The organism is Pseudomonas sp. FW305-28 (genome assembly GCF_017351395.1).
GTDB classification, from domain to species: Bacteria; Pseudomonadota; Gammaproteobacteria; order Pseudomonadales; family Pseudomonadaceae; genus Aquipseudomonas; species Aquipseudomonas fluorescens_AA.
On sequence record NZ_JACNDD010000050.1, the window covers coordinates 1 to 42,595 of the forward strand.

39 protein-coding genes are annotated in these 42,595 nt (G+C 62.2%); 21 read left to right on the forward strand and 18 right to left on the reverse strand.

Annotated elements, in window-relative coordinates:
• The 8 genes from J4E53_RS13630 to J4E53_RS13665 form a co-directional block, all read right to left on the reverse strand.
• The coding region (locus tag J4E53_RS13630) for a DUF4124 domain-containing protein (protein WP_207268150.1) at nucleotides 1-675 on the reverse strand (675 nt) is incomplete at its 3' end.
• A gap of 219 nt (nucleotides 676-894) precedes the next feature.
• Nucleotides 895-1,848: a response regulator gene (locus tag J4E53_RS13635; RefSeq protein ID WP_060739808.1), complete on the reverse strand. Its 954-nt coding sequence runs from the start codon at nucleotides 1,846-1,848 to the stop codon at nucleotides 895-897.
• Nucleotides 1,849-2,017: 169 nt separating this feature from the next.
• Nucleotides 2,018-2,779: a phosphate signaling complex protein PhoU gene (phoU, locus tag J4E53_RS13640; RefSeq protein WP_060739809.1), complete on the reverse strand. Its 762-nt coding sequence runs from the start codon at nucleotides 2,777-2,779 to the stop codon at nucleotides 2,018-2,020.
• Between the two features lie 97 nt (nucleotides 2,780-2,876).
• Nucleotides 2,877-3,710 (reverse strand): phosphate ABC transporter ATP-binding protein PstB, encoded by an 834-nt coding sequence (gene pstB, locus J4E53_RS13645; RefSeq protein ID WP_058544183.1) that lies wholly within the window; start codon nucleotides 3,708-3,710, stop codon nucleotides 2,877-2,879.
• A gap of 156 nt (nucleotides 3,711-3,866) precedes the next feature.
• Nucleotides 3,867-5,537 carry a phosphate ABC transporter permease PstA gene (pstA, locus tag J4E53_RS13650; protein WP_060739810.1) on the reverse strand — a complete coding sequence of 557 codons (1,671 nt, stop codon included), beginning with the start codon at nucleotides 5,535-5,537 and terminating at the stop codon, nucleotides 3,867-3,869.
• Between the two features lie 15 nt (nucleotides 5,538-5,552).
• Nucleotides 5,553-7,586: an ABC transporter permease subunit gene (locus J4E53_RS13655; protein WP_177431712.1), complete on the reverse strand. Its 2,034-nt coding sequence runs from the start codon at nucleotides 7,584-7,586 to the stop codon at nucleotides 5,553-5,555.
• Between the two features lie 473 nt (nucleotides 7,587-8,059).
• Complete coding sequence (locus J4E53_RS13660) at nucleotides 8,060-9,058, reverse strand: phosphate ABC transporter substrate-binding protein PstS (protein ID WP_053127032.1); 999 nt, start codon at nucleotides 9,056-9,058, stop codon at nucleotides 8,060-8,062.
• 237 nt (nucleotides 9,059-9,295) lie between these two features.
• Nucleotides 9,296-10,594, reverse strand: coding sequence for an MFS transporter (locus J4E53_RS13665; RefSeq protein ID WP_103308926.1), 1,299 nt, complete (start codon nucleotides 10,592-10,594; stop codon nucleotides 9,296-9,298).
• Nucleotides 10,595-10,969: 375 nt separating this feature from the next.
• Here J4E53_RS13665 and J4E53_RS13670 point away from each other — a divergent pair, with 375 nt between their 5' ends.
• A complete protein-coding gene (locus tag J4E53_RS13670; protein WP_003177184.1) occupies nucleotides 10,970-11,374 on the forward strand; it encodes an acyl-CoA thioesterase in 405 nt (134 codons plus the stop codon).
• A 57-nt stretch (nucleotides 11,375-11,431) separates the two neighbouring features.
• Nucleotides 11,432-12,331, forward strand: a complete 900-nt coding sequence (locus J4E53_RS13675) for a D-hexose-6-phosphate mutarotase (RefSeq protein ID WP_060743099.1) — start codon at nucleotides 11,432-11,434, stop codon at nucleotides 12,329-12,331.
• A gap of 121 nt (nucleotides 12,332-12,452) precedes the next feature.
• Here the strand turns inward: J4E53_RS13675 and J4E53_RS13680 are convergent, their stop codons facing one another.
• The 5 genes from J4E53_RS13680 to J4E53_RS13700 all read right to left on the reverse strand — a co-directional run bounded on the left by J4E53_RS13680 (nucleotide 12,453) and on the right by J4E53_RS13700 (nucleotide 16,268).
• On the reverse strand, nucleotides 12,453-12,989 hold the full coding sequence (locus J4E53_RS13680) for a DUF3299 domain-containing protein (protein ID WP_013691991.1): 537 nt from the start codon (nucleotides 12,987-12,989) through the stop codon (nucleotides 12,453-12,455).
• An 89-nt stretch (nucleotides 12,990-13,078) separates the two neighbouring features.
• The gene (locus J4E53_RS13685) at nucleotides 13,079-13,324 is read right to left on the reverse strand and encodes a GlsB/YeaQ/YmgE family stress response membrane protein (RefSeq protein WP_003187057.1); all 246 of its coding nucleotides are present in this window, start codon (nucleotides 13,322-13,324) and stop codon (nucleotides 13,079-13,081) included.
• A 103-nt stretch (nucleotides 13,325-13,427) separates the two neighbouring features.
• Nucleotides 13,428-14,513, reverse strand: coding sequence for a 5-(carboxyamino)imidazole ribonucleotide synthase (locus J4E53_RS13690; RefSeq protein WP_060739813.1), 1,086 nt, complete (start codon nucleotides 14,511-14,513; stop codon nucleotides 13,428-13,430).
• Nucleotides 14,514-14,525: 12 nt separating this feature from the next.
• On the reverse strand, nucleotides 14,526-15,017 hold the full coding sequence (gene purE / locus J4E53_RS13695; protein WP_003196369.1) for a 5-(carboxyamino)imidazole ribonucleotide mutase: 492 nt from the start codon (nucleotides 15,015-15,017) through the stop codon (nucleotides 14,526-14,528).
• A 333-nt stretch (nucleotides 15,018-15,350) separates the two neighbouring features.
• On the reverse strand, nucleotides 15,351-16,268 hold the full coding sequence (locus tag J4E53_RS13700; protein ID WP_060739814.1) for a LysR substrate-binding domain-containing protein: 918 nt from the start codon (nucleotides 16,266-16,268) through the stop codon (nucleotides 15,351-15,353).
• A gap of 180 nt (nucleotides 16,269-16,448) precedes the next feature.
• Here J4E53_RS13700 and aspA point away from each other — a divergent pair, with 180 nt between their 5' ends.
• The 4 genes from aspA to J4E53_RS13720 all read left to right on the forward strand — a co-directional run bounded on the left by aspA (nucleotide 16,449) and on the right by J4E53_RS13720 (nucleotide 22,158).
• Nucleotides 16,449-17,873, forward strand: a complete 1,425-nt coding sequence (aspA, locus tag J4E53_RS13705) for an aspartate ammonia-lyase (RefSeq protein WP_003196363.1) — start codon at nucleotides 16,449-16,451, stop codon at nucleotides 17,871-17,873.
• A 488-nt stretch (nucleotides 17,874-18,361) separates the two neighbouring features.
• On the forward strand, nucleotides 18,362-19,813 hold the full coding sequence (locus tag J4E53_RS13710) for a sodium:alanine symporter family protein (protein ID WP_060739815.1): 1,452 nt from the start codon (nucleotides 18,362-18,364) through the stop codon (nucleotides 19,811-19,813).
• A 135-nt stretch (nucleotides 19,814-19,948) separates the two neighbouring features.
• A complete protein-coding gene (locus J4E53_RS13715; RefSeq protein WP_103308927.1) occupies nucleotides 19,949-20,953 on the forward strand; it encodes an asparaginase in 1,005 nt (334 codons plus the stop codon).
• Between the two features lie 212 nt (nucleotides 20,954-21,165).
• Nucleotides 21,166-22,158 carry an AraC family transcriptional regulator gene (locus tag J4E53_RS13720; protein ID WP_103308928.1) on the forward strand — a complete coding sequence of 331 codons (993 nt, stop codon included), beginning with the start codon at nucleotides 21,166-21,168 and terminating at the stop codon, nucleotides 22,156-22,158.
• 184 nt (nucleotides 22,159-22,342) lie between these two features.
• Here the strand turns inward: J4E53_RS13720 and J4E53_RS13725 are convergent, their stop codons facing one another.
• Both J4E53_RS13725 and J4E53_RS13730 read right to left on the reverse strand, forming a co-directional pair.
• Nucleotides 22,343-22,993 carry an HAD family hydrolase gene (locus J4E53_RS13725; RefSeq protein WP_060739818.1) on the reverse strand — a complete coding sequence of 217 codons (651 nt, stop codon included), beginning with the start codon at nucleotides 22,991-22,993 and terminating at the stop codon, nucleotides 22,343-22,345.
• A gap of 80 nt (nucleotides 22,994-23,073) precedes the next feature.
• Entirely contained in the window at nucleotides 23,074-23,619 is a 546-nt protein-coding gene (locus J4E53_RS13730) for a gamma carbonic anhydrase family protein (protein ID WP_060739819.1), read from the reverse strand.
• Between the two features lie 72 nt (nucleotides 23,620-23,691).
• Here J4E53_RS13730 and prlC point away from each other — a divergent pair, with 72 nt between their 5' ends.
• The 3 genes from prlC to J4E53_RS13745 all read left to right on the forward strand — a co-directional run bounded on the left by prlC (nucleotide 23,692) and on the right by J4E53_RS13745 (nucleotide 28,213).
• A complete protein-coding gene (gene prlC / locus J4E53_RS13735) occupies nucleotides 23,692-25,770 on the forward strand; it encodes an oligopeptidase A (protein ID WP_177431711.1) in 2,079 nt (692 codons plus the stop codon).
• Nucleotides 25,767-26,045 carry a YheV family putative zinc ribbon protein gene (locus tag J4E53_RS13740; protein WP_060739820.1) on the forward strand — a complete coding sequence of 93 codons (279 nt, stop codon included), beginning with the start codon at nucleotides 25,767-25,769 and terminating at the stop codon, nucleotides 26,043-26,045. The genes prlC and J4E53_RS13740 overlap by 4 nt, the downstream gene beginning before the upstream one ends.
• Before the next feature lie 116 nt (nucleotides 26,046-26,161).
• A complete protein-coding gene (locus J4E53_RS13745) occupies nucleotides 26,162-28,213 on the forward strand; it encodes a M3 family metallopeptidase (RefSeq protein WP_103308929.1) in 2,052 nt (683 codons plus the stop codon).
• Here the strand turns inward: J4E53_RS13745 and J4E53_RS13750 are convergent.
• Nucleotides 28,155-28,835, reverse strand: a complete 681-nt coding sequence (locus J4E53_RS13750) for a tyrosine-protein phosphatase (RefSeq protein WP_103308935.1) — start codon at nucleotides 28,833-28,835, stop codon at nucleotides 28,155-28,157. The two genes, J4E53_RS13745 and J4E53_RS13750, sit on opposite strands and share 59 nt — an antisense overlap.
• A gap of 182 nt (nucleotides 28,836-29,017) precedes the next feature.
• Here J4E53_RS13750 and J4E53_RS13755 point away from each other — a divergent pair, with 182 nt between their 5' ends.
• The 3 genes from J4E53_RS13755 (at nucleotide 29,018) to J4E53_RS13765 (ending at nucleotide 32,635) form a co-directional block, all read left to right on the forward strand.
• The gene (locus J4E53_RS13755) at nucleotides 29,018-30,076 is read left to right on the forward strand and encodes a PA0069 family radical SAM protein (RefSeq protein WP_103308930.1); all 1,059 of its coding nucleotides are present in this window, start codon (nucleotides 29,018-29,020) and stop codon (nucleotides 30,074-30,076) included.
• A gap of 205 nt (nucleotides 30,077-30,281) precedes the next feature.
• Complete coding sequence (locus J4E53_RS13760) at nucleotides 30,282-31,013, forward strand: carbonic anhydrase (protein WP_060739823.1); 732 nt, start codon at nucleotides 30,282-30,284, stop codon at nucleotides 31,011-31,013.
• A gap of 92 nt (nucleotides 31,014-31,105) precedes the next feature.
• Complete coding sequence (locus J4E53_RS13765) at nucleotides 31,106-32,635, forward strand: SulP family inorganic anion transporter (RefSeq protein ID WP_060739824.1); 1,530 nt, start codon at nucleotides 31,106-31,108, stop codon at nucleotides 32,633-32,635.
• 127 nt (nucleotides 32,636-32,762) lie between these two features.
• Here J4E53_RS13765 and J4E53_RS13770 read toward each other — a convergent pair whose 3' ends face one another.
• The gene (locus J4E53_RS13770) at nucleotides 32,763-33,413 is read right to left on the reverse strand and encodes a hypothetical protein (protein WP_060739825.1); all 651 of its coding nucleotides are present in this window, start codon (nucleotides 33,411-33,413) and stop codon (nucleotides 32,763-32,765) included.
• A gap of 373 nt (nucleotides 33,414-33,786) precedes the next feature.
• Here J4E53_RS13770 and coxB point away from each other — a divergent pair, with 373 nt between their 5' ends.
• From coxB to J4E53_RS13790, 4 genes are all read left to right on the forward strand, one after another.
• The gene (coxB, locus tag J4E53_RS13775) at nucleotides 33,787-34,914 is read left to right on the forward strand and encodes a cytochrome c oxidase subunit II (protein ID WP_060739826.1); all 1,128 of its coding nucleotides are present in this window, start codon (nucleotides 33,787-33,789) and stop codon (nucleotides 34,912-34,914) included.
• Between the two features lie 82 nt (nucleotides 34,915-34,996).
• Nucleotides 34,997-36,589: a cytochrome c oxidase subunit I gene (gene ctaD / locus J4E53_RS13780; RefSeq protein ID WP_063323567.1), complete on the forward strand. Its 1,593-nt coding sequence runs from the start codon at nucleotides 34,997-34,999 to the stop codon at nucleotides 36,587-36,589.
• A gap of 121 nt (nucleotides 36,590-36,710) precedes the next feature.
• A complete protein-coding gene (locus J4E53_RS13785; protein ID WP_092167719.1) occupies nucleotides 36,711-37,262 on the forward strand; it encodes a cytochrome c oxidase assembly protein in 552 nt (183 codons plus the stop codon).
• 24 nt (nucleotides 37,263-37,286) lie between these two features.
• Complete coding sequence (locus J4E53_RS13790) at nucleotides 37,287-38,174, forward strand: cytochrome c oxidase subunit 3 (RefSeq protein WP_103308931.1); 888 nt, start codon at nucleotides 37,287-37,289, stop codon at nucleotides 38,172-38,174.
• Between the two features lie 8 nt (nucleotides 38,175-38,182).
• On the opposite strand, the gene J4E53_RS13795 is transcribed toward J4E53_RS13790, so the two are convergent.
• The gene (locus J4E53_RS13795; protein WP_060739830.1) at nucleotides 38,183-38,386 is read right to left on the reverse strand and encodes a twin transmembrane helix small protein; all 204 of its coding nucleotides are present in this window, start codon (nucleotides 38,384-38,386) and stop codon (nucleotides 38,183-38,185) included.
• 70 nt (nucleotides 38,387-38,456) lie between these two features.
• Between J4E53_RS13795 and J4E53_RS13800 the strand changes: the two genes are divergently transcribed.
• Genes J4E53_RS13800 through J4E53_RS13820 form a run of 5 tightly spaced genes read left to right on the forward strand, consistent with a single transcriptional unit; the run spans nucleotide 38,457 to nucleotide 42,362 of the window.
• Nucleotides 38,457-39,194: an SURF1 family protein gene (locus J4E53_RS13800; RefSeq protein WP_103308932.1), complete on the forward strand. Its 738-nt coding sequence runs from the start codon at nucleotides 38,457-38,459 to the stop codon at nucleotides 39,192-39,194.
• Nucleotides 39,160-39,753, forward strand: coding sequence for a hypothetical protein (locus J4E53_RS13805; protein ID WP_103308936.1), 594 nt, complete (start codon nucleotides 39,160-39,162; stop codon nucleotides 39,751-39,753). The genes J4E53_RS13800 and J4E53_RS13805 overlap by 35 nt, the downstream gene beginning before the upstream one ends.
• Nucleotides 39,754-39,763: 10 nt before the next feature.
• The gene (locus tag J4E53_RS13810) at nucleotides 39,764-40,843 is read left to right on the forward strand and encodes a heme A synthase (protein ID WP_092258342.1); all 1,080 of its coding nucleotides are present in this window, start codon (nucleotides 39,764-39,766) and stop codon (nucleotides 40,841-40,843) included.
• On the forward strand, nucleotides 40,831-41,730 hold the full coding sequence (cyoE, locus tag J4E53_RS13815) for a heme o synthase (protein WP_060739833.1): 900 nt from the start codon (nucleotides 40,831-40,833) through the stop codon (nucleotides 41,728-41,730). The genes J4E53_RS13810 and cyoE overlap by 13 nt, the downstream gene beginning before the upstream one ends.
• Entirely contained in the window at nucleotides 41,727-42,362 is a 636-nt protein-coding gene (locus tag J4E53_RS13820; protein ID WP_092167730.1) for an SCO family protein, read from the forward strand. The genes cyoE and J4E53_RS13820 overlap by 4 nt, the downstream gene beginning before the upstream one ends.
• Nucleotides 42,363-42,595: the final 233 nt, after the last annotated feature.

Here is a 42,595-nt window from a genome sequence, read left to right on the forward strand (position 1 = left end):
CATGGTGCCGTCATCGTGCAGCACTCGCACGAAATTGCCCGCGGGATCATCCCCGCGGCCGGTCTGCTCGTTTTCGGTCTTGATGACCACGCCACCCCGCGCGGCGATGATAGGCGTGCCGACGGGCATGGCGATGTCCATGGCGTAGCGGTTCTTCGGGCCGTAATGGCTGTATTGGCCGTTGGCCCCCTGGCTCAGCCGGAACGGTCCACCGCGCCAAGGCAGCGGGTACCGATAGGCCTCGGCGGCGCCTGCAGGGTCGCCCAGGGAATATTCGAACCTTGGGGTATACACCAGCGGCCTGCCGGGCCGGGTGGCCGTGAGCAGCGCCAGGCGCAGGTTGCTGCGCGCCGGCAGCACCCGACGAATCGGCCGGCTCGGCGCCCCGCTGACATTGCGCAGCCCGGCGAAACTCAACTCGATCTCCACCGGCGCGTACAGATCGTTGCGCACGAACACCGCGTCCGCGCCGTTCTGCTTCTTGATATCCAGAAACACCTGCCGCTCCAGGCGTTCGACCATGCGGTCGCGGAACACGAACACCTGGGCGCCCTTGCTGGGGCGGTCGCTATAGGACACCACACCATTGGCATCGGTGGATTTGTAGATCGTCATGGCCACGGCCGAGGTGGAGGCCAGGACAAGACCACAGGCAAACAGCAGGGGCACGAGCATGGGCAAAGGTTCTGTCGAAAATGAAGGCCTGCACAGCAGCCTAGCAGCTGGGATGGACCAGCGTAGTCGACGGATGTTTCAAAATTGGATCAGCGATCGGTGTTGGATCTTATGGCCCCATCGCGAGCAAGCTCGCTCCCACACGGGATCTTCAGTATTCACTGGATCGAGTGTGGGAGCGAGCTTGCTCGCGATAGCGGACTCAAAGTCGCCGCCGGATCAGGCACCCGGCACGAAATGTTTCTGCGCCGTGCCGCGAGCGATCAGGCGGGAGATGTAGTCGAGTTTCTGCGGGTCTTTGTCGACGAAGCGGAACGTCAGTTGCAGCCATTCGCTGTCGGGGGTCTGCTCATGGGCGACGATGGCATGCAGGTAGCCGTTGAGACGGGCCGTTTCGGCGTTGTCGCCCTGTTCCATGTCCAGCACTGCGCTTTCGAGCACTTGTGGCAGGGTGTCGGTGCGCTTGACCACCAGCAGCGCTTCCTTGAGGCTCAAGGCCTTGATCACGCATTGCTGGGTGCCGCTGGACAGGCGCAACTGGCCTTGGCCACGGTTGGTCGTCGAAGCGGCGGCTACCGGCGCCTTGACCGGTGGGCTGTTGAGCAGTCCACGGGCCGGGGCAGCAGCGGCTGCGGGAGCGGGAGCGGCCGCCGGCTTGGCAAACGGATTCGCCGCTGGCGCCGAAGCAACAGCCGCAACCGGCGCCTTATTGCCCGTCAGGGCGCTGAGGGAATCATTACCGAACGCCGAGTTCATCTTGGTCGGGGCACTGTTCATCAGCGTGTCGAGCTTGCCGACCTTGTGCAGGGCCTGCTTGACCTTGGTCAGCAACTGTTCGTTGGTGAACGGTTTGCTGACGTAGCCGGAAACGCCGGCCTGGATCGCCTGGACCACGTTTTCCTTGTCGCCGCGGCTGGTGACCATCACGAAGGGCATGCCCTTGAGGGTGTCCTGCTGGCGGCACCAGGTCAGCAGTTCGAGGCCGGACATTTCCGGCATTTCCCAATCGCACAGCACCAGATCGAATGCCTCGCGAGCCAGCAGGGCCTGGGCTTTCTTGCCGTTCACCGCGTCTTCGATACGCACGCCCGGGAAGTAGTTGCGCAGGCACTTCTTCACCAGGTCACGAATGAACGAAGCATCGTCCACGACCAACACACTGACCTTACTCATCCAGATACACCTCTAAAAAATCCCGGCAAGCATACCGCTTTTACTGATGGCATATTGCCAAAAAAACCGTCAGTCACGCCGGGACTTTTCGTTCGCGGGGTGCTGCTTTCGATTAAAAAAAACCCAAAAAAAAGCCCGACCAAAAGGCCGGGCGCTTTTCTTGGCAATCTTACTTATCGTCAGTTTCGCCCGGAACATTAGCGGTTTCGGACGGGGTGCCCTGAACTTCTTCCTTCATCCGCTTGAGCCCCAAATGGCGCACATCGGTACCGCGCACCAGGTAGATGACAAGTTCCGAGATGTTGCGCGCATGATCGCCGATACGCTCCAGAGAACGCAGCACCCAGATAATGCTCAACACCCGGGAAATGGAGCGCGGGTCTTCCATCATGTAGGTCGCCAGCTCGCGCAGGGCGGTCTTGTATTCGCGGTCGATGATCTTGTCGTACTGGGCCACCGACAACGCCAGGTCGGCGTCGAAGCGGGCGAAGGCGTCCAGTGCGTCGCGGACCATGTTGCGCACCTGGTCGCCGATGTGGCGAACCTCGACGTAGCCGCGCGGCGCCTCGCCTTCTTCGCATAACTGAATGGCACGACGGGCGATCTTGGTGGCTTCGTCGCCGATCCGCTCAAGATCGATCACCGACTTGGAGATGCTGATGATCAGACGCAGGTCGGACGCAGCCGGCTGACGACGGGCCAGGATCCGCAGGCACTCCTCGTCGATGTTGCGCTCCATCTGGTTGATCTGGTCATCGATTTCGCGCACCTGCTGGGCCAGGCCGGAGTCGGCCTCGATCAGTGCGGTCACCGCGTCGTTGACCTGCTTTTCCACCAGCCCGCCCATGGCCAGCAAGTGACTGCGCACTTCCTCCAGCTCAGCGTTGAACTGTGCGGAAATATGGTGAGTAAGGCCTTCCTTCGAAATCATCTTGTTCGCTCCGCGAAAGTTGCAAGCTTCAAGCTGCAAGCTTCAAGCAGTTAAATGTTGATCCTGATAGCGCAGTGCGGCTATGCAGTTGCCTCGACTAGCCGTAGCGACCGGTGATGTAGTCTTCGGTCTGTTTCTTCGCCGGATTGGTGAACAGCGTATCGGTATCGCCGAATTCCACCAGTTTGCCCATGTACATGAACGCGGTGTAGTCGGAAACCCGCGCCGCCTGTTGCATGTTGTGGGTCACGATGACGATGGTGAACTTGGACTTGAGCTCGTAGATCAGCTCTTCGACTTTCAGCGTCGAGATCGGGTCGAGGGCCGAGCAGGGTTCGTCGAGCAGCAGCACTTCCGGTTCCACGGCGATGGTGCGGGCGATCACCAGACGTTGCTGCTGGCCGCCGGACAGACCGAGGGCCGACTCATGCAGACGGTCCTTGACCTCGTCCCACAGCGCGGCGCCCTTGAGGGCCCATTCCACGGCTTCGTCGAGGATGCGCTTCTTGTTGATGCCCTGGATGCGCAAGCCGTAGACCACGTTCTCGTAGATGGTTTTCGGGAACGGGTTCGGCTTCTGGAACACCATGCCGACGCGACGGCGCAGCTCGGCCACGTCTTCGCCCTTGCGGTAGATGTTGTTGCCGTAGAGGTTGATTTCACCTTCGACGCGGCAGCCGTCCACCAGGTCGTTCATGCGATTGAAGGTGCGCAGCAAGGTTGACTTGCCGCAACCCGATGGACCGATGAACGCGGTGACGCGCTGTTTCGGGATATTCAGGCTGACGTCATACAGCGCCTGCTTCTCGCCGTAGAACAGGCTCAGGCCGGGTACTTCGATGGCGACGGTTTCCTGCGCCAGATCCAGGCTCTGCTTGTCGCGGCCCAGGGCCGACATGTTGATGCCGTGTGTATGTGCTTCGTGTTGCATGGGAGGCTCCCTGTGCTAACAAATTCGGTTCGGAACGCCTGTGTGGCGGCCCCATGAAATTCCAGTGAACGCCGATCAGTGTGGGAGCGAGCTTGCTCGCGAAGGGGCCCTCGAGGCCGCCAGAAGCTTCGCGAGCAAGCTCGCTCCCACAGACCATCAACTATCCAGTGCCTTGTACTTCTCGCGCAGGTGGTTACGGATCCACACGGCCGACAGGTTGAGCGTGGCGATCACCAGCACCAGCAGCAGCGCCGTGGCATAGACCAGCGGTCGCGCCGCTTCAACGTTCGGGCTCTGGAAACCGACGTCATAGATATGGAAGCCCAGGTGCATGATCTTCTGGTCCAGGTGCAGGTACGGGTAGTTGCCGTCCAGCGGCAGCGACGGGGCCAGTTTCACCACACCTACCAGCATCAACGGCGCCACTTCACCGGCGGCGCGGGCCACGGCGAGGATCATGCCGGTCATCATTGCCGGGCTGGCCATGGGCAGGACGATTTTCCACAGGGTCTCGGCCTTGGTCGCACCGAGGGCCAGGGAACCTTCGCGCACGGTACGCGGGATCCGCGCCAGGCCTTCTTCGGTGGCCACGATCACCACCGGCACCGCTAGCAGCGCCAGGGTCAAGGACGCCCAGAGCAGGCCCGGGGTGCCGAAGGTCGGTGCCGGCAAGGCTTCGGGGAAGAACAAGCGATCGACCGAACCACCCAGCACGTAGACGAAGAAGCCCAGGCCGAACACGCCGTAAACAATGGCCGGAACGCCCGCGAGGTTGTTCACCGCGATGCGGATCAGGCGGGTCATCGGGCCCTGGCGGGCGTACTCACGCAGGTAGACCGCCGCCAGCACGCCGAACGGCGTCACGATCATCGCCATGATCAGGGTCATCATCACGGTGCCGAAAATCGCCGGGAAGATGCCGCCTTCGGTGTTGGCTTCACGGGGGTCATCGCTGAGGAATTCCCAGACCTTGCTGAAGTAGAAACCCAGCTTGGTGAACGTGCCCATGCCGTTTGGCTGGTAGGCGTGCACCACTTTGCCGATTTCGATCTCCACTTCCTTGCCGTTGGCATCGCGGGCCGTCAGGCTGTCGCGGTTGAACTGCGCGTGCAGGTCGGCCAGGCGCGCTTCGATGTCCTTGTAGCGGGCGTTGAGTTCGGCGCGCTCGCTTTCCAGGTCGGCCTGGGCCGAAGCATCGAGCTTGCCGTCCAGCTCCAGCTTGCGACCGTGCAGGCGGATACGCTCCAGACCGGCGTTGATGGCGCCGATGTCGACTTTTTCCAGGGTCTTGAGTTCGGCGGCCAACTGATTGACCCGCTGTACGCGAGCCTGCAGTTGCGGCCAGGCCGCTTCGCCCTCGGCGATGACCTTGCCGCCTTCCTTGACGTTGACCAGGTAACCGTAGAAGTTGCCCCACTCACGACGCTCGATGGCCATCAGTTCCGGCGGCGTGGTCTGGTTGGTCAGCCAATCGCCGACGATCCAGGTGAAGTCAGTGCCGTTCAGGTCTCGGTTGCCGACCTTGATCAGTTCGCGGGTCATGAACTCGGGGCCTTCGTCCGGCACCGGCAGGCCGGCGCTTTTCAGGCGCTCACGAGGTACTTCTTCTTTCTGCACCACTTCGCCGACCACCAGGTGCGCAGGCATGCCCGGCACGTTGTAGTTGGCGTGGATCAGGTCTGCCGGCCAGAAGTGGCCCAGGCCGCGCACAGCGATCACCGCCAGCAGGCCAATGGTCATGATGACCGCGATGGACACCGCGCCACCGCTGATCCAGACGCCGGGGGCGCCGCTCTTGAACCATCCTTTCAGGGAGTTCTGTTTCACAGACTTCTACCTTTCTTAAAGCGACGAATATTTCTTGCGCAGACGCTGACGGATCAGCTCGGCGAGGGTGTTCATGACGAAGGTGAACAACAGCAACACCAGGGCCGACAGGAACAGCACGCGGTAGTGGCTGCCGCCGACTTCCGACTCGGGCATCTCCACCGCCACGTTGGCCGCCAGGGTGCGCAGGCCTTCGAACAGGTTCATTTCCATGACCGGCGTGTTACCGGTGGCCATCAGCACGATCATGGTCTCGCCCACCGCACGGCCCATGCCGATCATCAGCGCCGAGAAGATGCCCGGGCTGGCGGTGAGGATCACCACGCGGGTCATGGTCTGCCACGGCGTGGCACCGAGGGCCAGGGAGCCCAGGGTCAGGCCGCGCGGCACACTGAACACGGCGTCTTCGGCAATGGAATAGATGTTCGGGATCACCGCGAAGCCCATCGCCAGGCCCACCACCAGGGCGTTGCGCTGGTCGTAGGTGATGCCCAGGTCATGGGAGATCCACATGCGCATGTCGCCGCCGAAGAACCAGGCCTCCATGTACGGGCTCATGTACAGCGAGAGCCAGCCCACGAACAGGATGACCGGGATCAACAGGGCGCTTTCCCAGCCCTCGGGCACTCTCAAGCGAATGGATTCCGGCAGGCGGCTGAAGGCGAAACCGGTGACCAGGATGCCGATCGGCAGCAACATCAACAGGCTGAAGATACCCGGCAGGTGCCCTTCGACATACGGCGCCAGGAACAGGCCGGCGAAGAAACCGAGGATCACCGTCGGCATCGCCTCCATCAGCTCGATCACCGGCTTGACCTTGCGGCGCATGCCCGGGGCCATGAAGTAGGCGGTGTAGATCGCTGCGGCAACCGCCAGCGGCGCGGCCAGCAGCATCGCGTAGAACGCCGCCTTCAGGGTACCGAAGGTCAGCGGCGAGAGGCTCAGCTTGGGTTCGAAGTCGGTGTTGGCGGCGGTCGATTGCCAGACATATTTAGGTTCGTCGTAGTTTTCGTACCAGACCTTGCTCCACAACGCGCTCCACGACACTTCCGGGTGCGGGTTGTCCAGCGTCAACGGTTGCAGCTTGCCGCCCTGTTCAACGATCAGGCGGTTGGCCCGTGGCGACATGCCGAACAGACCCTGGCCGTCGACCACCTGGTCCACCAGCAGGGTGCGGTGGGCGGTGCTGTGGAACACGCCGAGCTTGCCGGCGGCGTCGAGCGCCACGAAACCCTTGCGACGTTCTTCGGCGCTGATCTCGACGATGGGCGCGCTACCCATCTGGAAGGTTCGAATCTGCTTGAAGCGCAGCTCACCGTCCGGATCCCGGGCCATGAACCATTGGGCCAGGCCGCCCTTGGAGTCGCCGATGATCAGCGAGATCCCGCCCACCAACTGGGTGGCGGCGGTGACTTGGGCGTCGGCGTTTTCCAGCAGCTTGTAACGGCCGTTGAGGCTCTTGTCCCGCAGGCTGAACACATCGGCCTGGGCACGTCCGTTGACCACATACAGCCATTGCTGGCGCGGGTCGACGAAGATGTTCTTCACCGGCTCGGTCATCTGCGGCAGGTCGATACGCGTCTGCTCGCTGGTGACTTCACCGGTCATCATGTTTTCTTCGCTGGTGAGCGACAGCACTTGCAACTGGGCGCCGCTGGAGCCGGCCAACAGCAGGGTCGAATCCGTGGCGTTGAGGCTGACATGCTCCAGGGCCGCGCCCTGTTCGTTCAAGGCCATCGGCGTCTCGCCGTAAGGGTATTCGACGGCGGGCGAGATGGTTTTCTTGCCGTCCGGGTAGGTGACCTTATAAGTGTGACGGAACACCAAGGCCTGGCCGTTGGACAGACCGATCGCCACCAATGGGCTGCCGGGCTGGTCCTCGCCAATGGCGGTGACGCTGGCGCCGGCCGGGATCGGCAGGTCGACACGGCGCAGTTCGGCGCCACTGCTGACGTCGAAAAACAGCGCCTGGCCCTTGTCGGAAACCCGCATGGCGACCTGGTTCTGTTCTTCGATAGAGATCATCAGCGGTTTGCCGGCGTCTTGCATCCAGGCCGGGGTGATCGAGTCCTTGGCGGTCAGGTCCGCGCCCTGGAACAGGGGCAGCACCACGTAGGCCAGGAAGAAGAAAATCAGCGTAATGGCCGCCAGGACGGCGAGGCCGCCGACCAGCACGTACCAGCGGGTCAGGCGATCCTTGAGCGCGCGGATGCGACGCTTGCGTTGCAACTCAGGCGTATTGAAATCAATGCGCTTGGGAGGGGAAGTCGTAGTCATTGTGGAGTTGGCCAGATCATTCATGCGCACACCCTAGCGATCCTGTATGACAGAAAGATGACAGTGAAGTGACGCAACAAATCCGCCGCCAGCTAGAAGCGGCAGCGGACGGAAAATTCGTGTCTGTGGGAGCGGGCTTACTCACGAAGGGGCCAGCGCATTCGACATGGATGCCGACTGATCCACCGCATTCGCGAGCAAGCCCGCTCCCACAGAGAGCCCGGGCGTTGGCCCGGGCTCAGGTATTACTGCTTGGCGACGTTGCCGCCTTCCTGCAGACCCAGGTCAGCCAGTGCCTTGGCGGCGACTTTGGCAGGTACCGGGATGTAGCCGTCCTTGACCACGACTTCCTGACCTTGCTTGGACAGGATCAGCTTCACGAACTCGGCTTCCAGCGGGGCCAGAGGCTTGTTCGGCGCCTTGTTGACGTAGACGTAGAGGAAACGCGACAGCGGGTACTTGCCGTTCAGGGCGTTTTCTTCGGTGTCTTCAATGAACTCGCCGCCTTCTTTCTTGGCCAGGGCAACGGTTTTCACGCTGGCGGTCTTGTAGCCGATACCCGAGTAGCCGATGCCGTTAAGCGAGCTGCTGATCGACTGCACAACCGAAGCCGAACCCGGCTGTTCGTTGACGTTTGGCTTGTAGTCGCCTTTGCACAAGGCTTCTTCCTTGAAGTAGCCGTAGGTGCCGGACACCGAGTTACGACCGAACAGTTGGACCGGCTTGTTGGCCAGGTCGCCGGTCACGCCCAGGTCGCCCCAGGTCTTGACGTCAGCCTTGGCGCCGCAGAGGCGAGTCGAGGAAAAAATGGCGTCGACCTGAGCCATGGTCAGGTGCTTGATCGGGTTGTCCTTGTGCACGAATACGGCCAGGGCGTCCACGGCAACCGGAATAGCGGTTGGCTTGTAGCCGTACTTCTGTTCGAAGGCCTGCAGTTCGTTGTCCTTCATCTTGCGGCTCATCGGGCCCAGGTTGGCGGTGCCTTCGGTGAGCGCGGGCGGCGCGGTGGAGGAACCGGCGGCCTGAATCTGGATGTTTACGTTCGGGTATTCTTTCTTGTAGTTCTCGGCCCACAAGGTCATCAGGTTGGCCAGGGTATCGGAGCCGACGCTGGAGAGGTTGCCCGACACACCGGTGGTCTTGGTGTAGCTCGGGATCGCAGGGTCAACAGCGGCAACCGCGTTGGCAGTCGCAACGCCAGCAGCGACAAAAGTCATTGCCGCCATCAAACGCTTCAGTTTCATGCCTTACTCCTAGCAGAGAGGTGTGTTAAGTCGGCCAAGTATTGGTAAGCCGTGTGAACACTCTATGGCTGAAATATGACAATTGGATGAAAGGCCAGCATTGAGTTTTACAGGATGATTCATGCCGGCCCAATCGCGAGCAAGCTCGCTCCCACAGTGGATTTGCGGTGAACGCAGCCCTCTGTGGGAGCGAGCTTGCTCGCGATGAAGCCCGTGCAGTCAGCGAAAGATTCGGGCCTAGCGCCCCTTCTTCCAGAGATAACCGCCCACGGCAATCCCGATACCGCAGATCACCGCCACGTAATAGGCCGGTCCCAGCGGGCTTTCCTTGAGCAGCAGGGTAACGATCATCGGGGTCAGGCCGCCGAAGATGGCGTACGCCAGGTTGTAGGAGAACGACAGGCCGCTGAAGCGCACCACGGCCGGGAACGCCTTGACCATGACGTAAGGCACCGCGCCGATGGTGCCCACCAGCAGGCCGCTCAGCGCATAGAGCGGGAATAGCCAGTCGGGGTGGTCGAACAGGCGGTGATAAAAGGTCCAGGAGGTGATCAGCAGCAACGCGCTACCGAAGACAAATACCCGCCCGGCGCCGAAGCGGTCGGCCAGCACGCCGGAGCCGATGCAACCAAAGCTCAGGAACACGATCGCCAGGCTGTTGGCCTGCAACGCGGTGGTCGGGCTGAAGTGGTAAACGGTCTGCAACACCGTCGGGGTCATCAGGATGATCACGATGATGCCGGCCGACAGCAGCCAGGTCAGCAGCATCGAAATCGCGATGGCGCCGCGATGATCGCGCAGCACGGCCCGCAGCGGTATTTCCTCGGCCAGGGCCTTGCGCAGTTGCAGCTCGGCGAACACCGGGGTTTCGTGGAGCCAGCGGCGCAGGTACACCGAAAACAGACCGAACACACCGCCCAGCAGGAACGGGATCCGCCAGGCGTAATCCGCCACTTCCACCGGCGTATAAAGGCTGTTGATGGCTGTGGCGACCAGCGAACCCAACAGAATCCCCGCCGTCAGGCCGCAGGTCAGGGTGCCGCAGGCGTAGCCGATGTGGCGCGCCGGAACATGTTCAGAAACGAAGACCCAGGCCCCCGGCACTTCCCCGCCGATGGCCGCACCCTGGATCACCCGCATCAGCAACAGCAGGATGGGCGCCCACATGCCGATCTGCGCATAGGTGGGCAACAGCCCCATGATCAGGGTCGGCACAGCCATCATGAAAATGCTCAGGGTGAACATTTTCTTGCGCCCCAGCAGGTCGCCGAAGTGGGCCATGATGATCCCGCCCAGCGGCCGGGCCAGGTAACCGGCGGCAAAAATGCCGAAGGTCTGCATCAGGCGCAGCCACTCAGGCATTTCGGCAGGAAAGAACAATTTGCCGACCACGGTGGCAAAGAACACGAAGATGATGAAATCGTAGAACTCCAGCGCACCGCCCAAAGCTGAAAGCGACAGGGTCTTGTAATCGTTGCGGGTCAGTGGACGTGCTGGTTGTGCGGGCGTCGCCGTGCTCGAAGGCGCAGTGGTCATGGCAAGGGCTTCTCTTATAGTCAATTCTGCAACCCTGGCAATACGGGTTGGGGCCTGGGCAGGTCCGGCACGATAGCAAATTGTTCGAAAAAGCACATAGAGGCGCGTATTTGATAGTCGAAATCAGAACCGAGTGGTCGTCTCGACGTCTATCGCCCGATATACTCGCAACCTTGCAGTACTCTGTAAGGGGTTGCTGTGCGAAAACGTCGTTGGTGGCGTATTACCAGAACCAGCCGGTTTCGCAGAGTTTCCCTTTGGCACGCCTTTACGAAAAACGTGACGAACGCAGTATGTTCGGGCTGAATCGTTTTTTTCAAAGACGGCTATTCACCTGAAGTACCAGACAGCGTTACGGGTCAGAGGCCCCCCGGCATGATAGAGCTCGAACAAGAAGATCCAATCCCGCAAGGCGACCTGGCCCTGCAAATCACCGCGCTCCCTCGCGAGACCAACGGCTTCGGCGATATTTTCGGTGGCTGGCTGGTGTCCCAGATGGACCTGGCCGGCACCGCCATGGCCAGCAAGGTGGCCGGCGGACGAGTGGCCACCGTGGCGATCGATCGCATGGCGTTCCTGGTGCCGGTGGCGGTGGGTGCGCAGCTTTCCTTTTATACCCAGGCGCTGGAAATCGGCCGCAGCTCGATCCAGATGATGGTCGAGGTCTGGAGCGACGACCCGCTGTCCAGTGAATGGCGCAAGGTGACCGAGGCGGTCTTTGTCTTTGTCGCCATCGACGGCAGCGGTCGTACCCGCTCGGTTCCGCCGCGCGCCCGTTAAACACGGCGGCCGTTTTGCGGTCCATTGCAGTCCCTGTTCCCGAGCGAGATTTGCAACATGCCTACGCCCAACGTCGAAGCGGTCAAACTGGATGAACTGAACGCCTGGCGCATCCGTCACGGTCAGGCCGAGTTGCTGGTAGCCCAGCAAGGCGCGCACATCCTCAGTTATCAAGTGGACGGCCAGCCGCCACTGATCTGGCTCAACGACCAGGCCACGTTCAAGACCGGCAAGAGCATCCGCGCGGGCGTGCCGGTGTGCTGGCCGTGGTTCGGCAACCTGACGCGCAACCCCGACAGCGTACAGGCCATGCGTGTGAGCGACGCCCCCGCCACGGCCCACGGCCTGGTGCGGGCGATGGATTGGGAATTGAAGGGCATCGAAGCCGAAGGCGAAAGCCTCAAGGTGGAGTTCGTGCTGCCCTACCCCGAGAATGGCCTTGCGGGCTGGCCTCACCAGGTGGACCTGACGCTGACCATCGTGATGGACGAGCAGCTGCACATCCGCCTCACCAGCCATAACCGTGGCAGCGAAACCGTCAGCCTCAGCCAGGCGCTGCACAGCTACTTCGCCGTGAGCGACGTACGCAACGTGCGGGTCGAAGGGGTGGATGGCTTGAGCTACATCGAGACCCTGGACGACTGGAATACCCACACCCAGGCCGGCGACCTGACATTTGCCAGCGAGACCGACCGCATCTACCTCGACACCCCGCCGACGCTGAGCATCATTGACCCGCACTGGGAACGACGGATCGAACTGAGCAGCAGCGGTTCGCGCTCGGCGGTGATCTGGAACCCCTGGACCGAACGCGCCAAGGCCTTCAGCGACATGGCCGACGATGGCTGGCAGCGCATGTTGTGCATCGAGACGGCGAATGTGATGGACGACGTGGTGACGTTGTTGCCACAGGCCAGCCATACCCTTGGCGTGAGCATCTGCAGCAAGCCCCTCTAAACCCCACCACAAAAACCACTGTGGGAGCGAGCTTGCTCGCGATAGCGGACGGACAGTCAACCTCAGCGTCGACTGACACACCGCCATCGCGAGCAAGCTCGCTCCCACATTGGGTTTCGCCCTACAAATCCGCCTCCTGCACCACCCTCACCTTCTCCGCCTCCAGCGCATACGCCGCGCTCGCCAGGTCGTTGTCGACCTTTTCGATCTTCAGCGTGCCCGTCACCCAGAGCGGCGTGTAGATGTCGTCCAGCTTCAGGCCCTTGGGATAGCGCACCAGCACCAATTGGTTAGGCGGCGGTGGCGGGACGTGGATGCAGGCGCCAGGGTAGGGCACCAGGAAAAACAGCGTGCTGCGGCCCTTGGCGTCGGTTTCCAGCGGCACCGGGTACCCGCCGATGCGGATGTGCTTGTCGTTCATGGCCGCCACGGTCTTGGTCGAATACATCACCGCCGGCAAGCCCTTGCTTTGTTTCAGGCCGCCTTTTTCAGTGAAGGTGCCGTTGGCTTCCGGGGAGTTGTGGTCGATCTCGGGCATGGCCTCGAGGGCTTTCTGGTCCGACTTGGGCATCAGTTCGAGCCAGTCGGTTTCCGGCAGCTCGGCGGCATGGGCCAGGCCACTGCCCAGCAGAAGAAGGGTCAATACTAGACGGCGCATGAAAGGGCTCGGCAATGAATGAAAAGTGAAACGCCGAGCATTCTAGCCCCCTCGGCTCGCCACGCGGAGAGGGCCTTGCTGCATTTGGATCAGTTTCTTTTGATCAGGCCGTAGATCACCAGCAACACGATCGCGCCCACCAGGGCACCGATGAAACCTGCGCCTTGGCCGGCCTGGTAGATGCCCAGGGCCTGGCCGCCGTAAGTGGCCGCCAACGAACCGCCGATACCGAGCAGGATGGTCATGATCCAGCCCATGCTGTCATCGCCCGGTTTCAGGAAGCGCGCCAGCAGGCCAACGATCAAGCCGATAAAGATAGTTCCGATGATACCCATGGCATTTCCCCTCTCATTGAGTCGCTAAGCCAAAGCCCGGTCAGGCTTTGGCACTTAGCCATGAGAAAGATTAGCCGACGAATGGTTCCACCGCCGTTCCAGATTATTGTTCGGCGATCAGCGTCTCGACCTTGATGATCTGCTGGGCCAGCGTGGCCCGGTCAGCGCAGCGCAGGTTGGCGTGACCGACCTTGCGCCCGACCTTGAACGCCTTGCCATAGTGATGCAAATGGCAGTCGGCAATCGCCAGGACCTTGTCGCTGTCCGGGACCTTGCCGATGAAATTGAGCATCGCGCTTTCACCGACCTTGGCGGTCGACCCCAGTGGCAGCCCGGCCACCGCCCGCAGGTGGTTTTCGAACTGGCTGCACTCGGCGCCTTCGGTGGTCCAGTGCCCGGAGTTGTGTACCCGCGGTGCGATTTCGTTGGCCTTGAGGCCACCGTCCACTTCGAAGAACTCGAACGCCATCACGCCGACATAGTCCAGTTGCTTGAGCACCCGGCTGGAGTAGTCCTCGGCCAGGGCCTGCAACGGATGATCGGTGCTGGCGACGGACAGCTTGAGGATGCCGTCCTTGTGGGTGTTGTGCACCAGCGGATAGAAGCGGATCTCACCGTCGCGGGCACGCACGGCGATCAGCGAGACTTCCCCGGTGAACGGCACGAAACCTTCCAGCAGGCAGGCCACGCTGCCAAGCTCGGCAAATGTACCGACCACGTCTTCAGGCTTGCGCAGGACTTTCTGGCCCTTGCCGTCGTAACCCAGGGTACGGGTCTTGAGCACGGCGGGCAGGCCGATGGCGGCGACAGCGGCGTCCAGGTCGGCCTGGGACTGAATGTCGGCGAAAGCCGGCGTGGGGATGCCCAGGTCCTTGAACATGTTCTTTTCGAACCAGCGGTCACGGGCGATCCGCAAGGCTTCGGCGCTCGGGTAGACCGGGACGAACTGGGACAGGAAGGCCACGGTTTCGGCCGGGACGCTTTCGAATTCGAAGGTCACCAGATCGACTTCATCGGCCAATTGGCGCAGGTGATCCTGGTCGCCGTAGTCGGCCCGCAGGTGTTCACCCAGCGCCGCGGCACAGGCATCAGGCGCCGGGTCCAGGAAAGCGAAGTTCATCCCCAGCGGCGTACCTGCCAGGGCCAACATGCGACCCAACTGGCCGCCACCGATTACACCGATCTTCATTCGTCAACAACCTCAGGCAATGCGTGGGTCTGGATTGTCCAGGACGCTGTCTGTCTGCTCAGCGCGGAATTTTTTCAGCACGGTATGAAACTGTGGGTGCTTGGCGCCCAGGATGCTCGCCGACAGCAGGGCCGCGTTGATCGCGCCGGCCTTGCCGATGGCCAGGGTCGCGACCGGGATACCGGCCGGCATCTGCACGATCGACAGCAACGAGTCGACCCCCGAGAGCATCGACGACTGGACCGGTACGCCCAGCACCGGCAGGTGGGTCTTGGCCGCGCACATGCCCGGCAAGTGGGCCGCGCCACCGGCACCGGCGATGATCACCTCGATGCCACGTGCCTCGGCCTCTTCGGCGTACTGGAACAGCAGGTCCGGGGTACGGTGGGCGGAGACCACTTTCACCTCGTAAGGGATGCCGAGCTTTTCCAGCATATCGGCGGTGTGGCTAAGGGTGGACCAATCGGACTTGGAGCCCATGATCACGCCAACCAGTGCACTCATCGTCGTGCCTCTTCTCTCTGGGCGCCCGCAGGCGCGTCAAAAAACAACAAGCCACGCAGGAAACCGGCGTGGCTTGTTGTACGAATTATGGCCGGGCGAACCGACCGAAGGCCGGGCAGTATACCGAAAATGGTGCGTTAAACGCACTTTCGCCGACCATCTGTCATTTGGGGTGAAGTGGCGGTTTTATTGACTCGCAGGTCAGCGAACCAACAACGCAAATCCCTGTGGGAGCGAGCTTGCTCGCGATAGCGGTAGGTCAGTCTATGCAACTGTGAATGTCAGGTCGTCATCGCGAGCAAGCTCGCTCCCACAAGGGGGTCCGCGTTGTTTTCAGGATCCGATGGCGCCCTGCGCCGCGCCGCCTTCGAGCTTGCGCCACAGCAACCGCACATTGGCCTTGCGCACCAGGGCGCAGCGGTACAGGCGGATCTCCAAGGGCACGTGCCATTGCGTGCCACCGCAGATCACCAGTTCGCCCCGGGCCAGTTCGGCGCGTACGCTCAGGTGCGGTACCCAGGCGATGCCCAGGCCTTCCAGGGCCATGCTTTTCAGGCTGTCGGCCATGGCCGTCTCGTAGATCGTGGTGAACCGCAGCGCCCGCTGGCGCAACAACTGGTTGACCGAACGCCCGAGGAACGCCCCGGCGCTGTAGGCCAGCAGCGGCACGCTGGCCTCGCCTTCAAGGTCGAACAGCGGGTTGCCGTTGGCATCGGCGGCGCACACCGGGAGCATTTCGGTCTGGCCCAGGTGCAGCGACGGGAAGATCTCCGGGTCCATCTGCATGGCCGAATCCGGATCGTAGAAGGCCAGCATCAAATCGCAGCCACCTTCACGCAGGGCGTGGACAGCGTCACCGACGTTGGTCGCCACCAGCCGCGTGGCGATGTTCATCCCTTCGTTGCGCAGTTGCGCGATCCAGCGTGGGAAGAAGCCCAGCGCCAGGGAGTGGGCGGCGGCCACTTGGATGACTTCACCCTGCCCGCCTTCCAGGTGATGCAAATGGCGCAGCACTTCACCCAATTGCTCCACCACGGTACGTGCCGTCACCAGGAACAACTGCCCCGCCGCCGTCAGCTCGACGGGCGTACGGGAACGGTTGACCAGGGTCAGCCCCAGCGCAGCCTCAAGGCTGCGAATTCGCCGGCTGAATGCCGGTTGCGTCACGAAACGCCGCTCGGCCGCCTGGGAGAAACTGCGGGTCGCGGCCAGGGCACTGAAGTCCTCGAGCCATTTGCTTTCAAGATTCATCACGTCCTCCCCTACATGCACCAAAACAGGTCACACGTTCGCCGCACCGTCGGCGTCACACCGGCATTATGCCGAATATGCATAGGCCAGTGTTTAACAGCATTGGCCCTATTTTTTCCCAGAGCCTAGGATCCACAGCGTTCCGGCTCAGACCGGGTCCTTATCGAGATGATTTCCGTCATGTCCTCCGCTGCATCATTCCGCACAGAAAAAGACCTGCTTGGCGTACTCGAAGTACCAGCGCAAGCGTATTACGGCATCCAGACCCTACGAGCGGTAAACAACTTCCGTCTCTCCGGCGTCCCGATCTCGCATTACCCCAAGCTGGTGGTCGGTCTGGCAATGGTCAAACAGGCCGCCGCTGACGCCAACCGCGAACTGGGGCAGCTCAGCGAAGCCAAGCACGCCGCCATCAGCGAAGCCTGTGCACGATTGATCCGCGGCGACTTCCACGAAGAATTCGTGGTGGACATGATCCAGGGCGGCGCCGGCACGTCGACCAACATGAATGCCAACGAAGTCATCGCCAACATCGCGCTGGAGGCCATGGGCCACCAGAAAGGCGAGTACCAGTACCTGCACCCCAACAACGACGTGAACATGGCGCAGTCCACCAACGACGCCTACCCGACCGCGATCCGCCTGGGCCTGCTGCTGGGTCACGACGCGTTGCTGGCCAGCCTCGACAGCCTGATCCAGGCGTTCGCCGCCAAGGGCGAAGAATTCAGCCACGTCCTGAAAATGGGCCGCACCCAGCTGCAGGATGCCGTGCCGATGACCCTCGGCCAGGAATTCCGCGCCTTCGCCACCACCCTGAGCGAAGACCTGGCACGCCTGAAAACCCTGGCGCCTGAACTGCTCACCGAAGTGAACCTGGGTGGCACCGCCATCGGCACCGGCATCAACGCCGATCCGCGCTACCAGGCCCTGGCCGTGCAGCGCCTGGCGACCATCAGCGGCCAGCCGCTGGTTCCGGCCGCCGACCTGATCGAAGCCACCTCCGACATGGGCGCCTTCGTGCTGTTCTCCGGCATGCTCAAGCGCACCGCGGTCAAGCTGTCGAAGATCTGCAACGACCTGCGCCTGCTGTCCAGCGGCCCACGCACCGGCATCAACGAAATCAACCTGCCGGCCCGCCAACCAGGCAGCTCGATCATGCCCGGCAAGGTCAACCCGGTGATCCCGGAAGCGGTCAACCAGGTGGCATTCCAAATCATCGGCAACGACCTGGCCCTGACCATCGCGGCCGAAGGCGGCCAACTGCAACTGAACGTGATGGAGCCGCTGATCGCCTTCAAGATCTTCGACTCGATCCGCCTGCTGCAACGGGCCATGGACATGCTGCGCGAACACTGCATCGTCGGCATCACCGCCAACGAAGCGCGCTGCCGTGAACTGGTCGAGCACTCGATCGGCCTGGTCACCGCCCTGAACCCGTACATCGGCTATGAAAACGCCACCCGCATCGCCCGTGTTGCCCTGGAAAGTGGCCGCGGCGTGCTGGAACTGGTGCGCGAAGAAGGCTTGCTCGACGACGCCATGCTCGACGACATCCTGCGCCCGGAAAACATGATTGCTCCGCGTCTGGTCCCGCTCAAAGCGTGATCGACACGGCCACCGCTCACCAGGTCGAGGGACTAGACACCTCTCACCTTTTGAGGGCTTGGGGATCTTCCCCAAGCCCTTTTTTTAATGGATAGCAGCCAGGGATGACCGAACCTGTGGGAAGGAACCTGCTCGCGATAAACGACGACGCGCTGCCCGTTGTAAACCGTGTCGCCAGCCAACGCGAGCAGGCTCGCCCCCACAAGAACCTGACCGTAAGGCCAGGTGTTTCAAAGGGTCCGCTTCGTCGGACGCACCACAACTGTGCAGACGGGCACCGCACTGATAGGTATAGTGCCGCCCCTCTTCGCATGAGCGGTCGTCCGCAACGAGACCCTTAAACATGCGAAAACCGAACTAATAACAAACCCGCGAAAATGGACCGGGACGAAACTTCGCCTCACCTGTCGGGCCGCGCGCCGACCGATGTAACGCGATATTTCCAAATGGCCAGCATTTGCTTAAACAAAAAACAGCGAGGAATACTCATGCTCGAAGTCATCAACGACTTCCTATCAGGGAAAGTGCTGATCGTGCTCATTGTCGGGCTCGGTGGCTACTTCACGATCCGCTCGCGTTTCGTCCAGTTCCGTCACTTCTTCCACATGTTCACGGTGTTCCGTGACAGCCTGAAAAGCAGCACCGACCAGCTCAGTTCCTTCCAGGCCCTGATGCTCAGCCTGGCCGGTCGTGTCGGCGCGGGCAACATCGCCGGTGTCGGCATCGCCGTGACCCTCGGTGGGCCTGGTGCGGTGTTCTGGATGTGGGTAACCGCCCTGGTCGGTATGTCCAGCAGCTTCTTCGAGTGCTCCCTCGGCCAGCTCTACAAGCGCTGCGACTCCGAAGGCCAGTACCGTGGCGGCCCGTCCTATTACATCCAGCACGGCCTGCAGAAACGCTGGTTGGGCATGATCATGGCGTTCCTGCTGCTGGTCACCTTCGGCTTCGCCTTCAACGGCCTGCAAGCCCACGCAGTGACCCACTCCCTGAACAACGCTTTCGGCTTCGACACCACCTACACCGGCCTTGGCCTGGCGGTGCTGCTGGGCCTGGTGTTCATCGGCGGAATCAAGCGCATCGCCAAGGTTGCCGACCTGCTGGTACCGGTCAAGACCCTGGCGTACATCGCCGTGACCCTCTACGTGATCGTGCTGCAGTTCGAACATGTACCGGGCATGCTGGTGACTATCGTCAAGAGCGCCTTCGGTCTGGACCAGGCCTTCGGCGGCCTGATCGGCAGCGCCATCGTCATGGGCGTCAAGCGTGGCGTGTTCGCCAACGAAGCCGGCCTGGGCAGTGCGCCTAACGTCGCCGCCGTCGCGTCGGTCGAGCACCCGGTCGCCCAGGGCGTAGTCCAGGCGTTCAGCGTGTTCCTGGACACCTTCGTGATCTGCACCTGCACCGCGTTGCTGATCCTGCTGTCGGGCTTCTACACCCCAGGCTTCGAAGGCGACGGCATTGCCCTGACCCAGAACTCCCTGGCGGCCGTCGTGGGTGACTGGGGCCGGATATTCATCTCCGTGGCCCTGTCGTTGTTCGTCTTCACCTCGATCCTCTACAACTACTACCTGGGCGAGAACAACCTGCGTTTCATGATCGGTGACAATCGCAAGGCCCTGATGGGCTACCGCGCGCTGGTCCTGGCCCTGATTTTCTGGGGCGCCATCGAAAACCTCGGCACCGTGTTCGCTTTCGCCGACATCACCATGACCCTGCTGGCGTTCGTGAACCTGATCGCGCTGTTCCTGCTGTTCAAGGTCGGCATGCGCATCCTGCGTGACTACGATGACCAGCGTTCGGCCGGCATCAAGGTTCCGGTGTTCGACTCCAGCAAGTTCCCGGACCTGGATCTGGACCGCAAGGCCTGGCCTGCCAACCCATCGGCGCCCGTTGCCCAGCCTGACGCCGCTTCGGCTGGCGTGACCGCAGCGCAACGCTGATCGGTAACAAGCTGCCTGGAAAAAACCGGACGCATCCCCTGCGTCCGGCGTGACACAACCTAAGGTCGGCGTCATGCTCGGCCTTATGTTGTGGCAGCGAAGTAACGCTGCCGTTTTCGTCCTCGGAGAACAACCATGAACCCCTCGACCTACCCTGCCGCCCAGCACGTCATGGTGCTCTACACCGGCGGCACCATCGGCATGCAGGCCAGTGCCCACGGCCTGGCCCCGGCATCCGGTTTCGAAGCGCGGATGCGCGATTACCTGCACAGCCAACCCGAACTCGTCGTGCCGCAATGGCGCTTCCGGGAAATGTCGCCGTTGATCGACAGCGCCAACATGACCCCGGCCTATTGGCAGCAACTGCGCGAAGCGGTGGTCGATGCCGTGGATGTGCAGGGCTGCGACAGCGTACTGATCCTGCACGGCACCGACACCCTGGCCTACAGCGCCGCAGCGATGAGCTTCCAACTGCTGGGCCTGCATGCGCGGGTCTGCTTCACCGGCTCGATGCTGCCCGCCGGCGTGACCGACAGCGACGCCTGGGAAAACCTCAGCGGCGCCCTGGTCGCCCTCGGCCAGGGCCTGGCGCCGGGCGTGCACTTGTACTTCCACGGTGAGCTGCTGGCACCAACCCGTTGCGCGAAGGTGCGCAGCTTCGGTCGTCATCCGTTCAAGCGCCTGGAACGCCAGGGCGGCGGCACCCCGGCGCCGACCCTGCCAACGCAGTTGAACTACAACCAGCCCAAGCAACTGGCAAATATCGCGGCGCTGCCGCTGTTTCCCGGCATCAGTGCGCAGATCCTCGATGGCCTGCTGGGCAGCGGTATCCAGGGCCTGGTGCTGGAATGCTACGGCAGCGGCACCGGGCCGAGCGACAACCCGGCCTTCCTCGCCAGCCTCGAGCGGGCGCGGGACAGCGGCGTGGTGGTCGTGGCGGTGACCCAATGCCACGAAGGTGGCGTCGAGCTGGATGTGTATGAAGCCGGTAGCCGCTTGCGCGGTGTCGGCGTGCTATCCGGCGGCGGCATGACCCGCGAGGCCGCGCTCGGCAAGTTACAGGCGTTGATTGGCGCCGGCCTGCCGGTGGAAGAGGTTCGGCGACTGGTAGAGCTGGATCTGTGTGGCGAGCTTATCTGACACCGGCAATCCCCTATGAGGGCAAACCTGTGGGAGCAAAGCTTGCTCGCGAAGAACGATGACGCGACCTTATTGTGGATTTGTGTCCACTGCGTCGCGAGCAAGCTTTGCTCCCACAGGCTCGCTCCCACATCGAGTGTTGTGTCGAGCTTGCGATTTTCATCCGGCATATAACTTGCTCCGTTTCCAGCTCCCCCAGGCTGGAAACGGACATGCTTCATTCCCACCTCACCACCCTCAACGCCGTCTCGCTGGTACTGAGCACCTTTAAAAGCGAAGGCTTGCCCAGTGATGCCTTGTTGGCCGGCAGCGGCATCAGCGCGGCGGACCTGAGCCGGGCCGATACGCGTATCACCACCAACCAGGAGATGCAGGTCTGCGCCAACGCCGTGGCTCTCAAGCGCGACATCGGCCTGGAATTGGGCCTGCGCATGCACGTTTCGTCCTACGGCATGCTCGGCTATGCCCTGCTCACCAGTGCCACCTTAGGTGACGCTTTGCGCCTGGCACTGCGCTATCCGGCGCTGTTGGGAACACTCTACGAGCTGAATCTGGACGACGATGGCGAGCACATCTGGTTCAGCGCCAGCGATTATCGGGAGAACCCGGCCCTGGCGGTGTTCAATGCCGAGTTCTGCATGGTTTCGCTGAAGGTGATCTGCAATGACCTCCTCGGCCATGCACTGCCGTTGCACGCCGCACGCTTCGAACACCCGGCGCCCGATTACCAGGCGCGCTACACCGCGCTCTTCGACTGCCCGGTGCGCTTCGACAGCATCGATAACGCTTTCGCCTTCGACCGTCACTGGCTCGAGCAACCCTTGCCCCTGGCCGACCCCATCACCCATCACGCCATGGCCGAACGCTGTCGCCGGCAGAACACCGAATTCACCGGACGCCAAGCCTGGCTGGGACGGATCCGCCAGTTGCTCGACGCCCAACTGGACGCCGCCCCCGGCCTGGAAGGCCTGGCCGAACAGATGAATTGCTCGGCGCGCACCTTGCGCCGCCACCTCAAGGACCTGGGCTGCAGCTACCAGGAGCTGCTGGACGAACTGCGCTTCGAGCGGGCCAAGCAGATGCTCTGCGAGGACCAATTGCCGATCTATCGAATCGCCGAACGACTGGGCTTCAGCGAAACCGCCAGCTTCCGCCATGCCTTCGTGCGCTGGAGCGGCGTGGCACCCAGCCAGTTCAGGGCCTGAATCATCGCGTTCGTATACAGCGAGCCCCGTTTGGACCGGGACACGGCTACACCTTGAGGCTGGGGGTGTCTGTGCTGCCGCCATCGCGAGCAAGCTCGCTCCCACAGGGGTTGGGGCTGCTCGCAACATTTGTGAACAATGGCAATCCTCTGTGGGAGCGAGCTTGCTCGCGATGGCGACCCGGTCAGCGCCGCAAAAACGCCTGATGCAACGCTTCCACCGTCTGGAAGTGATACGCCGGGCGCTCGGTGCTGAGTTCTTCGTGGCTGCCAAACCCATACCCGACCGCTGCCGCATCCAGGCCATTGCTGTGGGCACCGATCAGGTCGTGTTTGCGGTCGCCGATCATCAGGGTGCTGGCCGGGTCGAGGCCTTCTTCGGCCAGCAGGTGGGCGATCAGCTCGACCTTGTTGGTACGGGTGCCGTCCAGTTCGCTGCCGTAGATCACCTTGAAATGCCGGGCGAAGTCGAAGTGGCGGGCGATTTCCCGGGCGAAGACCCAGGGTTTGGACGTGGCGATGTACAACTGGCGCCCTTGGCCGCCCAAGGTTTCCAGCAGCGGCATCACGCCGTCGAAGACACGGTTCTCATAAAGGCCGGTGACCTTGAACCGCTCACGATAGAAATTCACCGCCTCCCAGGCCTTCGCTTCGTCGAAGTCATAGAACTGCATGAAGGCCTGCAACAGCGGCGGGCCGATGAAGTGCTCGAGGCGGGTGAGGTCGGGCTCGTCGATGCCCAATTTGCTCAGGGCGAACTGGATCGAACGGGTGATGCCCTCGCGCGGGTCGGTGAGGGTGCCGTCGAGGTCGAAGAGTACGGTTTGGTAATGCATGGCAGTTCCTGGGGAATATCACTGACAAGCGGGAGCAAGCTCCCTCGCCACGATGAATGAGGGGATGGCAGGCGACCCCATCAGGCCTGGTCGTAACCTTCGGCCAGATGCAGGTCCTTGAGCTTCACGTAGTTCGCGGCGCTGTAGGTAAAAAACGCGCGTTCCTTGTCTGTCAGCGGCCGGACCTGTTTCACCGGGCTGCCCACGTACAAAAAGCCGCTTTCCAGGCGCTTGCCTGGCGGTACCAGGCTGCCGGCGCCGATGATCACGTCATCTTCGACCACCGCGCCGTCCATGACGATGCTGCCCATGCCGATCAGGATCCGGCTGCCCACCGAACAACCATGGAGCATGACCTTGTGGGCGATGGTCACGTCGTCACCGATCAGCAACGGGAAGCCATCCGGATTGAAGGGCCCGGCGTGGGTGATGTGCAGCACACAACCATCCTGGACGCTGGTACGCGCACCGATACGGATGCGGTGCATGTCGCCGCGAATGACCGTCAGCGGCCAGACGGAGCTGTCTTCGCCGATTTCGACGTCGCCGATCACCACCGCGGTGCTGTCGACAAAAGCGCCACGGGCTAGCCGCGGGCTGTGGTTCTGGTACGTGCGAAGGGTCACGATAGGCTCTCTCTTATCCGGTGATAGGCGCTGCTAGCTGCGGTGAACGCCGATTGTAATTAAGATGGGCCAATGTTTCTTCCAGCCAAGGTGTCGACCGTGAGCGTGAACAACCCTCTTTTGCAGCCCTATGACCTGCCGCCATTCTCGGCGATCCGTGCCGAGCACGTGCAACCGGCCATCGAGCAGATCCTGGCTGATAACCGTGCGGCCATTGCCGAAATCCTCAAGACCCAAGTCCAGCAGCCTACCTGGGCCGGCCTGGTTTTGGCGATGGACGAGCTCAATGATCGCCTGGGCGCCGCCTGGAGCCCGGTCAGTCATTTGAACGCCGTGCGCAACAGCCCGGAACTGCGCGAAGCCTACGAGGCCTGCCTGCCGGCGCTGAGTGCCTACTCCACCGAACTGGGCCAGAACCGCGAACTGTTCCAGGCCTTCGAAGCCTTGGCGAACAGCCCGGAAGCCGCCGGCTTCGACGTGGCGCAGAAAACCATCCTCGAACATTCCCTGCGCGATTTCCGCCTGTCGGGCATCGACCTGCCGCCCGAGCAGCAGAAGCGCTACGCCGAGGTGCAGAGCAAACTGTCCGAGCTGGGCAGCCGCTTCTCCAATCAACTGCTGGACGCGACCCAGGCCTGGACCAAGCACGTCACTGACGAAACCGCCCTCGCCGGCCTGACCGATTCGGCCAAGGCACAAATGGCCGCGGCCGCCCAGGCCAAGGAGCTGGACGGCTGGCTGATCAACCTGGAATTCCCCAGCTACTACGCGGTGATGACCTACGCCGAAGACCGCGCCCTGCGCGAAGAGGTCTACGCCGCCTACTGCACCCGCGCCTCGGACCAGGGCCCGAACGCCGGCCAGAACGACAACGGCCCGGTGATGGAACAGATCCTCGACCTGCGTCAGGAACTGGCCCAATTGCTCGGTTTCGCCAACTTCGCCGAGTTGAGCCTGGCAACCAAGATGGCCGAATCCAGCGATCAGGTCCTCAGTTTCCTGCGTGACCTGGCCAAGCGCAGCAAGCCGTTCGCCGCCCAGGACCTGGAACAGCTCAAGGCCTATGCCGCCGAACAGGGTTGCCCCGACCTGCAAAGCTGGGACAGCGGTTTCTACGGTGAAAAACTGCGCCAGCAGCGTTACAGCGTGGCCCAGGAAGCCCTGCGCGCCTACTTCCCGATCGACAAGGTGCTGAGCGGTCTGTTCGCCATCGTCCAGCGTCTCTACGGCATCGAGATCGCCGAACTGAAAGGCTTCGACAGCTGGCACCCAGACGTGCGCCTGTTCGAAATCAAGGAGAACGGCCAGCACGTCGGCCGCTTCTTCTTCGACCTCTATGCCCGCGCCAACAAGCGTGGCGGCGCCTGGATGGACGGTGCCCGCGACCGTCGTCGCACCTTCGAAGGCGTCCTGCAAAGCCCCGTCGCGAACCTGGTGTGCAACTTCACCCCGGCCGACAGCGGCAAGCCGGCGCTGCTGACCCACGATGAAGTCACCACCCTGTTCCACGAGTTCGGCCATGGCCTGCACCACCTGCTGACCCGCGTCGAACACGCTGGCGTGTCCGGCATCAACGGCGTGGCCTGGGATGCGGTGGAACTGCCGAGCCAGTTCATGGAGAACTGGTGCTGGGAACCCGAAGGCCTGGCGCTGATTTCCGGCCACTACGAAACCGGCGAACCACTGCCCCAGGACCTGCTGGAAAAAATGCTCGCGGCGAAAAACTTCCAGTCCGGCCTGATGATGGTCCGTCAGCTGGAGTTCTCGCTGTTCGACTTCGAGCTGCACGCCACCCACGGCGATGGCCGCAGCGTGCTGCAAGTGCTCGAAGGCGTGCGCGACGAGGTGTCGGTCATGCGCCCACCGGCCTACAACCGCTTCCCCAACAGCTTCGCCCACATCTTCGCCGGCGGGTACGCGGCGGGCTATTACAGCTACAAGTGGGCGGAAGTGCTGTCAGCCGATGCCTTCTCCAAGTTCGAAGAGGACGGCGTGCTCAACGCCGACACCGGGCGTGCCTTCCGTGAGGCGATCCTGGCCCGTGGCGGCTCCCAGGAACCGATGGTGCTGTTCGTCGACTTCCGTGGCCGTGAGCCGTCGATTGACGCACTCTTGCGCCATAGCGGCCTGAGTGAGGACGCGGCAGCATGAGCGAGGGGCCTGTGATTACCAAGCGACGCTTCATCGCCGGGGCGGTCTGCCCGGCGTGCAGTGAGCCGGACAAGTTGATGATGTGGAACGAAGACGGCGTGCCGCACCGCGAATGCGTGGCCTGCGGTTATGCCGACACGCTCAACGAGCAAGGCCTGTCGGTGCCCAAGGAATTGGGCACCCGTGTGAACACCCCGGCGCCCAAGGTGCCGGACGCCAAGGTCCAGGCGGTGCAGTTTTTCCCCAACCCCAAGTTGAAGAAAAAGACCGACTGACATCTGCGGCATCACCTTCCGGGCCGCCCGGCCCGGAAGCGATACATATTTACCGCCGGACCCGGGCCCTTCCTTTACAGACTGTCCAGCCAGTACAGACTGACAGGAAGGTTCCCATGCTCGACGCTGACAATCCGCTGTTGCAGGCCTATGACCTGCCCCCGTTTGCCCACATCCAGGCCCGGCATTTCTCCCCGGCCCTGGAGCGGATCCTGGTGGAAAGTCGCGCTCAAGTGGCCGACATCATCAAGACCCAGACCCCCTTTCCCACCTGGGATGACCTGGTGCTGGCCATGGACGAAATCCATGGGCGCCTGGAGAGTTTCGGCTACCTGCTGCATCTCCTGACCACGACCAGGCCAGGGGCGGCCTGGGCGCAGGCCTCCCTGGAATGCACTGAGCGGCTGCATGACTTCCAGGTTGAACTCAAACAACACCCCACGCTGTTCACGCTTTACCAGCGCTTGGCAGACAGCCAGATCGCCGAGCATTTCACCCCGGCTCGCAAACGGGTCCTGAAGAAAATCCTCGGCCAGTTTCACCGGAACAGGTCGGCAGGGCACCTGTCGGCCGACCTGAATCTGTTGAAGTTGCGCATCAACGAGCTCCAGGGGTTGTTCCTGGAAAACCTGCACATGGCCAATCAGGCCTGGAGCAAAGCGTTTGACGATGACGCCCCGCTGAGCGGCCTGCCGTCGCGCTTCAAACAACAGATGGCCCAGCGAGCACGCGACGCCGGGCGCACGGGATGGTTGCTGACGCTCAGCGAGGAATCGTTTGGCGTCGTCACTCAATACGCCGACAACCGCGCCCTACGTCAGCAGATGTACGAGGCCTACAGCACACGCGCCTCGGATCAGGGCCCCCAGGCGGGCCATTTCGACAACAGCGACATCCTCAGGCAGTTGTTGGAAGACCGTCATCGGTACGCCACCGTCCTGGGCTATGGGGATTTCGCTCAAATGGCGATCGAGCCCGAGCAAGCCGTGTCGACCGAAGAAGTCCTGGCGTTCCTGCGGGCCCAACTCAAACGACAGCACGGCGCTTTCGAGCGGGACGCGCGCCAGCTCAAGGCCTTTGCCACGCAACAGGGTTTCAACGAACTCCAGCCGTGGGACTACCCCTACCTGGCGAATCAACTTCGCCAGCAGGCAGCGGGCCTTTCCCAGGAAGCGCTGAGCGTCTGGTTCCCCTTGGAATCCACCTTCGCACAGCTATTGTTGATGGCGACGGAGCTGTTCGGAGTGAGCTTCGCCGAGCGACATGACGTGACGACCTGGCACCCGGAGGTGCGTCTTTTCGAAGTCAGCGAATGGGGAGCGGTCATCGGCTACCTCTATTTCGATCCGTTTGCGGATTCAAGCCGAGACGGTTACCCCCATACCACCACCCTGCGCAGCCGCCGCATCACCGCCGAGGGACGCCCGCGACACCCCATTGCGACGCTGCATGGCTGGCTGCCGCGCGGCGTAGGGGCGGACCCGGTCCTGCTCGATCATCTGCAACTGCGGATTCTTTTCCATGAGTTCGGCCATTGCCTGCAGCATGTCCTGACCCGTGCCGAATACCGTGACCTTTCGGGCGTCTCTGGCCTGTCCCGCGACACCGCCGAGTTTGCCGGGGTGTTGTTCGAGCAATGGTGCTTCTCCAGGCAATGCCTGGTGCGGGTCTCCAGGCACTATCAAACCGGGGCGACGATGCCTGACAAGGTCGCCGGCCAACTGCTGGCCTTTGCCACCACCCAGGCCAGTTGGGAAACCGCCGTCCTGTTGCGCAACGCGTTATTCGACATGGAACTGCACCGCACCCACGGCGATGGGCGGACCGTTCAGCAGGTGTTCGATCAAGCCAGTGCGCAGGTGGGGCATTTGCCGGTGTCCGCGAACGAGCGCTGGCCCAATGGCCTGGATTACCTGGTGACCGGCTATGGCGCGCGGATCTACGCCTATGCCTGGTCGAAGGCGCTGGCCGCCAACGTGTTCCAGCGATTCCAGCGTGACGGGCTGTTCAACCCGGCAACAGGCCGGGCACTGCGCGAAACCATTTTTGCCCCGGGCGACTTGCGACCGTTGTCCGAATCCATCGCCGCCTTTACCGGCGCGCCGCCGATCAATGCTGCGGCAGCGCCACCTGGGGGTCGAGGTGCTGCGCCGGCGTCGTTGAATTGACCCAGCTTTCCAAGGAGCAAAGGGCAAAGACGCTGGTGCTGCAATCGCCGTTCGCCAGCGCCGTGCGGAGTTTGTCGATGTCGGCCTGCATCATGTAGCGCACCCCGTCCTTGAAGTGATGACTGTCACCGAAGCCACCTTCGGTCATTTCATTCAGGGCGTCTTCTTTGCTCCAGCCCTGGACCACCACCCGGTACATGGCGGCCACCAGCCCGGTGCGGTCCGAGCCGTGCTTGCAATGCATCAGCACCGGCCCCTTGGCTTCGGCCGCCTGGACGGCGCGCAAGGCCCTGAGTATGTCGCTGTCATCGACGTGATTGGTGCGATAGGGCAACTGCACTTGCTCGATGCCGGGGGTGGACAGCCAGCGCTTGTCCGACTCCGGCAGGAAGGTGATGACCGTGCCGATCCTGAGCTTCGTCAGCAAGGGCACCGCCCCGCCGTCCGGCAGGGAACTGCGGTAGAGCGTCGGTGACATCTGGTAGAGGTTGTAGTCCTTTTCCACCGGCTGCGCCCATTCAGCGGGCCTCGTCTCAGGGGAATCGGCCGCTTGAGCGGGTACCTCGGCCAGCCCGGTGAGCAAGGCCAGGCAGAGCAACGAACGGGAGCAGAACTTGAACATGCACGGACGACCGAAAATGAAGAAATACGAGAGGTTCAGTCTCGTCTCGCTGCGGTTAAAAGCCTGTGAGGAGAACGTCAAAGCCGTGTGAACGCCGATCCGGTATTTGAGCTGCTGAATGGCACTGGTCTTAATCGAACACAGCGAATACTGTATGCACATACAGCTTTCGGAGTATTCCCATGCCAGCCCCCCTTCCACCGCGCGGCCGCGGCACCGCGACCAACCCGCACAACCGCTTCGCCCCGAGTCGCTCGGTGGCCGAAGATGACGGCTGGTATCAGGAAGTCCCGCAGACCCAGGGCACCGAAGTGCGCATCGAAACGGCGAAGACCATCATTACCCGCAACACCTCGTCCGATATCCCGTTCGACCGCTCGATCAATCCGTACCGAGGCTGCGAGCACGGCTGCATCTACTGCTATGCACGACCCAGCCATGCCTATTGGGACCTGTCGCCGGGGCTTGATTTCGAAACGAAGCTGATCGCCAAGACCAATGCCGCCGATGTGCTGGAAGAGCAATTGTCCCGGCGCGGCTATCAATGCGCACCGATCGCACTGGGGTCCAACACCGATCCCTATCAGCCTATCGAGCGCGAACAACGGATAACCCGCCAGATTCTCGAGGTGCTGCTGCGTTATCGGCATCCGGTGACCATTGTCACCAAAGGTTCGCTGATCCTGCGCGACCTGGACCTGCTGACCGAGCTGGCGCAACAACGCCTGGTGCACGTGATGATCAGCCTCACCACCCTGGACGATGAACTCAAGCGCATTCTCGAACCCCGCGCGGCGGCGCCCAAGGCGCGGCTGCGGGCGATCAAGGTCATGCGCGAGGCGGGGATTGCCGTGGGAGTGCTGTGCGCACCGATGATCCCGATGATCAACGACAGCGAGATCGAGAGCCTGCTGGCCGAAGCCCACGCCGCTGGCGCGCAGAATGCCGCCTACGTCATGCTGCGCCTGCCGCTGGAAGTCGCGCCGCTGTTCGAGCAGTGGTTGCAGACGCATTACCCGCAACGCGCCGCCCACGTGCTGAGCCTGGTGCGCCAGAGCCGCGGTGGCGAACTGTATGACAGCCGCTTCGGTGCGCGGATGCGCGGCGAAGGCCCGTTCGCCGACCTGCTGGCCCAGCGATTCGCCAAGGCACTCAAGCGCCTGGGACTGGAGCGCCGCGACGGATACAATCTTGACTGCGATGCCTTCTGTCCGCCGGGCCGACAGATGTCGTTGATTTGATTAAAGTTGACCCTGGAACGGCGACTGGACATGAACTGCGCCAGCGTTTCGCCACCCCTGAAATCGTTGTCCTAGAGCCTTCGATTTCAGTTTGAGTTAAGTTTCGGCAGCTACCTTGTTCAGCGAGTGACTGACAGGTCGGGGATTACGACCTGGACGTATTTTAACCAGCCACTGGCGTCATACCGTCAAAAGAGGATGAATCATGAGTGACAAGGATAAACAGCCGTTGGCTGCGTCGGCTTCAGCCCAACCCGAGGCGGAAACCGCCGATGCAGCGCTGCAGCATATTGTTGACGGCTTTTTGCATTTCCATCACGAGATCTTTCCGCAACAGGAAGAACTCTTCAAGAAACTCGCCACCGCCCAAGCGCCCCGGGCGATGTTCATCACCTGCGCCGATTCGCGCATCGTGCCCGAGTTGATCACCCATAGTTCCCCCGGCGACCTGTTCGTGACCCGTAACGTCGGCAACGTCGTGCCGCCTTACGGGCAGATGAACGGCGGGGTCTCCACCGCCATCGAATACGCCGTGCTGGCCCTCGGTGTGCAACACATCATTGTCTGTGGCCATTCCGACTGCGGCGCCATGCGTGCCGTACTCAACCCCGACACCCTGGAAAAAATGCCCACGGTCAAGGCCTGGCTGCGCCACGCCGAAGTGGCCAAGACCATGGTCCATGACAACTGCCCGTGCGGCGACGAAAAACAGACCATGCCCATCCTCACCGAAGAGAACGTGATCGCGCAGCTGCAGCATTTGCGAACGCATCCCTCGGTAGCGTCGCGCATGGCCAGCGGTCAGTTGTTCATCCATGGCTGGGTGTACAACATCGAGACCAGCGAGATCAAAGCCTTCGATGCGGACCAGGGACGTTTCCTGCCGCTCGATGGCAGCCATCCGATACCGGTGGCGACGCCCAAAGCGCGCTTCTAACCACTCCTAATCATCCTTGCATGGTTCAAGCCTTACCGCTGTTTGCGCGGTAGGGCCTCGCCATGCCTGAAGAAAACTTCGGGAGAGTCGCCATGCGTGCTGCTCAATTAAAAGCTGTACTGCCACGGGAGCTATTGGCTTCGGTGGTTGTGTTTCTGGTGGCCCTGCCTTTGTGCATGGGCATCGCCATCGCCTCTGGCCTGCCACCGGCCAAAGGTTTGATCACCGGCATCATCGGTGGTTTGGTGGTGGGTTTCCTGGCCGGCTCGAAGCTGCAAGTCAGTGGCCCGGCCGCCGGCTTGGCGGTGTTGGTCTTCGAGCTGGTGCGCCAGCATGGCGTGGCGATGCTCGGGCCGATCCTGTTGCTGGCCGGTCTGCTGCAATTGTTGGCCGGGCGTTTTCGCCTGGGCTGCTGGTTCCGGGTCACCGCGCCGGCCGTGGTGTACGGCATGCTCGCAGGTATTGGCGTGCTGATCATACTGTCCCAGGTCCATGTGATGCTCGACGCCGCGCCCAAGCCTTCCGGGCTGGATAACCTGGCGGCGTTCCCGGCGGCAGTGGCCCAGGCCTTGCCGTCCTTCGGCTGGCAGGCGGGCCTGCTCGGTCTGTCGACGATTGCGGTGATGTGGCTGTGGGAAAAGTTTCGCCCCCACAGTCTGCGCTTCGTTCCCGGTGCTTTGCTGGGTGTCGGCCTGGCAACCGTCGCCAGCCTGCTGCTGGCCTTGCAGGTCAAGCGGGTGGAAGTGCCGGAGAACATGGCTGAAGCCATTGATTGGCTGCGCCCGGCGGACCTGCTGAACCTGGCCGACCCCACACTGCTGATCGCCGCGTTCGCGGTGGCTTTCATCGCCAGCGCCGAAACCCTGCTGTCAGCGGCCGCTGTCGATCGCATGCACAGCGGTGAACGGGCGGACTTTGACCGGGAACTGTCGGCACAAGGTATCGGCAACATGCTCTGCGGCCTGCTCGGCGCCTTGCCGATGACCGGGGTGATCGTGCGCAGTTCGGCCAACGTCCAGGCCGGGGCCACCACGCGGATGTCGACGATTTTCCACGGTCTGTGGTTGCTGCTGTTCGTGCTGTTGCTGTCCAGCGTGCTGCAAAGCATTCCGGTGGCGAGCCTGGCGGGTGTGCTGGTCTACACCGGTTTCAAACTGGTAGACCTCAAGGCGTTTCGCAGCCTGGGCCGTTATGGCCGGATGCCGATGTTCGTTTACGCCGCGACGGCGTTGGCGATCATCTTCACCGACCTGCTGACCGGTGTGCTGATCGGCTTCGGCCTGACCCTGGCGAAACTGGCCTGGAAAGCCTCGCGCCTGAAAATCAGCCTGATCGACCTGCCCCAGGAAGGTGAGATGGAACTGCGCCTGGTCGGAGCCGCCACCTTCCTCAAGGTGCCGGCATTGACCCAGGTACTGGGCACCATACCGACCGGCGCCACCGTGCATGTGCCGCTCAACAACCTGAGCTACATCGACCACTCGTGCCTGGAGTTGCTGGAAGAATGGGGCCGGGCGAATGCCAGCAAGGGTTCGAAGCTGCTGATCGAATCCCGCGGGCTCAAGCGTAGGTTGGAGGGGCGGTTGCGCACGACCGTAGGGGTTGGCGCGGCGTCCGCCTGACACCCAAGAAACCCTGTGGGAGCGAGCTTGCTCGCGATGGCGGTGTATCAGCCAACTGTGATGTTGCTGGTCCAATACAATCGCGAGCAAGCTCGCTCCCACAAAGGTTTTAAGTTGTCCTGATGGATCAAGCCGCCGGCTGATCCAGCTCCAGTCCCACGCCCAGACGACGGGACATGCACGGCCAGCGCTTCCAGGCCGCGCCGGTTTCCGGGCTGCTGAGCTTCTCGCGGTAGGTTTCTACCGACTCCAATGCAAACGTCTCGTCGTTGAGCATCTCATCGAACGTGTGATGGACCACTTCATCGAGTTGATTGGCAAATGCCTCACCGATCAACTGGTGAGCGATCAGATTGGCGACCGTCATGTCCAAGGGGATCAATGGCTGGCCGAAATGCTTGATGTACAGGTCGTTGACCTCTTCGACGAACCGATGGGCCAGGTAGGCTTCGTCCAGGAGGCTGTCGAGCCCGACATGCCCGGCCATGATGGTCGGCGGCTGGAGGAAGTACTGTTCGGCAATCTTCAGTACCGGTTTGATCTGCGACTCGATACCCGCCTCCCTGGCGACATCATTGGCGGCATCCAGCAGGTCGGGGACTTCATCAATGTAGGCGGCGACAAAACGCGCCAGGACGTCGTTGGCGTTCGCGTCCGGCAATTGAATGGCTCGGTGCAGGTTCGGCAGTTGGGCCGTCAACTGACGGCTCAACTGACCGGTCTCGGCTTCGTGTTGTTGGGCTTTTTGGATCTGCTCGCGCAATGCGGCGGTGTTCATGACAACTCCAGGAAACAAAGGCAAAGAAATAGGGAAGACATAACTTAGCTGGCCCAAAAACACTCCTAAGACCTATTTTTCATAACCGCCTCATCCTTGCTGCGTCGCAGTTATATCGGTTTGCCATCACTCAGGCTCGCATCCTTCTCCATTCGTGGGCTCTAGCGCAAGCCCCGGCTGTTTCAAACGATTTACGCCATCGCGTTGCGAGGTTGCAGGTGCTGTCTATACTCGGGTTGGAATGGAGTTAGCTGATGAACCCGATACATAGGCAGCAAGGCACGGCGGTCGAGTTCGTAGTCTGATGTAGCCGCTCTCCCTTGCCGCAGGCGTTACGCCTACGGGATAACAAGAACGATAAGGGGAACCCGCAATGACGCGACATCCACACGTATGGATGGGCCTCCTGTTGTGGTCGATTTTCAGCCAGGCACAAGCGGCCTGGACTGTGAATATGGCGCCTGGAGCGACACAGATCAGCAACGCAGTGTTCGACCTGCACATGACCATCTTCTGGATCTGTGTGGTCATCGGCATCATCGTCTTCGGCGCCATGTTCTGGTCGATGATGATGCACCGCCGCTCAACCGGCCAGAATGCCGCGCATTTCCACGAAAACACTCGCGTCGAAATCCTCTGGACCATCGTGCCCTTCGTGATCCTGGTGCTGATGGCGATTCCCGCCACCGCCACCTTGATCAAGATGTACGACTCCAGCGAGTCGGACATCGATATCCAGATCACTGGCTATCAATGGAAGTGGCACTACAAGTACCTGGGCCAGGACGTCGAGTTCTTCAGCAACCTGGCGACCCCCGCCGAACAGATCCATAACCAGAGCGCCAAGGGCGAGCATTACCTGCTGGAGGTCGACAAGCCGCTGGTGCTGCCGGTCGATGCCAAGGTGCGCTTTCTGGTGACCTCCGCCGACGTGATCCACTCCTGGTGGGTGCCGGCCTTCGCGGTCAAGCGCGATGCGATCCCCGGGTTCGTCAACGAAGCCTGGACCCGTGTCGACAAGCCCGGCCTGTACCGCGGTCAATGCGCCGAGCTGTGCGGCAAGGACCACGGTTTCATGCCGATCGTGGTGGAGGTCAAGAGCAAGCCCGACTACGAGAAATGGCTGGGCGAACGCAAGGCCGAAGCCGCGCAGCTCAAAGAGCTGACCAGCAAGGAATGGACGCTCGAAGAACTCAAGGAACGTGGCGACAAGGTCTACCACACCACCTGCGTGGCCTGTCACCAGGCCGAAGGCCAGGGTCTGCCACCGATGTTCCCGGCGCTCAAGGGTTCGAAGATCGCCACCGGGCCCAAGGCTGATCACCTGAGCCTCGTCTTCCACGGCAAGCCCGGCACGTCCATGGCCGCGTTCGGCAAGCAGCTGTCGGAAGTCGATATCGCCGCGGTCGTGACCTATGAACGTAACGCCTGGGGCAACAACAAGGGCGACATGGTTACGCCTAAAGAAGTGCTGGAACTCAAACAGGCGGAAAGCAAATGAGCCGGCCTGACGTGTGTTCCCGTAACCGGTCGGGGCTCATCGCCCCGCGCCGTCCAGCCCACTCGTTCGAAGGAGACAGGACATGAGTGCTGTGATCGATGACCACGGTCATGCCGGTGCCGACCACGCCCACGGCCCCGCCAAGGGCCTGATGCGCTGGGTGCTGACCACCAACCACAAGGATATCGGCACGCTGTACCTGTGGTTCGCTTTCTCAATGTTCCTGCTGGGCGGTTCGTTCGCCATGGTGATCCGCGCCGAGCTGTTCCAGCCCGGCCTGCAGATCGTGCAGCCGGAATTCTTCAACCAGATGACCACCATGCACGGCCTGGTGATGGTCTTCGGCGCGGTGATGCCGGCGTTCGTCGGCCTCGCCAACTGGATGATCCCGCTGATGATCGGCGCGCCGGACATGGCCCTGCCGCGCATGAACAACTTCAGCTTCTGGCTGTTGCCGGCGGCATTCCTGATGCTGGTGTCAACGCTGTTCACCCCGGGGGGCGGGCCGAACTTCGGCTGGACCTTCTACGCACCACTGTCCACCACCTATGCGCCGGAAAGCGTGACGTTCTTCATCTTCGCCATCCACCTGATGGGCATCAGCTCGATCATGGGCGCGATCAACGTGATCGCCACCATCCTCAACCTGCGAGCCCCCGGCATGACCCTGATGAAAATGCCGCTGTTCGTCTGGACCTGGCTGATCACCGCGTTCCTGCTGATCGCGGTGATGCCGGTGCTGGCCGGCTGCGTGACGATGATGCTGATGGACATCCACTTCGGCACCAGCTTCTTCAGTGCCGCCGGTGGCGGTGACCCGGTGCTGTTCCAGCACGTGTTCTGGTTCTTCGGCCACCCCGAGGTGTACATCATGATCCTGCCGGCCTTCGGTGCCGTCAGCTCGATCATCCCGGCGTTCTCGCGCAAGCCGTTGTTCGGCTACACCTCGATGGTCTACGCCACGGCCGCCATCGCGTTCCTGTCGTTCATCGTCTGGGCGCACCACATGTTCGTGGTCGGCATTCCGCTGGTGGGCGAGCTGTTCTTCATGTACGCCACCCTGCTGATCGCCGTGCCCACCGGGGTGAAGGTGTTCAACTGGGCCAGCACCATGTGGCAAGGCTCGCTGACCTTCGAGACGCCGATGCTGTTTGCCGTGGCGTTCGTGATCCTGTTTTCCATCGGCGGTTTCTCCGGGCTGATGCTGGCCATCGCCCCGGCGGACTTCCAGTACCAGGACACCTACTTCGTGGTCGCGCATTTCCACTATGTGCTGGTGCCCGGCGCGATCTTCGGGATCTTCGCCTCGGCCTACTACTGGCTGCCGAAATGGACCGGCCACATGTACGACGAAACCCTCGGCAAGCTGCACTTCTGGCTGTCGTTCATCGGCATGAACCTGGCGTTCTTCCCGATGCACTTCGTCGGCCTGGCGGGCATGCCCCGGCGGATTCCCGACTACAACCTGCAGTTCGCCGACTTCAACATGGTCTCGTCCATCGGCGCGTTCATGTTCGGCACCACGCAGATCTTCTTCCTGTTCATCGTGATCAAGACCATCCGCGGCGGCGAGCCGGCACCGGCCAAACCGTGGGATGGGGCCGAAGGGCTGGAGTGGAGCGTGCCGTCGCCGGCGCCGTATCACACCTTTACCACGCCGCCGGAAGTGAAATAGATGACACCGGGGCCTTATGTGGGAGCGAGCTTGCTCGCGATGGCAGCGACTCGGTGTGTCAGACACACCGCTATCGCGAGCAAGCTCGCTCCCACAGGGTTCTTGGTAGGGACTGGAAATCATGGCTGATTCGATTTCGATGAAGAAACTGGTCACCCGACTGCTGCTGGTGGTGGTGGCCATGTTCATCTTCGGGTTTGCCCTGGTGCCGATCTACGACGTGATGTGCAAGGCGTTCGGCATCAACGGCAAGACCGCCGGGCAGTACGAAGGCGAGCAGACCGTCGATGAGTCGCGCCAGGTTCGCGTGCAGTTCCTGTCGACCAATTCGGTGGACATGCCCTGGGACTTCTACCCCAAGGGCGATCAGTTGGTGGTCCAGCCGGGGGCGGTGAACGAAATGGTCTTTGTCGCCCACAACCCAACCGACCGGCCGATGAGTGCCCAGGCGGTGCCGAGCATCGCACCGAGCACCGCGGCGGCCTATTTCCACAAGACCGAATGTTTTTGTTTTACCCAGCAAGTGCTGCAACCCGGCGAACGCATCGAAATGCCCATGCGCTTCATCGTTGACCGGGACATGCCCAAGGAAGTGAAGCATCTGACGCTGTCCTACACGCTGTTCGATATCACCGCTCGTCATCCACCGGTGGCTTTAAACACTGACCGATAGCGTGCCCGATAAGGAGAACAATAAATGGCAACTCACGAACACTATTACGTTCCGGCCCAGAGCAAATGGCCGATCATCGCCACGGTCGGGATGTTCGTCACGGTGTATGGCCTGGCGACCTGGTTCAACGACCTGAAAGCCGCCCGGCCCGAATCCCACGGCCCGCTGATCTTTTTCGTCGGCGGCCTGCTGGTGGCCTACATGCTGTTCGGCTGGTTCGGCGCGGTGATCAAGGAAAGCCGCGCCGGGCTGTACAGCGCCCAGCTTGACCGCTCGTTCCGCTGGGGCATGAGCTGGTTCATCTTTTCCGAGGTGATGTTCTTCATCGCGTTCTTCGGCGCCCTGTTCTATGTGCGCATGATCTCCGCGCCCGGCCTGGCGGGTGAAGGCACCAAGGGCCTGTCACACATGCTCTGGCCGAGCTTCGAGTTCGCCTGGCCGTTGCTGAACAACCCCGATCCAAAACTCTTCCCGGCGCCCAAGGACGTCATCAGCCCCTGGGGCTTGCCGCTGCTCAACACGGTGCTGCTGGTCAGCTCCAGCGTCACCGTCACCATCGCCCACCATGCCCTGAAAAAAGGCCATCGCGGTGCGCTGAAAATCTGGCTGGCGATCACCGTACTGCTGGGCTGCGCCTTCCTGGGCTTCCAAGCCGAGGAATACATCCACGCTTACAAAGAGCTGGGCCTGACCCTGGGCTCCGGCGTCTATGGCGCGACCTTCTTCATGCTCACCGGTTTCCACGGCGCCCACGTCACCATCGGCACGATCATTTTGTTCGTGATGCTGATGCGCATCATGCGCGGGCACTTCGACAACGAGCACCAGTTCGGCTTCGAGGCGGCGAGCTGGTACTGGCACTTCGTCGATGTGGTGTGGATCGGCCTGTTCATCTTCGTCTACGTGCTCTGACGCAAACGCTACCAGGGCGCGTGGGACACCAACTGGCCGCTGAAGAAACCCCAGGCGATCAGGCCGACGGTGACGGCGGCCAGGCTGACCCGGATCGCCAGGGCGATGACCAGGCGATTGGAACTGCTGTCGTCCTTGACCAGAAAAAACAGGCCGCTGAACAGGCTGGCAATCGTGGCAATCAGCATCAGGACGATGGCTGCTTTTAGCATCAGGAACACTCCGGGGGGACGCGATGCACGTGAGTATAGCTATCCCGTTCGATGGCTTTCGGACGGCACCATGAAAGGTTTCCGGCCAGGCATCGTGCCGTCTTTGGTGGTGGCCGTGCTGGTGCCAGTGATGGTGTGCCTGGGGTTCTGGCAATTGAGCCGGGGCGAACAGAAGCGTGTGCTCATGGACACTTACGCCGAGCGCCGCGTGGCGCCGCCGTTGGACAGCACCGAGCTGGCGCACACCAGCGACCCGGCCTTTCGAGCGGTCACGCTGCAGGGCCAGTTCGACGCCGAGCACAGCATCCTGCTGGATAACCGCCAACACGACGGCAAGGTCGGCGTCGAGTTGCTGCAACCGTTCCTCGACCACCGCACCGGGCTGTGGCTGCTGGTCAATCGCGGCTGGTTGCCCTGGCCGGACCGGCGCACCCCGCCGGTCTTCGACACGCCGGAACAAGCCGTCAACCTCCAGGCCTGGGTTTATGTCGCACCGGGCGCGACGTTCCAGCTCCACCCCGACCCGGCGGGCGCCCCCTGGCCGCGACTGGTCACTGCCATCGAGCCGGACAAGCTCTGGGCCGACCTGGGCCGCAGCGGCTTCGCTTATGAAATGCGCCAACAAAGCGGCCCCGGCGCCTACCGGACCGATTGGCCGGTGGTAGCCATGGGCCCGGAAAAACACCTCGGTTATGCCGTGCAGTGGTTCGCCATGGCGGCGGCCCTGTTCGGCCTTTTTCTTTATCTCGGATGGCACAACGCAGGGAGACACCATGGGAAGCACCATGAATCCAACCAACACGTCTGAGGCGCCCGCGGCACACAACCGTCGCAAGGGCCGCGTGCAATTGCTGCTGATCGTGCTCGGAGTGATCGGCCCGATGATCCTGGCCACCGGCATGTATAAGTTCCAGTTCTGGGTGCCTGACAGCCGCAGCTACCACGGCGAACTGATCGGCACCGGCCAGACCCGTGCCGAGATTGGCGTACAGGCCGATGAACAGCGCTGGCAGATCCTGGTCACGGCACCACAGGAATGCTCAGTGGATTGCCGGCAACTGGTGTACCTGGCCCGGCAAGTCCAGATCGGCTTGGGCCGCGAAGCCTCTCGCGCCAGCCATGCCTTGGCTATCGCGCAACCGCTCGACGCCGAGTACGACGCCCAACTGCAGCGCGAATACCCGCAATTGCAACGTTACCCACTGGACCTGCCGGCCTATCAGAAAGGCGCCCAGGGCTCCGGCGGCGCCCAGCTGTGGATCATCGACCCCCACAGCAACCTGGTGCTGCGCTACGACGCCCGGGTCAAGGGCAAGGACCTGCTCAACGACCTGCGCCACTTGCTGAAACTGTCGAACATCGGATGAGGGCATCGACATGGCCAAACCTGGATTTCGCCTCGCGCTGTTTGCCACGCTGCTGGCATTGATCGTCGTCCTGCTGGGCGCCTACACCCGGCTCACCCACGCCGGTCTCGGCTGCCCCGACTGGCCCGGTTGCTACGGGTTCATCAGCGTGCCCAAAAGCGAAGCCCAACTGGCCCATGCCGAACTGCACTTTCCCGACGCCCCGGTGGAAGCCCACAAGGGCTGGAACGAAATGGTCCATCGCTACTTCGCCGGGACCCTGGGCTTGATGATCGTAGCGTTGGCGGCACGGTCCTGGATGAACCGCCACCGCCCGGGCCAGCCATTGAAGTTGCCGTTGTTCCTGCTGGCGGTGGTCTTCGCGCAAGCGGCATTCGGCATGTGGACCGTGACCCTGAAACTGTGGCCGCAAGTGGTCACTGGGCATTTGCTGGGCGGCTTCGCGACGTTGAGCCTGTTGTTCCTGCTGACCTTGCGATTGTCCGGCGTGCTGCCGGCGCTGACCGTGCCCAAGCGCCTGCAACATTGGGCCACCGCCGGGCTGCTGCTGGTGATCGGCCAGATCGCCCTCGGCGGCTGGGTCAGCTCCAATTACGCCGCCGTGGCCTGCATCGATTTCCCCACCTGCCACGGCCAATGGCTGCCACCGGCCGACTTTGCCAACGGCTTCCACCTGACCCAGCACATCGGCCCCAACTACTTGGGCGGGCAACTGGACAGCGACGCCCGCACCGCCATCCACCTGACCCACCGCATCGGCGCCTTGCTGGTGACCGTGGTGCTGCTGGGGCTGGCCTGGCAATTGAAGACCGTCGGCATGACCCGCCTGGCCGGGCTGGTGCTGACTGCACTGGCGGCGCAGATCACCCTGGGCATCAGCAACGTGCTGTTCCATCTGCCGCTGCCGGTGGCCGTCGCCCACAACGCCGGGGGCGCCGCGTTGCTGCTGACCCTGGTATTGGTCAACTATCACGCCCGTACCAGCCTGGTCCGGGTCAAGCATCAAGTCCCGCTGCGCTGGCGGTTCAACCCGCATAAACACGGCGCCAGCCCCCTAACAATAAAAGGAGAGATGCCATGGCAACCTTGACCGGTGAACGCCACAGCCAAGCGATCTGGCGCGATTACCTGGAGTTGACCAAACCGAAAGTGGTGGTGCTGATGCTGATCACCTCGCTGGTGGGCATGTTCCTCGCCACCCGCGCTGGCGTGCCGTGGACGGTGCTGGTGTTCGGCAACCTCGGCATCGCCCTGTGTGCCGGCGGCGCGGCGGCGGTCAACCATGTGGTGGACCGGCGCATCGACGCAGTCATGGCCCGCACCCACAAACGGCCACTGGCCGAAGGGCGCATCTCCCCCGCCGCCGCGCTGACCTTCGCCCTGGCCCTGGCCGTGATCGGCCAAGCCTTGCTGCTGGCCTTCACCAACCCACTGACGGCCTGGCTGACCCTCGCCTCATTGCTGGGTTACGCGGTGGTCTACACCGGCTTCCTCAAACGCGCAACGCCGCAGAACATCGTCATCGGCGGCCTCGCCGGCGCAGCGCCACCGCTGCTGGGCTGGGTCGCGGCCACCGGGCATGTCAGCGCCGAACCACTGTTGTTGGTGCTGATCATCTTCGCCTGGACCCCACCGCATTTCTGGGCCCTGGCGATCCACCGCAAAGAGGAATACGCCAAGGCCGACATCCCGATGCTGCCGGTCACCCACGGCGAGCACTACACCAAGATCCATATCCTGCTCTACACCCTGGTGCTGCTGGCGGTGAGCCTGATGCCGTTCGTGATCCATATGAGCGGGATGCTCTATCTTGTCTGCGCGCTCGTACTGGGCGCCAGGTTCCTGCAATGGGCCGTGGTGTTGTACCGTGGCAGTCGGCCGCACGCGGCGATCAATACGTTCAAGTACTCTATCTATTACTTGTTCCTGCTGTTCATCGCCCTGCTTGTAGATCATTACTTACTGTTGAGCCTATGACTCGAACCCAGAAAACCGTCTTCATCCTCGTGGCCGTGATCGCGTTGATCCTCGGCCTGACCATCAACAAGGTGCTGTCCGGCAAAGGCCAGGGCGACCCGACCGCGCTGATCGACGCCGGCATCATCCTGCTGCCCCAGAGCCGCAACCTGCCGGACGTGAAGATGACCGACCAGGACGGCCAGCCCGTGGCAATCGATGGCTTGAAGGATAAATGGAGCCTGCTGTTCTTCGGCTACACCTTCTGCCCGGACATCTGCCCCACCACCCTCGCCCAACTGCGCCAGATTAAAAGCGAGTTGCCGAAGGAGGCTGTGGATAAGTTGCAGATCGTACTGGTCAGCGTCGACCCGAACCGCGACACGCCCAAGCAACTGAAGCAGTACCTGGGGTACTTCGATCCGCAGTTCGTGGGGTTGACGGCTTCATCGGTTGAAGACCTGCAGAAACTGGCGAATGCGGTGAGCATTCCGTTTATTCCGGCGGATACCAGTAAGCCTAACTACACGGTTGATCACAGCGGCAACCTCGCCGTCATCGGGCCGGACGGTACTCAGCGTGGGTTTATTCGGGCGCCGTTGAATAATCAGAAGTTGGTGGCGCAGTTGCCGGAGATGCTCAAGCGCAAATAACCCTCCCAGGGGCACACCGTTCAGTCAAGCCATGCCGATTCCTTGTGGTGGGGGAAATTCCTTGTGGCAATGAAATCCATTGTGGCGAGGGCGCTTGCTCCCGCTGGGCTGCGCAGCAGCCCCCCAAAAGGCTGAATGCGATCTACATGGCACAACGCGGCGGCCGGGTTCAGGGCGAGAGGCCTCCTGCCCCAATCTCTCTGTGGGAGCGGGCTTGCTCGCGAAAGCGGCAG

Bases quoted from the DNA above. Each gene is read 5' to 3' on its own strand.
- purE (WP_003196369.1), bottom strand. From the start codon at position 15,017: ATGAGTGCACTGGTTGGCGTGATCATGGGCTCCAAGTCCGATTGGTCC.
- phoU (WP_060739809.1), bottom strand. From the start codon at position 2,779: ATGATTTCGAAGGAAGGCCTTACTCACCATATTTCCGCACAGTTCAAC.
- J4E53_RS13750 (WP_103308935.1), bottom strand. From the start codon at position 28,835: ATGTTCAAGTTCTGCTCCCGTTCGTTGCTCTGCCTGGCCTTGCTCACC.
- J4E53_RS13680 (WP_013691991.1), bottom strand. From the start codon at position 12,989: ATGCGCCGTCTAGTATTGACCCTTCTTCTGCTGGGCAGTGGCCTGGCC.
- coxB (WP_060739826.1), top strand. From the start codon at position 33,787: ATGACGCGACATCCACACGTATGGATGGGCCTCCTGTTGTGGTCGATT.
- J4E53_RS13675 (WP_060743099.1), top strand. From the start codon at position 11,432: ATGCCTACGCCCAACGTCGAAGCGGTCAAACTGGATGAACTGAACGCC.
- J4E53_RS13745 (WP_103308929.1), top strand. From the start codon at position 26,162: ATGCTCGACGCTGACAATCCGCTGTTGCAGGCCTATGACCTGCCCCCG.
- cyoE (WP_060739833.1), top strand. From the start codon at position 40,831: ATGGCAACCTTGACCGGTGAACGCCACAGCCAAGCGATCTGGCGCGAT.
- J4E53_RS13820 (WP_092167730.1), top strand. From the start codon at position 41,727: ATGACTCGAACCCAGAAAACCGTCTTCATCCTCGTGGCCGTGATCGCG.
- J4E53_RS13665 (WP_103308926.1), bottom strand. From the start codon at position 10,594: ATGACCACTGCGCCTTCGAGCACGGCGACGCCCGCACAACCAGCACGT.
- J4E53_RS13740 (WP_060739820.1), top strand. From the start codon at position 25,767: ATGAGCGAGGGGCCTGTGATTACCAAGCGACGCTTCATCGCCGGGGCG.
- J4E53_RS13690 (WP_060739813.1), bottom strand. From the start codon at position 14,513: ATGAAGATCGGTGTAATCGGTGGCGGCCAGTTGGGTCGCATGTTGGCC.
- J4E53_RS13655 (WP_177431712.1), bottom strand. From the start codon at position 7,586: ATGCAAGACGCCGGCAAACCGCTGATGATCTCTATCGAAGAACAGAAC.
- J4E53_RS13700 (WP_060739814.1), bottom strand. From the start codon at position 16,268: ATGAATCTTGAAAGCAAATGGCTCGAGGACTTCAGTGCCCTGGCCGCG.
- prlC (WP_177431711.1), top strand. From the start codon at position 23,692: ATGTTTCTTCCAGCCAAGGTGTCGACCGTGAGCGTGAACAACCCTCTT.
- ctaD (WP_063323567.1), top strand. From the start codon at position 34,997: ATGAGTGCTGTGATCGATGACCACGGTCATGCCGGTGCCGACCACGCC.
- J4E53_RS13790 (WP_103308931.1), top strand. From the start codon at position 37,287: ATGGCAACTCACGAACACTATTACGTTCCGGCCCAGAGCAAATGGCCG.
- J4E53_RS13785 (WP_092167719.1), top strand. From the start codon at position 36,711: ATGGCTGATTCGATTTCGATGAAGAAACTGGTCACCCGACTGCTGCTG.
- J4E53_RS13800 (WP_103308932.1), top strand. From the start codon at position 38,457: ATGAAAGGTTTCCGGCCAGGCATCGTGCCGTCTTTGGTGGTGGCCGTG.
- J4E53_RS13685 (WP_003187057.1), bottom strand. From the start codon at position 13,324: ATGGGTATCATCGGAACTATCTTTATCGGCTTGATCGTTGGCCTGCTG.
- J4E53_RS13635 (WP_060739808.1), bottom strand. From the start codon at position 1,848: ATGAGTAAGGTCAGTGTGTTGGTCGTGGACGATGCTTCGTTCATTCGT.
- J4E53_RS13805 (WP_103308936.1), top strand. From the start codon at position 39,160: ATGGGAAGCACCATGAATCCAACCAACACGTCTGAGGCGCCCGCGGCA.
- J4E53_RS13770 (WP_060739825.1), bottom strand. From the start codon at position 33,413: ATGAACACCGCCGCATTGCGCGAGCAGATCCAAAAAGCCCAACAACAC.
- J4E53_RS13720 (WP_103308928.1), top strand. From the start codon at position 21,166: ATGCTTCATTCCCACCTCACCACCCTCAACGCCGTCTCGCTGGTACTG.
- J4E53_RS13715 (WP_103308927.1), top strand. From the start codon at position 19,949: ATGAACCCCTCGACCTACCCTGCCGCCCAGCACGTCATGGTGCTCTAC.
- aspA (WP_003196363.1), top strand. From the start codon at position 16,449: ATGTCCTCCGCTGCATCATTCCGCACAGAAAAAGACCTGCTTGGCGTA.
- J4E53_RS13795 (WP_060739830.1), bottom strand. From the start codon at position 38,386: ATGCTAAAAGCAGCCATCGTCCTGATGCTGATTGCCACGATTGCCAGC.
- J4E53_RS13810 (WP_092258342.1), top strand. From the start codon at position 39,764: ATGGCCAAACCTGGATTTCGCCTCGCGCTGTTTGCCACGCTGCTGGCA.
- pstB (WP_058544183.1), bottom strand. From the start codon at position 3,710: ATGCAACACGAAGCACATACACACGGCATCAACATGTCGGCCCTGGGC.
- J4E53_RS13710 (WP_060739815.1), top strand. From the start codon at position 18,362: ATGCTCGAAGTCATCAACGACTTCCTATCAGGGAAAGTGCTGATCGTG.
- J4E53_RS13760 (WP_060739823.1), top strand. From the start codon at position 30,282: ATGAGTGACAAGGATAAACAGCCGTTGGCTGCGTCGGCTTCAGCCCAA.
- J4E53_RS13765 (WP_060739824.1), top strand. From the start codon at position 31,106: ATGCGTGCTGCTCAATTAAAAGCTGTACTGCCACGGGAGCTATTGGCT.
- J4E53_RS13725 (WP_060739818.1), bottom strand. From the start codon at position 22,993: ATGCATTACCAAACCGTACTCTTCGACCTCGACGGCACCCTCACCGAC.
- J4E53_RS13670 (WP_003177184.1), top strand. From the start codon at position 10,970: ATGATAGAGCTCGAACAAGAAGATCCAATCCCGCAAGGCGACCTGGCC.
- J4E53_RS13755 (WP_103308930.1), top strand. From the start codon at position 29,018: ATGCCAGCCCCCCTTCCACCGCGCGGCCGCGGCACCGCGACCAACCCG.
- J4E53_RS13660 (WP_053127032.1), bottom strand. From the start codon at position 9,058: ATGAAACTGAAGCGTTTGATGGCGGCAATGACTTTTGTCGCTGCTGGC.